Annotated in this window: 43 protein-coding genes and 1 pseudogene; 22 read left to right on the top strand and 22 right to left on the bottom strand. The window is 66.0% G+C overall.

The window, feature by feature from the left end:
• Window positions 1–35: 35 nt before the first annotated feature.
• Window positions 36–1,073 (bottom strand): LacI family DNA-binding transcriptional regulator, encoded by a 1,038-nt coding sequence (locus SB786_RS16255; protein ID WP_410728334.1) that lies wholly within the window; start codon window positions 1,071–1,073, stop codon window positions 36–38.
• 190 nt (window positions 1,074–1,263) lie between these two features.
• Between SB786_RS16255 and SB786_RS16250 the strand changes: the two genes are divergently transcribed.
• The 6 genes from SB786_RS16250 (at window position 1,264) to SB786_RS16225 (ending at window position 8,914) form a co-directional block, all read left to right on the top strand.
• On the top strand, window positions 1,264–2,412 hold the full coding sequence (locus SB786_RS16250; protein ID WP_410728333.1) for an ABC transporter ATP-binding protein: 1,149 nt from the start codon (window positions 1,264–1,266) through the stop codon (window positions 2,410–2,412).
• An 8-nt stretch (window positions 2,413–2,420) separates the two neighbouring features.
• Window positions 2,421–4,412, top strand: coding sequence for a beta-galactosidase (locus SB786_RS16245; protein ID WP_410728332.1), 1,992 nt, complete (start codon window positions 2,421–2,423; stop codon window positions 4,410–4,412).
• Window positions 4,413–4,475: 63 nt separating this feature from the next.
• Entirely contained in the window at window positions 4,476–5,735 is a 1,260-nt protein-coding gene (locus SB786_RS16240) for an ABC transporter substrate-binding protein (protein WP_410728331.1), read from the top strand.
• A 54-nt stretch (window positions 5,736–5,789) separates the two neighbouring features.
• Window positions 5,790–6,734, top strand: coding sequence for a carbohydrate ABC transporter permease (locus SB786_RS16235; RefSeq protein WP_410728330.1), 945 nt, complete (start codon window positions 5,790–5,792; stop codon window positions 6,732–6,734).
• 21 nt (window positions 6,735–6,755) lie between these two features.
• A complete protein-coding gene (locus tag SB786_RS16230; protein WP_410728329.1) occupies window positions 6,756–7,607 on the top strand; it encodes a carbohydrate ABC transporter permease in 852 nt (283 codons plus the stop codon).
• A gap of 185 nt (window positions 7,608–7,792) precedes the next feature.
• Window positions 7,793–8,914 carry a Fic family protein gene (locus SB786_RS16225; protein WP_410728328.1) on the top strand — a complete coding sequence of 374 codons (1,122 nt, stop codon included), beginning with the start codon at window positions 7,793–7,795 and terminating at the stop codon, window positions 8,912–8,914.
• Window positions 8,915–9,008: 94 nt separating this feature from the next.
• Here the strand turns inward: SB786_RS16225 and SB786_RS16220 are convergent, their stop codons facing one another.
• Both SB786_RS16220 and glcC read right to left on the bottom strand, forming a co-directional pair.
• Window positions 9,009–10,487 (bottom strand): nitronate monooxygenase, encoded by a 1,479-nt coding sequence (locus SB786_RS16220; RefSeq protein ID WP_410728327.1) that lies wholly within the window; start codon window positions 10,485–10,487, stop codon window positions 9,009–9,011.
• A 195-nt stretch (window positions 10,488–10,682) separates the two neighbouring features.
• Window positions 10,683–11,453, bottom strand: coding sequence for a transcriptional regulator GlcC (gene glcC, locus SB786_RS16215; protein WP_410728326.1), 771 nt, complete (start codon window positions 11,451–11,453; stop codon window positions 10,683–10,685).
• Window positions 11,454–11,676: 223 nt separating this feature from the next.
• Between glcC and glcD the strand changes: the two genes are divergently transcribed.
• The 10 genes from glcD (at window position 11,677) to SB786_RS16165 (ending at window position 22,877) form a co-directional block, all read left to right on the top strand.
• Complete coding sequence (glcD, locus tag SB786_RS16210) at window positions 11,677–13,176, top strand: glycolate oxidase subunit GlcD (protein ID WP_410728325.1); 1,500 nt, start codon at window positions 11,677–11,679, stop codon at window positions 13,174–13,176.
• On the top strand, window positions 13,176–14,258 hold the full coding sequence (glcE, locus tag SB786_RS16205; protein WP_410728324.1) for a glycolate oxidase subunit GlcE: 1,083 nt from the start codon (window positions 13,176–13,178) through the stop codon (window positions 14,256–14,258). The genes glcD and glcE overlap by 1 nt, the downstream gene beginning before the upstream one ends.
• 24 nt (window positions 14,259–14,282) lie before the next feature.
• A complete protein-coding gene (gene glcF / locus SB786_RS16200; RefSeq protein WP_410728323.1) occupies window positions 14,283–15,503 on the top strand; it encodes a glycolate oxidase subunit GlcF in 1,221 nt (406 codons plus the stop codon).
• A gap of 22 nt (window positions 15,504–15,525) precedes the next feature.
• Window positions 15,526–15,930 (top strand): GlcG/HbpS family heme-binding protein, encoded by a 405-nt coding sequence (locus SB786_RS16195; protein WP_410728322.1) that lies wholly within the window; start codon window positions 15,526–15,528, stop codon window positions 15,928–15,930.
• 36 nt (window positions 15,931–15,966) lie between these two features.
• Window positions 15,967–18,141, top strand: coding sequence for a malate synthase G (locus tag SB786_RS16190; RefSeq protein WP_410728321.1), 2,175 nt, complete (start codon window positions 15,967–15,969; stop codon window positions 18,139–18,141).
• Window positions 18,142–18,623: 482 nt separating this feature from the next.
• Window positions 18,624–20,186, top strand: coding sequence for a diguanylate cyclase (locus tag SB786_RS16185; RefSeq protein ID WP_410728320.1), 1,563 nt, complete (start codon window positions 18,624–18,626; stop codon window positions 20,184–20,186).
• Between the two features lie 130 nt (window positions 20,187–20,316).
• Window positions 20,317–21,696: a cache domain-containing protein gene (locus SB786_RS16180; RefSeq protein WP_410728319.1), complete on the top strand. Its 1,380-nt coding sequence runs from the start codon at window positions 20,317–20,319 to the stop codon at window positions 21,694–21,696.
• 31 nt (window positions 21,697–21,727) lie between these two features.
• Window positions 21,728–22,372, top strand: coding sequence for a response regulator (locus SB786_RS16175; protein WP_410728318.1), 645 nt, complete (start codon window positions 21,728–21,730; stop codon window positions 22,370–22,372).
• A gap of 53 nt (window positions 22,373–22,425) precedes the next feature.
• On the top strand, window positions 22,426–22,623 hold the full coding sequence (locus tag SB786_RS16170) for a hypothetical protein (protein ID WP_410728317.1): 198 nt from the start codon (window positions 22,426–22,428) through the stop codon (window positions 22,621–22,623).
• Window positions 22,623–22,877, top strand: coding sequence for a hypothetical protein (locus SB786_RS16165; protein ID WP_410728316.1), 255 nt, complete (start codon window positions 22,623–22,625; stop codon window positions 22,875–22,877). Before SB786_RS16170 ends, SB786_RS16165 begins: the two co-directional genes overlap by 1 nt.
• A 113-nt stretch (window positions 22,878–22,990) precedes the next feature.
• On the opposite strand, the gene SB786_RS16160 is transcribed toward SB786_RS16165, so the two are convergent.
• On the bottom strand, window positions 22,991–23,587 hold the full coding sequence (locus tag SB786_RS16160; RefSeq protein WP_410728315.1) for a phospholipid-binding protein MlaC: 597 nt from the start codon (window positions 23,585–23,587) through the stop codon (window positions 22,991–22,993).
• A gap of 328 nt (window positions 23,588–23,915) precedes the next feature.
• Here SB786_RS16160 and SB786_RS16155 point away from each other — a divergent pair, with 328 nt between their 5' ends.
• A complete protein-coding gene (locus SB786_RS16155) occupies window positions 23,916–26,549 on the top strand; it encodes an MMPL family transporter (protein WP_410728314.1) in 2,634 nt (877 codons plus the stop codon).
• Window positions 26,542–27,501: a VacJ family lipoprotein gene (locus SB786_RS16150; RefSeq protein WP_410728313.1), complete on the top strand. Its 960-nt coding sequence runs from the start codon at window positions 26,542–26,544 to the stop codon at window positions 27,499–27,501. Before SB786_RS16155 ends, SB786_RS16150 begins: the two co-directional genes overlap by 8 nt.
• A gap of 109 nt (window positions 27,502–27,610) precedes the next feature.
• Here SB786_RS16150 and tssM read toward each other — a convergent pair whose 3' ends face one another.
• The 13 genes and pseudogenes from tssM to SB786_RS16085 form a co-directional block, all read right to left on the bottom strand.
• Window positions 27,611–31,567: a type VI secretion system membrane subunit TssM gene (gene tssM, locus SB786_RS16145; RefSeq protein ID WP_410728312.1), complete on the bottom strand. Its 3,957-nt coding sequence runs from the start codon at window positions 31,565–31,567 to the stop codon at window positions 27,611–27,613.
• A gap of 28 nt (window positions 31,568–31,595) precedes the next feature.
• On the bottom strand, window positions 31,596–32,519 hold the full coding sequence (gene icmH, locus SB786_RS16140) for a type IVB secretion system protein IcmH/DotU (protein ID WP_410728311.1): 924 nt from the start codon (window positions 32,517–32,519) through the stop codon (window positions 31,596–31,598).
• A gap of 48 nt (window positions 32,520–32,567) precedes the next feature.
• Window positions 32,568–32,822 carry a PAAR domain-containing protein gene (locus tag SB786_RS16135; protein ID WP_410728310.1) on the bottom strand — a complete coding sequence of 85 codons (255 nt, stop codon included), beginning with the start codon at window positions 32,820–32,822 and terminating at the stop codon, window positions 32,568–32,570.
• 278 nt (window positions 32,823–33,100) lie between these two features.
• On the bottom strand, window positions 33,101–34,387 hold the full coding sequence (locus tag SB786_RS16130) for an RHS repeat domain-containing protein (protein WP_410728309.1): 1,287 nt from the start codon (window positions 34,385–34,387) through the stop codon (window positions 33,101–33,103).
• 73 nt (window positions 34,388–34,460) lie between these two features.
• A pseudogene (locus tag SB786_RS16125) lies at window positions 34,461–34,748 on the bottom strand (hypothetical protein); the annotation flags it as partial.
• A 228-nt stretch (window positions 34,749–34,976) separates the two neighbouring features.
• Window positions 34,977–35,330 (bottom strand): Imm58 family immunity protein, encoded by a 354-nt coding sequence (locus SB786_RS16120; protein WP_410728308.1) that lies wholly within the window; start codon window positions 35,328–35,330, stop codon window positions 34,977–34,979.
• A 207-nt stretch (window positions 35,331–35,537) separates the two neighbouring features.
• A complete protein-coding gene (gene tssI, locus SB786_RS16115; protein WP_410728307.1) occupies window positions 35,538–41,309 on the bottom strand; it encodes a type VI secretion system tip protein TssI/VgrG in 5,772 nt (1,923 codons plus the stop codon).
• A gap of 70 nt (window positions 41,310–41,379) precedes the next feature.
• The gene (tssF, locus tag SB786_RS16110; RefSeq protein WP_410728306.1) at window positions 41,380–43,257 is read right to left on the bottom strand and encodes a type VI secretion system baseplate subunit TssF; all 1,878 of its coding nucleotides are present in this window, start codon (window positions 43,255–43,257) and stop codon (window positions 41,380–41,382) included.
• 371 nt (window positions 43,258–43,628) lie between these two features.
• Window positions 43,629–44,336: a phosphorylase gene (locus SB786_RS16105; protein WP_105784747.1), complete on the bottom strand. Its 708-nt coding sequence runs from the start codon at window positions 44,334–44,336 to the stop codon at window positions 43,629–43,631.
• Between the two features lie 3 nt (window positions 44,337–44,339).
• Window positions 44,340–46,313 carry a squalene--hopene cyclase gene (gene shc / locus SB786_RS16100; protein ID WP_410728305.1) on the bottom strand — a complete coding sequence of 658 codons (1,974 nt, stop codon included), beginning with the start codon at window positions 46,311–46,313 and terminating at the stop codon, window positions 44,340–44,342.
• A gap of 15 nt (window positions 46,314–46,328) precedes the next feature.
• Complete coding sequence (hpnE, locus tag SB786_RS16095; protein WP_410728304.1) at window positions 46,329–47,582, bottom strand: hydroxysqualene dehydroxylase HpnE; 1,254 nt, start codon at window positions 47,580–47,582, stop codon at window positions 46,329–46,331.
• A gap of 4 nt (window positions 47,583–47,586) precedes the next feature.
• Window positions 47,587–48,435, bottom strand: coding sequence for a presqualene diphosphate synthase HpnD (gene hpnD, locus SB786_RS16090; RefSeq protein WP_006757769.1), 849 nt, complete (start codon window positions 48,433–48,435; stop codon window positions 47,587–47,589).
• A gap of 260 nt (window positions 48,436–48,695) precedes the next feature.
• On the bottom strand, window positions 48,696–49,028 hold the full coding sequence (locus SB786_RS16085) for a hypothetical protein (RefSeq protein ID WP_410728303.1): 333 nt from the start codon (window positions 49,026–49,028) through the stop codon (window positions 48,696–48,698).
• Window positions 49,029–49,246: 218 nt separating this feature from the next.
• Between SB786_RS16085 and SB786_RS16080 the strand changes: the two genes are divergently transcribed.
• On the top strand, window positions 49,247–50,131 hold the full coding sequence (locus SB786_RS16080; protein ID WP_410728302.1) for an alpha/beta fold hydrolase: 885 nt from the start codon (window positions 49,247–49,249) through the stop codon (window positions 50,129–50,131).
• 66 nt (window positions 50,132–50,197) lie between these two features.
• Here SB786_RS16080 and SB786_RS16075 read toward each other — a convergent pair whose 3' ends face one another.
• From SB786_RS16075 to SB786_RS16065, 3 genes are read right to left on the bottom strand one after another with little or no spacing between them, the layout of a single operon-like run.
• Window positions 50,198–51,160: a GGDEF domain-containing protein gene (locus SB786_RS16075; protein WP_410728301.1), complete on the bottom strand. Its 963-nt coding sequence runs from the start codon at window positions 51,158–51,160 to the stop codon at window positions 50,198–50,200.
• Window positions 51,157–51,783: a chemotaxis protein CheC gene (locus SB786_RS16070; protein ID WP_410728300.1), complete on the bottom strand. Its 627-nt coding sequence runs from the start codon at window positions 51,781–51,783 to the stop codon at window positions 51,157–51,159. Before SB786_RS16070 ends, SB786_RS16075 begins: the two co-directional genes overlap by 4 nt.
• The gene (locus tag SB786_RS16065) at window positions 51,776–52,144 is read right to left on the bottom strand and encodes a response regulator (RefSeq protein WP_006757764.1); all 369 of its coding nucleotides are present in this window, start codon (window positions 52,142–52,144) and stop codon (window positions 51,776–51,778) included. Before SB786_RS16065 ends, SB786_RS16070 begins: the two co-directional genes overlap by 8 nt.
• Before the next feature lie 469 nt (window positions 52,145–52,613).
• On the opposite strand from SB786_RS16065, the gene SB786_RS16060 reads away from it, so the two are divergent.
• Complete coding sequence (locus tag SB786_RS16060) at window positions 52,614–54,854, top strand: response regulator (RefSeq protein WP_410728299.1); 2,241 nt, start codon at window positions 52,614–52,616, stop codon at window positions 54,852–54,854.
• 63 nt (window positions 54,855–54,917) lie between these two features.
• On the opposite strand, the gene SB786_RS16055 is transcribed toward SB786_RS16060, so the two are convergent.
• Entirely contained in the window at window positions 54,918–55,472 is a 555-nt protein-coding gene (locus tag SB786_RS16055) for an NADPH-dependent FMN reductase (protein ID WP_410728298.1), read from the bottom strand.
• A gap of 366 nt (window positions 55,473–55,838) precedes the next feature.
• On the opposite strand from SB786_RS16055, the gene SB786_RS16050 reads away from it, so the two are divergent.
• Window positions 55,839–56,435 carry an RNA polymerase factor sigma-70 gene (locus SB786_RS16050; protein WP_410728297.1) on the top strand — a complete coding sequence of 199 codons (597 nt, stop codon included), beginning with the start codon at window positions 55,839–55,841 and terminating at the stop codon, window positions 56,433–56,435.
• Entirely contained in the window at window positions 56,416–56,652 is a 237-nt protein-coding gene (locus SB786_RS16045; RefSeq protein WP_410728296.1) for a zf-HC2 domain-containing protein, read from the top strand. The genes SB786_RS16050 and SB786_RS16045 overlap by 20 nt, the downstream gene beginning before the upstream one ends.
• A gap of 354 nt (window positions 56,653–57,006) precedes the next feature.
• On the opposite strand, the gene arsC is transcribed toward SB786_RS16045, so the two are convergent.
• Complete coding sequence (gene arsC, locus SB786_RS16040) at window positions 57,007–57,363, bottom strand: arsenate reductase (glutaredoxin) (protein ID WP_410728426.1); 357 nt, start codon at window positions 57,361–57,363, stop codon at window positions 57,007–57,009.
• Window positions 57,364–57,671 lie beyond the last annotated feature (308 nt).

Genomic DNA, 57,671 nt, shown 5'->3' with positions numbered 1-57,671 from the left:
CCGACAACTGAAAACGCCGCGCGCGTCGACCCTCGCTACATCAAGCGTCGCCTCGACACCGCCCCCGTCGTGCCACGCACCACCAACCGCGGCAACGACGTGGTCAGCACGCGCGACGCATCGTCGATCCGCCCGCCCGCCTCGCGCAGCGCGTTGAGCAGTTCGACAGCGAGCCCGGCGGCCTCGGCGGTCGGGATCGCAACCGTCGTCAACGTGGGACGCGTGTCGCTCGCCAGATGAATATCAGTAATGCCGACGATCGACAGATCGTCGGGCACGCGCCGGCCGCGATCGGCCGCCGCGTGCAGCGCCCCGATCGCGGGCAGGTCGTTGGTCGCGACCAGCGCGGTCAACCCGGCATGCGCGTCGAGCAGCCGGCCCGCCGCGCGCACGCCGCCTTCGATCGAATCGGAATCGGGCTCGGCCGCGACGATCGACGCGTCGAGCCCCGCTTCGCGCATCACGTCGACGAAGCCGTCATAGCGCGCCGCCTGCACGCCGCTCGCCGACCCGCCGACGATCACGCCGATCGTCCGGTGTCCGAGTTCGAGCAGATGCCGCGTCGCGATCCGTCCGGCTTCGCGGAAATCCACCGCCACGCACGGCAACCCTTCGGGCGGCGCATCGGGCCGCTCCCACAGACACAGCACGACCGGCACGCCGCGCCGCGCGACGTCCGCCAGATCCGGCAGGTGCAGGTTCGCGTTGGTCACGAGAATGCCTTCGGAGATCGTGCCGGCGATCTGGTCGAGATACGCTCTGCCCTGCAACGGATCTTCGTTGGTATTGCAGACGATCAGGAACTGCCCGTTGCGGCGCACCGCGCGCTCGACCGCGAGCGCGAACTCCGGATAGAACGGGTTCGCGATGCTCGACACCATCAGCGCGACCGTCGGCGCGCGCCCTTCCGCGAGCGCCCGCGCCGCGAGATGCGGCCGGTACCCGAGCGCCTGCACGGCTTCGAGCACGCGCGCGCGGGTGGCTTCCCCAACCCGGCCCCGGTTGCGCAGCACGTTCGAGACCGTCGCGGCCGTCACGCCGGCGCGGCGGGCCACTTCATCGAGTGTCGCCATCCCTTGCTCACTATATGAGACGTTGATCCAGTATTTGCTTCGCTCACCGAAGCGGCGCACTATCGCCGCACACCCTGCCGCCCGACCGACGGGCGCGACTCGGCCGCGATCGCTATCGGCTCTTTTTTTGATCGCGATGATTAAGCGCTTAAGCACGGATGAAAGCGCATTAGAACATGGAGCGGAGACAATGGCGAGCATCTCGATGCGACGCGTGCAGAAAGCCTATGGCGAGCACGCGCCGGTCATTCGCGACGTCGATCTGGAGATCGACGCGCACGAGTTCTGCGTGTTCCTGGGGCCCTCCGGTTGCGGCAAGTCGACCCTGCTGCGGATGATCGCAGGCCTCGAGGACCTGAGCGACGGCGAACTGTCGATCGACGGCCGCCGCGTCGACGACGTGCCGGCCGCCGAGCGCGGCGTCGCGATGGTGTTCCAGAGCTACGCGCTGTTTCCGCACATGACGGTCTACGAGAACATGGCGTTCGGGCTGAAGCTCGCGCGCGTGCCGAAGGCCGAGATCGACCGGAAGGTGCGCGACGCCGCGCGGATTCTTCAACTCGATGCGCTGCTCGATCGCAAGCCGAAGGCGCTGTCCGGCGGCCAGCGGCAGCGCGTCGCGATCGGCCGCGCGATCGTGCGCGAGCCCGGGGTGTTCTTGTTCGACGAACCGCTGTCGAACCTCGACGCGGCGCTGCGCGGCCAGACGCGTATCGAAATCGCGAAGCTGCATAGGCAGTTCGAACGCGCGAGCGTCGTCTACGTGACGCACGACCAGACCGAAGCGATGACGCTCGCCGACAAGATCGTGCTGCTGCACGCCGGCGCCGACACCGCGCAGCACGGCAGCATCGCGCAGATCGGCGCGCCGCTCGACCTCTATCACCATCCCGCCAGCCGCTTCGTCGCCGGCTTCATCGGCTCGCCGCGGATGAACTTCCTGCCGGCCGTCGTCGCCGCCTGCGACGCGCGGCATACGACCGTCACCGTCGTGCCGTCCGGCGAAACCTTCACGCTGCCGCGCGACGGCGCCGCGCTCGCGCCGGGGGCGACCGTCACGCTCGGCATCCGCCCCGAACATCTGACGCTCGGCGCCGCGCACGACGCGACGACGCTCGCGCGCGACGTCGTGCTCGTCGAACGCCTCGGCGAGCAGACCTACGTGCACCTCGACCAGCCCGGCGGCACGCCGCTGATCGCGAAAGTGCCCGGCGACGCGCCGCTGCGCATCGGCGAGCGCGTGCACGCACAGGCGCCGGCCGCGGCCTGTCACCTCTTCACGGAAGACGGCCGCGCGGTGCCCGCGCGCGCCGAGCTTCCCGTCCACCACTACGCATAAGGATCGGCATGCGCCTCGGAGTCTGTTACTACCCGGAACATTGGCCGGAATCGATGTGGGCCGACGACGCCCGCCGGATGACGGCGCTCGGCATCGCGCAGGTACGGATCGCCGAATTCGCGTGGAGCCGCATCGAGCCGTCGCCGGGCGAATACGACTGGGGCTGGCTCGACCGCGCGGTCGACGTGCTCGGCGCGGCCAGCCTCGAGATCGTGATGTGCACGCCGACCGCGACGCCGCCGAAATGGCTCGTCGACCGTCACCCCGACATCCTCGCGATCGGCGCCGATGGCCGGCCGCGCGGGTTCGGTTCGCGCCGCCACTACGACTTCTCGTCACCGACCTATCTGGAAGCGTCGCGCCGCATCTGTACGGCGGTCGCCGAACGCTACGGCCGCCACCCGGCCGTACGCTACTGGCAGACCGACAACGAGCTCGGTTGCCACCAGACGGTGGTCAGCTATTCGCCCGCCGCGCTCGTGCGCTTTCGCGAATGGCTGAAGGCGCGCTACGGCACGATCGACGCGCTGAACCGCGCGTGGGGCACGGTGTTCTGGAGCATGGAGTACCGGCATTTCGACGAAGTCGACGCGCCTGTGGGCACCGTGACCGAAGCGCATCCGTCGCATCGGCTCGACTACCGGCGCTTCGCGTCCGACGAGGTCGCACGCTATCACCGGATGCAGGTCGACGTGATCCGCGCGCATTCGCCGGGCCGCCCCGTCGCGCACAACTTCATGCAGCTGTTCACCGAGTTCGATCATTACGAAGTGGCGCGCGACCTCGACATCGCGACGTGGGACAGCTATCCGCTCGGCGCGCTCGAGGAGCAATGGTTCGCGCCCGACCTGAAGGCGCGCTGGCTGCGCACCGGCCATCCGGATTTCGCGTCGTTCAATCACGATCTCTATCGCGGGATGTCGAAGCTGCCGTTCTGGGTGATGGAGCAGCAGCCGGGGCCCGTGAACTGGGCGCAGTGGAACCCCGCGCCGCTGCCGGGCATGGTGCGCCTGTGGAGCTGGGAAGCGTTCGCGCACGGCGCCGGCTGCGTGTCGTACTTCCGCTGGCGGCAGGCGCCGTTCGCGCAGGAGCAGATGCATGCGGGCCTGCACACGCCGGACGATCAGCTCGACGAAGGCGGCCGCGAAGCGCAGCGCGTCGCGCGCGAAATCGCGGCCGTGCTCGATGCCGGCGCGGATGCCGACGCGAACGGCGCGGTGCGCGCCCCCGTCGCGCTGGTGTTCGACTATGAAGCGAAGTGGCTGTTCGAAGTGCAGCCGCAAGGCGCCGATTTCCACTACCCGCGCTGCGCGTTCGAGTACTACTCGGCGCTGCGTTCGCTCGGCCTCGATGTCGACGTGATCTCCGCGCATGCGCCGCTCGACGGCTACCGGCTCGTCGTCGTGCCGCCGCTGCCGATCGTGCCGGACGACTTCGCGGCACGGCTCGCCGCATCGGGCGCGCATGCGGTATTCGGCCCGCGCACCGGTTCGAAGACGGCCGACCTGCAGATTCCGCCGACGCTGCCGCCCGGCCCGCTCGCGTCGATCCTGCCGCTGCGCGTGTGGCGCGTCGAGTCGCTGCGGCCGAACGTGACCGAGCCGGTCGACGGCACGTTGCGCGACGGCTCGGCGTTCACCGGCGCCGCACGCCGCTGGCGCGACCTCGTCGAGCTGCACGACGACGCACCCAGCGTCGTGCGTGCGCGCTTCGCCGATGGTCATCCGGCCTGCGTGTCGCACGGCGCGCTGCATTACTGGGCCGCGCTGTTCGACGACGCGACCACCGCGCGCCTGTTCGCGGACGTCGCGGCCGAAGCCGGCCTGACACCATCGCCGCTCGGCGACGGCGTGCGCGTGAGCCGACGCGGCGGCCTGACCTACGTATTCAACTACGGCGGCACGCCGCACACGCTCGATGGGGTGCTGCCGTCCGCGTTCGTGGTCGGCGCCGCGCAGGTCGAGCCGCAAGGCGTCGCCGTGTATCGAAGCCGTTCGTAGCAACCGCCCCCGGCGCCGCGACGCGCCGGTCACGCACGACGACACACAGGACTGGAGACACACATGACACATCGCCCCCTTCGCGTCGCCGCCCGGCTTGCGACCGCCGCCGCCGTCGCGTTTGCTTCGTTCGGCGCGGCGGCGCCGGCCGACGCGGGCACGCTGACGATCAACATCGCGTTCAAGGGCGCCAGCCAGCGCTCGGTGTGGCAGTCGACGATCGAGGCGTTCCACAAGGCCCACCCCGACATCGACGTGAAGCCCACCTTCGTCGACGAGGAAGCGTACAAGGTGCAGCTCCCCGCGTGGCTCACGACCGTCGCGCCCGACGTCGTCAACTGGCACGCGGGCGAGCGGATGGCGTACTACGCGAAGCGCGGGCTGTTCGAGGACCTGAGCGGCGACTGGGCGAAGAACGGCTGGGACGCGATGTACGCGTCGACGCGCAGCGCATCGTCGTACAACGGCAAGCAATACGCGGCGCCGACCGTCTATTACTCGTGGGGGCTGTTCTACCGCAAGGACCTGTTCCGCAAGGTCGGCATCGCCGACGAGCCGAAGACCTGGGATCAGTTTCTCGATGCGTGCAAGAAGCTGAAGGCGGCCGGCATCACGCCGATCGCGATCGGCGGCCGCGACGCGTGGACGCTCGCCGGCTGGTTCGACTATCTCGACCTGCGCGTGAACGGCAACGCGTTCCACCAGCAGCTGATGGCCGGCGAAGTGCCGTACACCGACCCGCGCGTGAAGAAGGTCTACACGACGTGGAAATCGCTGATCGACTCGGGCTACTTCATCGACAACGCGCTGTCCTACGATCTCGACGGCGCGCAGCCGTTCCTGTTCCAGGGCAAGGCCGCGATGATGCTGATGGGCACCTTCATCGCGGCGGGCTTTCCGCCGAACGTGAAGCAGGAAATGGGCTATTACCGCTTCCCGATCATCGACCCGAAGGTGCCGACCGCCGAGGACGGCCCGGTCGAATCGCTGCACATCCCGACCAAGGCGAAGAACAAGGCCGACGCGCATACGTTCCTCGCGTTCGTCGAGACGCCCGAGATGGGGGCGAAGCTCGCGGAAGGGCTCGGCTCGCTGTCGGCCAACAGCAAGTCGCCGGAGCCGGCCGATCCGATTTCGCGGATCGGCTTCCGGATCCTCGCCGACACCAAGGGCGGCGTCGCGCAGTTCTACGACCGCGACATGACCAAGGAGATGGCCGACGAAGGGATGAAGGGGATGCAGCAGTTCCTCGCGAATCCCGCGCAGCTCGATACCGTGCTCGCGCAGCTCGAACAGACCCGCAAGCGGATCTACAAGAAGTAACCGCGCGACCCATGCGGCGGCCGCGCGCCGCCGTGTCCGTTCAGGAGGCTCGCCGTGTCCAGTCCGATCACGTCCCCCCCGCCCGCCGGCACCGCGTCGCCGTCGCGCGGCTCATCCGCCGGCGCATTGCCCGCGCGCCGCCCGTCACCCGCCGTGCGGCGGCAACGGCGCGCCGCGTGGCTCTTTCTCGCGCCGGCCTGCGCGATGGTGGCCGTCTATGTGATCTGGCCGATCCTGTCGACGCTGTGGCTGAGCCTCTGCAACTGGGACGGGATGACCGAGCGCACGTTCGTCGGTCTCGCGAACTACGTCGAGCTGCTGCACGCGCCGACCTTCTACACCGCGCTGCGCAACAACGTGCTCTGGCTTGCGCTGTTCATGCTCGCGCCGCCGCTCGGCCTCGCGCTCGCGCTGTACCTGAACCAGGCGGTGGCCGGCATCCGGCTCGTGAAGTCGCTGTTCTTCGCGCCGTTCGTGCTGTCCGGCGTGGTGGTCGGCCTGATCTTCTCGTGGTTCTACGATCCGACCTTCGGGCTGCTCGCGCTGATCGCCGGACACGGAATCCCGGTGCTCGGCGACGCGCACTATGCGACCTTCGGCATCGTGTTCGCCGCGCTGTGGCCGCAGACCGCGTACTGCATGATCCTGTACCTGACCGGCCTCACGTCGGTCAACCCGGAGCAGATCGAAGCGGCGCGGATGGAAGGCGCGCGCGGCTTCGCGCTGCTGTGGCACGTCGTGCTGCCGCAATTGCGCCCGACCACGTTCATGGCGATCGTCGTCACGGTGATCGGCGCGCTGCGCAGCTTCGACCTGATTTCGGTGATGACGGGCGGCGGCCCGTTCGAGAGCTCCACCGTGCTCGCGTATTACATGTACGACCAGGCGATCAAGTACTACCGGCTCGGCTATTCCGCGTCGATCGCGGTCGTGCTGTTCGCGATCATGCTCGTCTACATCGTGTTCCAGTTGCGCCGCATGCTGCGCAACGAGCAGTGACCTACCGGGAGTGCATTCATCATGTTTCCGACACCCGTTGCCCACTGGAAGCCGGTCTCGCGCAGGCTGTACAAGCTGTCGCTGCCCGTCGCGCTCGTGATCTGGCTGCTGCCGATGATCGCGGTGTTCGTCACGTCGGTGCGCTCGACCGAGGAGCTGGTCGAAGGTCACTACTGGGGCTGGCCGCGGCACTTCTCGATGATCGGCAACTATCGCGACGCGCTGACCACGTCGCCGATGCTGCATTACTTCTGGAACAGCGTGCAGATCACGGTGCCGTCGGTGATCGGTTCGATCGCGCTCGCGGCGATGGCGGGCTTTGCGCTCGCGACCTACCGGTTTCGCGGGAGTACCGCGCTGTTCGGGACGTTCGTCGCGGGAAACTTCGTGCCGGTGCAGGTGTTGATGATTCCGGTGCGGGACTTGTCGCTGCGGCTCGGCGTGTTCAACACCGTCGAGGCGCTGATCCTGTTTCATGTCGCGTTTCAGACGGGGTTCTGCACGCTGTTTCTGCGCAACTTCATCAAGCAGTTGCCGTTCGAATTGATCGAGGCGGCTCGGATTGAAGGGGCGGGCGAATGGACGGTGTTCTGGCGGATCGTGTTGCCGCTGATCCGGCCCGCGTTGGCCGCGCTCGCGATTCTCGTGTTCACGTTCGTGTGGAACGACTACTTCTGGGCGCTGTGCCTCACGCAAGGCGATGAGGCTGCGCCGATTACAGCGGGCGTCGCGGCGTTGAAGGGGCAATGGACGACATCTTGGAACCTCGTGTCGGCCGGGTCGATTCTCGCCGCATTGCCGTCGGTCGCGATGTTCTTCGCGATGCAGAAGCATTTTGTGGCAGGGCTGACGTTCGGGGCGACGAAAGGTTGAGCCGGCACTGATCGCTGATCGCGAATTCTGATCTCCTCCTTCTCTTCATCGAGAGGTTGCCCGCTTCGGCGGGCTTTTTTTGGTTCGGCCGGGTTTGACGGTGCGGCGAATAGAGCGGCTATTCTCCGCAGAATTTGCGGTGAATGTGGAATCGCACGGCGAATCGGTGAGGTAATCTCCGCATCATGAGCGGAGATTACCCCTTCATCCGGGAGTCGGCCGACTGGCCTGCATGGCGCTTCGACCTCCCGACACTCGCCGCGCCACTCGCCGACGTCAGCCGTGCGCAAGGCATGCTGGTCGGGCGATTGGCGGATATCGGCCTGTCGCTGCGCGGCGAGGCGAGCCTGGCCACGCTGACGGAGGACGTCGTCAAGACCAGTGCCATCGAGGGCGAAAGCCTGAACGTCGCATCGGTTCGATCGTCGATTGCGCGCCGCCTTGGTGTGGATATCGGTGCGCTGGCGCCAGTCGATCGCCACGTCGAGGGCGTGGTCGACATGGTGCTGGATGCGACGACCCATTCGGCGGCGCCGGTCACCGAAAGCCGCTTGTGCGGGTGGCATGCCGCTCTTTTCCCGACCGGCTATTCGGGGATGTCGCGGATCACGGTCGGCGCATGGCGTACGGACGCGAGCGGGCCGATGCAGGTGGTGTCCGGGCCCATCGGCCGGCAGCGCGTGCATTTCGAAGCACCGCCCGCCTCGTGCCTGACCAGCGAGGTCCACCGCTTTCTCGCATGGCTCAATGCGTCGCCGGCCGAGCCTTTGCTGATCCGGGCCGGCCTGGCCCACCTGTGGTTCGTCACGCTCCACCCGTTCGACGACGGCAACGGCCGTATCGCGCGCGCGCTCGGGGATCTGGTGCTGGCGCGCGCCGATCGGAGTCCACAACGTTTCTATAGCCTGTCGGCGCAAATCCAGCGTGAACGCAATGCGTACTACGACGTGCTGGAGCGCACGCAGCGCGGTTCGCTCGACGTCACCGAATGGCTCGCGTGGTTTCTGAACACCCTGGGGCGGGCCGTCGATCACGCGCACACGACGCTCGATGCGGTCCTGGTCAAGGCGCGCTTCTGGCAACAATATGCGGGCCCCGCGATGAACGAACGCCAGGCCAAGGTCATGAACCGCTTGCTCGACGGCTTCGAAGGAAAGCTGACGACCACCAAATGGGCAGCCCTCGCAAAGTGCTCGCAAGATACGGCGCTGCGCGATATCGGCGAACTCGTCTCGCGCGGTGTGCTGCGTCGTTCGTTGTCCGGCGGCCGGAGCACGAGTTACGAGCTGGCGCCGTTCGACGGCTGACGCCATCGCTGGCAAGCGTAGCCGGACTGCCGTCGTGGTTTCCCGCCTTTCGGTTCTCCCGCCCGGGCGGACGCTGGATGTCTCGCAGGCCCGACTATGCGTCGCCCGCGCGCCCCACCCTCAGCCGCACGTCCACCGCCCCGATGTTCTTCTCATGCGCAACCAGCATCAACGACAGCGCGTGATGGATATCCGGATCCGCGAGCGTCGGCAGCAGCGTCTGCAGCTTGCGCACGACCCACCTCTGGCCGCGGTTCAGAAACGCCATCCGCTCGGCCAGATCGTCGATCGCCATCGCCTTTTCATGGAACGACCCGGTCGCACGCGTCGGCGTCGCGCCGAGCGTGCGGATCACGTCGACCAGCACACTGCACCAGTGCGCCTCGTCCTGCCGAATATGCGCGATCAGCCGATGCAGTTCGGGATCGTCATGGACCTCGGCCGCCGTCTCCGACGCGACGCGGGCTCCCGCGCGCTCCGCTTCCAGCAATTCATCGAGTGCCGCTACCAATGCCGTACGATGCGCATCCGCTTCGCCTGCCGATGAAGCCGCCTTTTTCTCGACGATCGCCGCCGCATCGAGCACGATCCGGCGCAGCACGTCGCCGGCCGATTCGATCGCGCCGATCCTTCCGGCACCCGTGCCCGCATACAACGCCATCGCCTCGAAATCGCCGGTCATCGTGCGCAGCGGCGAGTCGGTGCTGAACAGATGGATCGGCCGCCCTTCCTCGTTACCGATCACCACGCGCTCACCACCGAACGGATCGCCACGCTCGCCGCGCGTCACGCTCGACGGCAGCACCCGAACCCGCGCACCGCGCGGCCAGTTGATGTGAAAGATATCGGTCAACAGCGTATCGCCGTCGCGCGCATCGACGATCCGCTGCTGGTGATACGCATGCGCGAACGACTCGTGCGTCGCGATGAATGCCGTGCCCATCACCGCGCCCTGCGCGCCGAGCGCCATCGCGGCGGCCACGTCCGCGCCGTCGACGATTCCGCCCGCCGCGAGCACCGGCAAGCGCGTCGCGCGCACCACGTCGGGCAGCAACTCTGCCAGCGGCCGATCGCCGCGCACATGGCCGCCGGCCTCCAGCCCCTGAACGATCAGCGCCTGCGCACCCGCGGCCTCGGCCGCACGCGCATCGTCGAGCGATCCGACCTGATGAACCACACGCACGCCCGCATCGCGCAGACGCCGCACGACACCCGGCATCACGTCCCAGAACAGCGCGACCACAGGCACACGCAACGCGATACACGCGTCGAGCTGGGCATCGAGCAACTCGGGCGGCGTCGATGCGGGAATCAGATTGACGCCGAACGGCCGCTCGGTGGCCGCGCGCACCTGTTCGACCTCGCGCCGGATCAGCGCGACCGGCTCGCGCACCATCCCGAGAAAGCCGAACCCGCCGGCCGCGCTCACCGCGCTCGCGAGCTCGGCCCGCGCGACGCCGCCCTTGCCCGCGAGCACGATCGGCCACGCACAGCCGAGCAGGTCGCAGACGGGGCGATGCAGGATCTGGACGGCGCGGGCCTCGGGGCCGTCGCCACGGATCGGAATCGACATGCAGCGTCCTCCTTCAAGGATCGGCGGCGCGTCACGGTCAACAGCCAGCGCGCGTGTCGCGCTAAGGCGAAACGGATCGTGTCGGGCCACGCATCGAATGGATCACATTGTGACATATTCGACCGCCGGACCGCATCGCCAGCCCGATTTGCTTGATACACGTCATGGCCGCAACGCCCGCTCCGCTCATCCGGCTCAGGTCCACCCTTCGAGCCGCAACGTCGACCGCACGAGCCGCTGCTCCTCCTCCTCGATCTCGCGCAGATAGTCGACGCATTGCCGAATATGCTCACTGGCGGCCTTGCGCGCCTGATCGGGCAGCCGTCCGGTCACCGCGTTATAAAGCCGCGCGTGCTGGCGGTCGATCTGCTTCTTCAGCGGCTCGCGGTGATAGAGGTTGTTCACCGATGCAAACACCGAACTGAGCAGCAGGTCGGTCAGCGACTGCAACGTATTCACAAGCACCGGATTGTGCGACGCCTCGCAGATAGCGAGATGAAACGCATGATCGAGCTTCGCGCGCGCCGCCGGATCGAGATCCCGTGCATCGGCCGCCGTCATTTCCTCGTAGCGGCGCTTGATCAGGATGAAGTCGGCCGGCGTACCGCGCAGCGCCGCGAGCCGCGCGGCTTCGGTCTCGAGCATCCCGCGTACCTCGAACAGGTCGTACAGCGTGCGCGGCTGTGAGCCGAGCAGATGCATCATCGGCGACACTTCGCGCTGCGGGGTCAGGCTCGCGACGAACGAACCCTTGCCGTGCGTCGTGTCGATGATCCCGCGCGCACGCAGCAGCTTCATCCCTTCGCGCACGGCCGTGCGCGACACGCCGAGCTTCTCGGTGAGCCGCCGCTCGGACGGCAGCGCCTGCCCGGCCTTCAGCACGCCGTCGACGATCAACTGCTCGATCCGCTCGGCGACGACGTCGGCGACACTGCGCGCCGGCGCTTGTCGAACTTGCCTTTCCATGCTGGTATGACCACTTCGGGAGAATATCGCCGATTTTCTCACAAACCCTTGTGTTGATTAGGTTTCCCGTCACCGCACACCCCACCCGCCAGGCCTGCTTCCAAAAACTGGTACGACCACGTTCGCGACGTCTGGACACGCACCGGCCTGCCGCCAAGAATGCCGTTCATCCGGCGCGCCGCGCATCCCGCGGCCGCCTGCATGGTGGAGACGGAGACACACGATGAGTTTCATCTACGACGAACGGATCGACGGCCCGCTGGCGACCGTCGACCGCGACACGCTCGTCGCCGCGCTCGGTGCGGCGGCGCCCGGCCTCGACGTGCTGCACGAGCGCGAGGCGCTGAAGCCGTTCGAATGCGACGGCCTCGCCGCGTACCGCACGGTGCCGCTCGCTGTCGTGCTGCCCGACACGGTCGAGCAGGTGCGCACGGTGCTGCGCGTCGCGGCCGCGCACGGCGTGCCGGTCGTCGCGCGCGGCGCGGGCACCGGTCTGTCGGGCGGCGCGATGCCGCTCGAAAAAGGCATCCTGCTCGTGATGGCGAAGTTCAACCGCATTCTCGAGATCGACGCCGATGCCGGCATCGCGCGCGTGCAGCCCGGCGTGCGCAACCTCGCGATCTCGCAGGCCGCCGCGCCCTACGACCTCTACTACGCGCCGGACCCGTCGTCGCAGATCGCATGCTCGATCGGCGGCAACGTCGCCGAAAACGCAGGCGGCGTGCACTGCCTGAAATACGGGCTGACGGTGCACAACATCCTGAAGGTCGAGATCCTGACGATCGACGGCGACTTGCTGACGCTCGGCGCCGACGCGCTCGACGCACCCGGCTTCGATCTGCTGGCGCTGTTCACCGGCTCCGAAGGCATGCTCGGCATCGTCACCGAAGTGACGGTGAAGCTGCTGCCGAAACCGCCGAGCGTGAAGGTGCTGATGGCGAGCTTCGACGACGTCGCCGAAGCCGGCGCGGCGGTCGCGCGGATCATCGGCGCGGGCGTGATCCCGGGCGGGCTCGAGATGATGGACAACCTCGCGATCCGCGCGGCCGAGGACTTCATCCACGCAGGCTACCCGGTCGATGCGCAGGCGATCCTGCTGTGCGAACTCGACGGCGCGGCGACCGATGTCGAAGAGGACGCCGAACGGGTCGCCGCGCTGCTACGCGACGCCGGCGCGTCGGAGATCCGCGTCGCACGCGACGAGGCCGAGCGGCAGCGCTTCTGGGCCGGCCGCAAGAACGCGTTTCCGGCGGTCGGCCGCATGTCGCCCGACTATTACTGCATGGACGGCACGATCCCGCGCCGCGAGCTGCCGCGCGTGCTCGAAGGGATCGCCGCGTTGTCCGCGCAATACGCGCTGCCGGTCGCGAACGTGTTCCACGCGGGCGACGGCAACATGCATCCGCTGATCCTGTTCGACGCGAACCGTCCCGGCGAACTCGACCGCGCGGAAGCGCTCGGCGGCAAGATCCTCGAGCTGTGCGTCGCGGTGGGCGGCAGCATCACCGGCGAACACGGCGTCGGCCGCGAGAAGATCAACCAGATGTGCGTGCAGTTCAACGCCGACGAAATCACGTTCTTCCACGCGGTGAAGGCCGCGTTCGATCCGCGCCGCCTGCTCAATCCCGGCAAGAACATCCCGACGCTGCACCGTTGCGCCGAATTCGGCGCGATGCACGTCCATCACGGCAAGCTGCCGTTTCCCGACCTGGAGCGCTTCTGATGCGACGCGAACGCGAACCCGAATCGATCGACGACAGCGCGGCGCTCGTCGCGCAGGTCGACGCCGCGATCCACGATCGCCAGCCGCTGCTCATCCGCGGCGCGGGCACGAAGTCCTTTCTCGGCCGCGCCGTCGAAGGCCGCACGCTCGACGTGCGCACGCACCGCGGCATCGTCGCGTACGACCCGACCGAACTCGTGATCACCGCGCGCGCGGGCACGCCGCTCGCCGAACTCGAGGCGATGCTCGACGCGGGCGGCCAGATGCTGCCGTGCGAGCCGCCCACGTTCGGCGGCGCGGCCACGGTCGGCGGCATGTTCTCGGCCGCGCTGTCGGGGCCGCGCCGCCCGTGGGCCGGCGCGGTGCGCGATTTCGTGCTCGGCTGCCGCGTGATCACCGGCCATGCGAAGCACTTGCGCTTCGGCGGCGAGGTGATGAAGAACGTCGCGGGCTACGACGTATCGCGACTGCTCGCGGGCAGCTTCGGCTGCCTCGGCGTCGTGACCGAGGTCTCGCTCAAGGTGCTGCCGAAGCCGCGCGCGAGCCGCGATCTCGCGCTGCCGCTCACTGCAGGCGACGCCGTGCGTCGCGTCGCCGGATGGCGTCGCGCGGGGCTGCCGCTCGCGGGCGCCTGCCATACGAACGGCGTGCTGCGCGTGCGGCTCGAGGGCGGCGAGGGCTCGGTGAAGGCGGCGCGCGACACGATCGGCGGCGAGAACATGGACGATCGCGCCGACGGCTTCTGGGCCCGGCTGCGCGACCTGTCGCTGCCGTTCTTCGACGATCCGCGCCCGCTGTGGCGCGTGTCGGTGCCGGCCGCCGCGCCGCTCGATGCGCTGCCCGGCGCGCTGCTGGTCGACTGGGGCGGCGCGCAGCGCTGGCTGAAGAGCGACGCCGCGCCGTCCGACGTGCAGCGGTTCGCCGCGCAGTGGGGCGGCCACGCGACCTGCTTCACCCCCGGCGCGACGCACGAGCCGTTCCAGCCGCTGCCGCCCGCGCTGCTGCGCGTGCACCGGCAGTTGAGGGCGCAACTCGATCCGCACGCGATCTTCAATCCCGGCCGCCTGTACGCGGACCTCTGACGCCCACCCGACTTCGAACCGCCGATGCAAACCAATCTCAGCGAAGCAAGCAAGGCCCTCGACCGGGCCGACGAAGCGGAAGCGATCCTGCGCGCCTGCGTGCATTGCGGCTTCTGCAACGCGACCTGCCCGACCTATCAGGTGCTCGGCAACGAGCTCGACGGGCCGCGCGGACGCATCTACCTGATCAAGCAAATGCTCGAAGGCGAGCCGTGCGGCGAGCGCACGCAGCAGCATCTCGACCGCTGCCTGACCTGCCGCAACTGCGAAACGACCTGCCCGTCCGGCGTGCGCTATCACACGCTGCTCGACATCGGCCGCGCGGAAGCCGAGAAGCGCGCGCGGCGTCCGGCGCGCGAGCGCCTGCTGCGCGCCGGCCTGCGTCACGTCGTGCCGCGGCCGGCGACGTTCGCCGCGCTGCTGAAGGCCGGCCGCGCGCTGCGCCCGCTGCTGCCCGGCACGCTGCAGGACAAGATCCCGGCCAGCGTGCCGGCGGCCGCGCCGCGCCCGCCGCTACGCCATGCACGACGCGTGCTGATGCTCGAAGGCTGCGTGCAGCCGTCGCTGTCGCCGAACACCAACGCGGCCGCGGCGCGCGTGCTCGACCGGCTCGGCATCAGCGTGACGCCGGCCCGCGAAGCCGGCTGCTGCGGCGCGACCGAATATCACCTGAACGCGCAGGAGGCCGGGCGCGCACGCGCACGCCGCAACATCGATGCGTGGTGGCCCGCGATCGAAGCCGGCGCGGAAGCGATCGTCCTGACGGCGAGCGGCTGCGGCGCGTTCGTGAAGGAATACGGCGACCTGCTGCGCTCCGACCCCGACTATGCGGACAAGGCGCGGCGCGTGAGCGCACTCGCGCGCGACCTCGCCGAAGTGATCGCGGCCGAGCCGCTCGACGCGCTGGCCGACGCGACACCGCGCCGCGTCGCTGTGCACTGCCCGTGCACGCTGCAGCACGCGCAGCGGCTCGGCGGCGCGGTGGAAAACATCCTCAGGCGGCTCGGCTTCGATCTGACGAATGTCGCCGACGGCCACCTGTGCTGCGGGTCGGCCGGCACCTATTCGCTGACGCAGCCCGAACTCGCGACCCGACTGCGCGACAACAAGCTCGACGCGCTCGAAGCCGTACGGCCGGACCTGATTGTCACGGCCAACATCGGCTGCCAGACTCACCTGAACGGCGCGGGCCGTACGTCCGTGCGCCACTGGATCGAGCTCGTCGACAACCGATTGGTCAACTGACCGCTGATTCCGGAGGACTTCCATGCAAACGAAACCCGAACTCGAACTCGCCGACGTCGAGCGCATGCTCGCCGCCGCCCGCGCGGAAGCGGAGCACCACGGCTGGGCCGTGTCGATCGCCATCGTCGACGACGGCGGCCACCTGCTCGCGTTCGCGCGTCTCGACGGCGCATCGCCGGCCAGCAGCCATATCGCGCAGGACAAGGCGCGCGCGGCGGCGCTCGGCCGTCGTGAGACGAAGGCGTATGAGGATATGATCAACGGTGGCCGCACCGCGTTTCTGAGCGTGCCGCTGACGGGATTGCTCGAAGGCGGCGTGCCGGTCACGGTGGACGGCCGCATTGCGGGCGCGATCGGTGTGTCTGGCGTAAAGTCCGAACAGGACGCCCAGATCGCCCGCGCCGGCACACAAAGCGTCGCGGCCTGATCCGCGCGCGTTTTTCATTCCCCGGGAGGAATCACGATGATCGACCAAGCAGGACTGCAAGTCGCGCCAGCGCTGAGCCAGTTCATTGAAAACGAAGCACTGCCGGGCACCGGTATCGACAAGGCCGCGTTCTGGAGCGGTTTCTCGGCCCTGATGCACGACCTCGCGCCGCGCAACCGCGAACTGCTCGCGGAACGCGACCGCCTCCAGCACGAACTCGACACGTGGCATCGCGCGCATCCCGGCCCGGTGCGCGACCATGCCGCGTTTCGCGCGTTCCTCGAACAAATCGGCTACCTCGTGCCGGTCCCGTCGAACGTCGCGGCAGCCACCGCGAACGTCGACAGCGAGATCGCGACGCAGGCCGGCCCGCAGCTCGTCGTGCCGCTGTCGAACGCGCGCTATGCGCTGAACGCCGCGAACGCACGCTGGGGCAGCCTGTACGACGCGCTGTACGGCACCGATGCGCTGCCCGAGGATGGCGGCGCCGAACGCACGTCGGCCTACAACCCGACACGCGGCCAGCGCGTGATCGACTACGCGCGCAACGTGCTCGACAAAGCAGCGCCGCTCGCGAGCGGCTCGCACCGCGACGCGCTGCGCTATCGCGTGGAGGACGGCCAGCTCGCCGTCGAGACCGGCCAGGGCGTCGTGCACCTCGCGCAGCCGGCGCAATTCGTCGGCTACCAGGGCGCGGCGGGCGCGCCGTCGGCGATCCTGCTGAAAAACAACGGCCTGCACATCGAGATCCAGATCGACGCGTCGACCCCCATCGGTCGCGCCGATCTCGCGAACGTGAAGGACGTCGTGCTCGAAGCCGCGGTCAGCACGATCATCGATTGCGAGGATTCGGTCGCGGCGGTCGACGCCGACGACAAGGTCCAGCTCTACCGCAACTGGCTCGGCCTGATGCAGGGCACGCTGGTCGAGGAAGTCGCGAAGGGCGGCAAGACCATCACGCGCCGCCTGAACGCCGATCGCGAATACTCGACGCCGGCCGGCGGCACGCTGTCGCTGCACGGCCGCTCGCTGCTGTTCGTGCGCAACGTCGGCCACCTGATGACCAACGGCGCGGTGCTCGACCGCGACGGCAACGAGATTCCGGAAGGGATTCTCGACGGCGTCGTCACGACGCTGTGCGCGCTGCACGACCTGAAGGCCAAGCGCAATTCGCGCACGGGCTCGATCTACATCGTGAAGCCGAAGATGCACGGCCCGGTCGAAGTCGCGTTCGCCGACACGCTGTTCGCGCGCATCGAGGATCTGTACGGCCTGCCGCGCAACACGCTCAAGATGGGCATCATGGACGAGGAGCGCCGCACCAGCGTGAACCTCGCCGCGTGTATCGCGGCCGCCGCCGCGCGCGTCGCGTTCATCAACACCGGCTTCCTCGACCGCACCGGCGACGAGATGCACACCGCGATGGAAGCGGGCCCGATGATCCGCAAGGGCGAGATGAAGTCGTCGGCGTGGATCACCGCATACGAGCGCAACAACGTGCTCGCGGGCCTGTCGGCCGGCTTGCGCGGCCGCGCGCAGATCGGCAAGGGCATGTGGGCAATGCCGGACCTGATGCACGCGATGCTCGAGCAGAAGATCGCGCATCCGCGCGCCGGCGCGAACACCGCGTGGGTGCCGTCGCCGACCGCCGCGACGCTGCACGCGCTGCACTACCACCTCGTCGACGTGCAGGCCGTCCAGGAGGAGCTGGAGAAGACGCCATACGCGAGCGAACGCGACGCGTTGCTCGAAGGGCTGCTGACCGTGCCGGTCGTCGAGCGCGCCGCCTGGAGCGAAAGCGAGATCCTGAGCGAGGTCGAGAACAACGCGCAGGGCATCCTCGGCTACGTCGTGCGCTGGGTCGAACAGGGCGTCGGCTGCTCGAAGGTGCCCGACATCCACGACGTCGGCCTGATGGAAGACCGCGCGACGCTGCGCATCTCGAGCCAGCACATCGCGAACTGGCTGCGCCACGGCGTGATCACCGAGGCATTCGTGCTCGACGTGTTCAAGCGGATGGCGCGCGTCGTCGATCAGCAGAACGCGGGCGACCCGAACTACCGCCCGATGGCGCCCGGCTATGACCAGTCGACCGCGTTCAAGGCCGCGTGCGCGCTGGCGCTGCAGGGCACGTCGCAGCCGAGCGGTTATACCGAGCCGCTGCTGCATCGGTTCCGGCTCGCGTTCAAGGCGCAACAGCACGGCGCCTGAGCGTTCGCATGCGGGGTTTCCCGCATGCGGTTTCACGAAACCGGCGGCCACCTCGGCCGCCCGTTTTCATCTACGGATTCACGCGGACGCTGAAAACGGATAATCCGTTCGTATCGCCTGGCTTCGGCGCAGCGCCTTGCGCTGCAACGCTTGCGCGCGCTATCGGCAAGCTTCGGCCACCGCGATAATTTGATTCGGATCAACGGCCCGGAACATTTTCAGCGCCCGCGAATGCGCGCGTTATACTCGGACCATTACGCACCGCGCGATTCGTCGGATCGTCGAATCACTACAGATCCTTGCCCGTGCGAAGGTAATTCGGCGGCTATCCCGCTGCAATTACTGACGATCGCGCCCGCTTTTCCTGTCGGTCGGGCGCAATGCGTATCGGGGGCCGCGTACCGGATCGCCGCCGGCCAATCCATACGAACAATCGCATCGGCCCGCCGCTCGGCGGCGATGCCCCCCTCGATCCACGGACCATGGCAGAAACCGACTACGCAATGCCCAGCGAATCCGGCCTGACGGGCCGTGTCGCCGCTCATCTGCGCCGGCTCCTGCTGCCGCACCTGATCTTCTATTCGGGGCTGCTGCTCGGTCTGCTCCTGCTGCTGCTGTGCGCAATCGTGCTGTACGAGGCACGCATCGACGCGCGCGACCGTGCACGCATCACGCAGCAGAACATCGCGTTGATGGCGTCGTGGGACATCGAGCGCAACATCGAGTTCTTTGCGCTGTCGCTGCAGGCAGTCGTCGAAGGCGAGAACGATCCGGCGGTCGTCGCGCTGCCGATGCGGCTGCGCCGCCAGGTGCTGTTCGATCGCGCGACCACGGCCAAGTACCTTGGCGGCATCTACGTGCTCGACGCGAACGGCGACATTGCGGTCGACGGCAAGAGCGACGTGCCGCGCAAGGCGAATTTCGGCAACGAACGGTATTTCACCGTGCATCGCGACCATCCGGACGTCGGCCTGTACGTCAGCGATCCGTATCATTCGCGGCTGCGCGGCGGCTCGCCGAGCATCGCGCTCAGCCGGCGCATCACGCGGCCCGACGGGTCGTTCGGCGGCGTCGCCGTGATATCGATCCGGCTCGAATATTTCCAGAACCTGTTCTCGCGCCTGGCGCTCGGCGATCGCGGGTCGATGGCGCTGATCAATACGTCCGGCCTGATGCTCGCGCGCCAGCCGTACGAACCGGCGATCGTCGGCCGCAACATCAGCAAGGCCAGCACGTTCCGGCACTTCATGACCGCCAGCGAAGGCAGCTTCGCCGATACCGCATCGATCGACGGCGTGCGGCGCCTGTACGTGTTCCGGCACCTCGAGAACCTGCCGCTGATCATCATGGTCGCGCGCTCGGAAGCCGACACCTACGCCGCGTGGTACGACCGCGCGATCCCGATCGGCTCGGCGATGGCCGTGCTCGCGCTCGGCTTCGTCGGCCTGTCGCTGCTGCTCGACGTGCAGTTGCGCAAGCGTCACCGCGCGGAAACCGAACTGCAGGCGCTCGCGCGCACCGACGGCCTCACCGGCCTCGACAACCGCCGGATGCTTGACGTCACGCTTGCACGCGAATGGCGCCGCGCGGCGCGTTCGCAGCACGCGCTGTCGCTGCTGTTCGTCGACGTCGACCACTTCAAGCGCTACAACGACACGCAGGGCCACCAGGCCGGCGACGACGCGCTCGCCGCGGTCGGCCGCTGCATCGCCGGCTGCCTGCGCCGGCCGGCCGACTATGCGGCCCGTTACGGCGGCGAGGAGTTCGTCGTCGTGCTGCCCAACGTCGACACGAACGGCGCCGTGACGATCGCCGAAGCGATCCGCACCGGCATCCTCGATCTCGGCATCCGGCACGACACGGGCGTGTCCGGCCGCCTGACCGCGAGCATCGGCGTGACGACCTGCTATCCGGAACGCGACGACAGCATCCAGGCCGCGCTGAAGCTCGCCGACGACGCGCTGTACCGCGCGAAGGCATGCGGGCGCAACCAGGTCGTCGTGCAAACGTCCTCGTGTGTCGAACGCATGCCGCGGCGCGCCTGACTCCGGCGTCGGCCGTGCGGCCCTGCGGCCGTCCACACCGCCGCCTGCGGGAAAAATCGCCGACAATGTCGGCTCGCCGTGCCGGCGCGCGACCCACGCGCCCGCCGGCCCGCGTCCGCTTCGCACCACCATGAGACTCAAGGCAAAGATTTTCCTTCTGGCCATCGTGCCGTTCCTGCTCGCGATCGCCGGCATCGGCTTCGGCGTGCGCCAGCAGGCGACGTCGCTCGCGCGCACGCAGCACGCGACGATCCAGGCCGCCTACCTGTCGAGCAAGGAAGTCGAGCTGAAGCATTACGTCGAGCTCGCGACGAGCGCGATCATGCCGCTGTACGACGCGAGCGGCCGTAATGCGCGCGACGACGGGCTGCTGCGCACGCAGGCGCTCGCGATGCTGCAGAAGATGGATTTCGGCCCCGACGGCTATTTCTTCGTGTACGACCTGCACGGCAATTCGCTGATGCATCCGCGCGAGCCCGAGCGCGTCGGCCACAACTTCTGGTCGATGCGCGACCCGCAGGGCGCGCTGACGATCCAGCAGCTGATCGGCGCCGCGTCGCACGGCGGCGGCTACGTGCGCTACGCGTGGCAGCGGCCGTCGACCGGCAAGGTCGCGCCGAAGCTCGGCTACGTCGTCGCGCTCGAACGCTGGGGCTGGATGGTCGGCACCGGCATCTATCTCGACGACGTCGACACCGCGCTGCAACGCATCGACGCGCGCGCGTCCGCGAACATCGAGCGCACGATGAGCTGGCTCACTGCGATCGCGCTGAGCGGCGCGGCGGTGATCGCCGTCTGCGCGCTGGTGCTGAACGTCAGCGAATCGCGCAGCGCCGATGCGAAGCTCAAGCAGCTCGCGCAGCGCGTCGTCGAATCGCAGGAGCAGGAGCGCGAGCGGCTGTCGCGCGAGCTGCATGACGGGATCAGCCAGATGATGGTGTCAGCGAAGCTGATGCTCGAGTCCGCGCTCGCGCGATTCGAGCGCGGCGCGACGCGCATGCCCGAAGCCGAGCAGGCGCTCGCGTCCGGTGTCGGACGGCTCGGCGACACGCTGCGCGAAGTGCGGCGCATCTCGCATGCGCTGCGCCCGGCGATGCTCGACGATCTCGGCCTCGCGGCCGCGCTCGAGCAGCTCGTGCGCGAGCTCGGCGCGGAGAGCGGCATCGACATCGGCTATACGCAGGTCGCGCACAGCGGCGCGCGGCCGTTGCCCGCGCCGGTCAATACAGCGCTGTTCCGGATCGCGCAAGAAGCGCTCAGCAACATCGTGCATCATGCGCAGGCGTCGCGCGCGGCCGTCACGCTCGACGTCGGCACGCACGCCGTCACGCTGACCATCGCCGACAACGGCTGCGGGTTCGACGCCGAGCGCACCCAGACCGATGCGCGCCGCGGCATCGGGCTGCGCAACATGCGCGAGCGCCTCGACGCGCTCGGCGGCACGCTGACGATCACGTCGCAGGTCGGCCACACCGTCGTGGCCGCGCGCGTGCCGCTGCGCGCCGCCTGACCAGCACCACCATAACCGGAGACCTTTGCCCATGAGCGCCCCCTGCACCGCCCGGCCCGCCGCCCGACTGCTGCTCGTCGACGACCACCCGCTGGTGCGCGACGGCCTGCGGATGCGGCTCGAGGCGGCCGAGCTGTCGGTGGTCGGCGAAGCCGGCAACGCCGACGAGGCGCTCGCGCTCGCCGCGTCGCTCGAGCCCGATCTCGCGCTGATGGACGTCGGCATGAACGGGATGAACGGCATCACGCTCGCCGGCGTGTTCCACGAGCGCTTTCCGGGGATTCGCGTGCTGATGCTGTCGATGCACGACAACATCGAATACGTGACGCAGGCCGTGCGCGCCGGCGCGAGCGGCTACCTGCTGAAGGATTCGCCGGCGAGCGAGATCGTCCGCGCGATCGGCGCGGTGCTGGCCGGGCAGACGTTCTTCAGCGAAGGGCTCGCCGCGCGGATGATCCAGGCGAGCGCGACCGCGTCGCCGCTCGACCGGTTGACGCCGCGCGAACGCGACATCCTCGACGCGCTGGCCGAGGGGCTGTCGAGCAAGCAGATCGCGCAGCAGACGGGGCTGTCGGTCCGCACGGTGGAGACCCATCGGCTGAATCTGAAGCGCAAGCTCGAGATCGAAGGGCAGGCGGAGCTGATCAAGTTCGCGGTCGAGCATCGGCGGCGGTGAGCGGATTGCCGGCCGGTCTTTTACATTCAGGTCCTTTGACAGGAAGGTTCGACGTGACGAACCAATTCCGGTGTCAGGCCGTCGCGTCTTACGCGATGCAATCTGGCCCGCTCGGACGCAGCGAAGGCTGCATCACCGTGAAGGATGCGCAAGACTTCGAACGGTTATCGGCGTACCTGCGGGCACAGGGTGCAACGTTGCCGATTCCCGGGAGCAACGTCAAGGCATACGGAATCCTTGAGGTGCAGTAATGACGCTCGCACGCTATGGCCTCAACATCTTGGCCACCCTCATTCTCGGCACGCTGCTCGCACGCTGGTTCGTCCACCTCCCGATCGAGACGCCCATTCCCGCGGCAATCGAAGCGGCGATGGCATTGTTCGGGGTCGACACCATTGCGCATGCCGACGACGTCGAAGGGATCGGTCTCTTGCTCGTCCTGGCCGTCTGTGTCGTCGTGGCCGGCTTGGTTGTTTGGGGCATCAACCGGGTAGTTCGGCGCTAGGGAAACGTCGAGGCCAACGGACACCGCTCAATGTGCAAACGCCCCGGCCGCATTCGCGACCGGGGCGTCATGGTTTCAGCGTCGCATTTCAATCGCGGCTCGCGCCGCGGCCGTCAGTTCGTCCGCGAGTTGTGTTTCTGCAGATACGCGATCAGGCCGTCGATGCCGCCCATTGCAAGCTGGCTCTTGAACTGCCCCTGGTAGACCTGGATCAGCCACGCGCCCGACATGTCGATGTCGTAGATCTTCCAGTCGCTGCCGACCTTGCCGAGGCGGTAGCCGACCGACTGGCTGTCGCCCGGCGTCGTGACCGTCGACTGCACCAGCGCATCGGCACCCGACGCGCCGCCGGCCTTGAACGAGAACTTCGCGTCCTGGCTGCCGAGCTGCGCGAGCGACGCGGCATAGGTGCGCGTCATCAGCACCCTGAACTGCTTGTAGAGTTCCTGCTGCTGTTGCGGCGTCGCCTGCTTCCAGGCATCGCCGATCGCGATGCGGGTCGTGCGCTCGAAGTTCGTCACCGGCAGGAAGCGCTGCTCGACGACTTGCGTGATTTTCGCCATGTCGCCGCCGCGTGCAGCCGGATCGGCCTTCATCGCGTTGACGGTGCCTTCGACCGCATTGCGGACGACGTCGACCGGCGCGCTCTGCGCGAAAGCGGAAACCGACACGGCGGCCGCCGCGACGAAAGCAAACAGATGACGTTTCATACGGATATCGCACTCGAAGAAAAAAACGGGCCGGCGGATTGCGTCGATTGCATCGGCCGGTGGGTCGAAGTATAGCGGCCCGGACGCCCGCCTGCCGCGCGGTGACCGACTGTTACCTTTGAGCCCCTTTTGTCACAGGACGCCGCCGCGGCACGCTCCGGGCCGATTATGTAAATATCCGCTTACCAATGGTCCGATCATTCGCGCCGATTCCTTCGCCGCGCAGCAAATATCCTTCCCGCCCCTTCATGCTGCAACGTTGCGACCGCCGTCACGCGGCGCCGGTATACTCCTTGTTTTGCCCTTGCCAGCCCCTTCCCACCGCCACATGGTGACATCTCTCATCGTCCGACTCGTCGCATGGTCGGTACGCCGCCCCGTCTGGGTCGTCGTGCTGTCGCTCGTCATTGCCGTCTTCAGCGGCGTCTATGTCGCGCAGCACTTCAAGATCAACACGGACATCAGCAAACTGGTCGACGCGGAACCGCAGTGGGCCGCGCTCGGCAAGGCCGTCGACAAGGCCTTCCCGCAACGCAACGGCACGATCCTCGCGGTGGTCGAGGCGCCGGCCCCGGAATTCGCGACCGCCGCCGCGCACGCGCTCACCGAAGCGCTGCAGAAGCAGGCCGACGCCGGCCGGATCGGCCAGGTCGCCGAACCCGGCGGCGGCCCGTTCTTCGAGCACAACGGGCTGCTGTTCCTGTCGCCGCAGGAAGTGTCGGACACCACATCGCAGCTCGCGAGCGCGCGTCCGCTCGTCAACGAACTCGCGAAGAACCCGAGCCTCACCGGGCTCGCGACCACGCTGTCCACCACGCTCGGCCAGCCGCTCCTCACCGGCCAGGTGAAGCTGCCCGCGATGGCGAAGCTGCTTGCGCGCAGCGCCGCGACGGTCGACGACGTGCTGGCCGGCAAGCCGGCCGCGTTCTCGTGGCGCGGGCTGGTCGACAGCGATGCCGCGCGCCAGCCCGCCCGCGCGTTCGTCACCGTGCAGCCGGTCGTGAACTACGGCGCGCTGAAGGCCGGTGCGGAAACGACCCAGGTGATCCGCGACACCGCGCAAGCGCTCGGGCTCGAGCAACGCTACGGCGCGGTCGTGCGCCTGACCGGCGAACAGCCGCTCGCCGACGACGAATTCGCTTCGGTGGAAGACGGCGCCGCGCTCAACGGCGCGCTCACGCTGCTCGCCGTGCTCGTGATCCTGTGGCTCGCGCTGCGCTCGAAGCGGATGATCGCCTCGGTGCTCGTCACGCTGTTCGTCGGCCTCGTCGTGACGGCCGCGCTCGGCCTCGCGATGGTCGGTTCGCTGAACATGATCTCGGTCGCGTTCATGGTGCTGTTCGTCGGCCTCGGCGTCGACTTCTCGATCCAGTACGGCGTGAAGTACCGCGAGGAGCGCTTCCGCGATCAACGCATCGATCACGCGCTGGTCGGCGCCGCGCATTCGATGGGCATGCCGCTCGCGCTCGCCACCGCGGCGGTCGCGGCGAGCTTCTTCTCGTTCATCCCCACCGCCTATCGCGGCGTATCCGAGCTCGGCCTGATCGCGGGCGTCGGGATGTTCGTCGCGCTGCTGACCACGCTCACGCTGCTGCCCGCGCTGCTGCGCCTGTTCGCGCCGCCGGGCGAATCGAAGACGCCGGGCTTCCCGTGGCTCGCACCGGTCGACGACTTCCTCGATCGCCATCGCAAGCCGATCCTGATCGGCACGCTCGCGGTCGTGATCGGCGCGCTGCCGCTGCTCGCGTTCCTGCACTTCGACTTCAACCCGCTGCACCTGAAGGATCCGCACAGCGAATCGATGGCGACGCTGCTCGCGCTGAAGGATTCACCCGAAGCGGCCGTCAACGACGTCACGCTGCTCGCGCCGTCGCTCGCCGAGGCCGACGCGGCCGCCAAGCGCCTCGACGCGCTGCCGGAAGTCGGCCGCACGACGACGCTCACGACCTTCGTCCCGGCCGACCAGCCGGCCAAGCGCGCGGCGATCGCCGCGGCCGCCAGCGAGCTGCTGCCCGCGCTGACGCAGCCGGCCGCGCCGAACGCGACCGACGCGCAACGCGTCACCGCGCTCAAGCGCGTGTCCGACCTGCTGGGCTACGCGGCGGAAGATCACCCGGGCCCGGGCGCGGCCGCCGCCCAGCATCTGTCGGCATCGCTCGCGAAGCTCGCCGCCGCCGACAGCGCGACGCGCGACCGTGCCGAACACGCGTTCTCCGACACGCTGCGCATCGCGCTGAACCAGCTCGCGACGCTGCTGCAGCCGCAGGACGTCACGCGCGAATCGCTGCCGCCACCGATCGTGCGCGACTGGGTCGCGCCGGACGGCCATGCGCTCGTGCAAATTTCGCCGAAGGTGCCAAAGGGCGTCGACCCGAACGACGACACCATGCTGCGCCGCTTCGCGAAGGCGGTGAAGGCCGCGGAGCCGGGCGCGACCGGCGGTCCGATCTCGATCCTGCATTCGGCCGACACGATCATCAACGCGTTCCTGCACGCGGCGCTGTGGTCGATCATCTCGATCACGATCCTGCTGTGGATCACGCTGCGCCGCTTCGGCGACGTGCTGCGCACGCTGGTGCCGCTGCTCGTGTCGGGCCTCGTGACGCTCGAGATGTGCGTCTTGCTCGGCATGTCGCTGAACTTCGCGAACATCATCGCGCTGCCGCTGATGCTCGGCGTCGGCGTCGCGTTCAAGGTGTACTTCGTGATGGCGTGGCGCGCGGGGCAAACGGGCCTGCTGCACTCGAGCCTCACGCACGCGGTGCTGTTCAGCGCCGCGACGACGGCAACCGCCTTCGGCAGCCTATGGCTGTCGCATCATCCGGGCACGTCGAGCATGGGCAAGCTGCTCGCGCTGGCGTTGACCTGCACCCTGATCGGCGCCGTGGTGTTTCAGCCCGTCCTGATGGGCAAACCGCGCGTCAAACGCGCCCAGAACCAATCGCAAGGAAATAATGAATAAGGTGCGAATCATTGCGGCGACCGTCGCTGCCAGCGCGTTGCTGAGCGGCTGCGCGACGGGCCCGACCCGCAACCCCAACGACCCGCTCGAGCCGATGAACCGGGCGATGTACAAGTTCAACGACACGGTCGACACGAACATCGCCCAGCCGATCGCGAAGGGCTACCAGAAAGTCACGCCGACACCGATGCGCACCGCGATCAGCAACTTCTTCTCGAACCTCGGCGATCTCGGCAACATGGCGAACAACCTGCTGCAGTTGCGCATCACCGATGCGACGCAGGATCTGATGCGCGTGGCGATGAACTCGCTGTTCGGCGTGGCCGGCCTCATCGACATCGCGACGCCGGCCGGGCTGCCGAAGCATCACCAGGATTTCGGGCTGACGATGGCGCGCTGGGGCATGCCGTCCGGCCCGTACCTCGTGCTGCCCGTGTTCGGGCCGAGCACGATCCGCGACGGCGTCGGCCGCGCGGTGGACGTCCGCTTCAACCTGCTCAACTACATCGAGCCGGCCGCGCGCAATCCGATGTACATCGCGCAGTTCATCAGCGCGCGTTCGGATCTGCTCGGTGCGACCGACCTGCTGAAGCAGGCGGCGCTCGATCCGTACTCGTTCGTCCGCGACGCGTATCTGCAGCAGCGCAAGTCGCTGACGTATCGCGGCCAGTCGGCGTCGGCCGCGCCGCCGAACTACACCGAGCCGGGCGAGTCGGGCGCGGTGCCGGCGGCCGCGCCGGCTATGCCAGGCTTGCCGAACTACGAGGATCCGGGCGAGGCGGGCGGCGCATCGGGCACGACGCCGAACAACGCGCCGGCCGCGCCGGGGTTGCCGCAGTACGACGATCCGGGTGCCGACGGCGCGACGCCCGCAAGCGCGCCTGCCGCCAACGGCGCACCGATCGCACCAGCGATGCCGACCGTGCCCACGAGCAGTCCGGCCGCGCAGTAACGGCCGCGGCCTCACATTTGAAGTGCAACAGTCTCGCCCTCCTGGAACGCACCAACAACTTCAACCTGAAGAACGTATGCGAATCAATTCTTGACTGTTCACTTCTCGCTCAAAATCCACTCTCGCGAACTACCGGTAATGTGCCCGGCGGTAGCCCCACCGGCGGGCCGCTATCCGGTAGATTGAACATAGGCATCGTACCGGGACACCGGAACGTATTCAGCACATCGCTTGTCAGCGGGTTCGCGACACTTCCCGCGCTCGCGATGTCGAGTGCCGCTTCACGACCGTCAAAACTGAACGCGACTCGCGTGCGGCCCGGTGTGGCCGCTTGTACCACGTGACCTTTCCGGAGCAACCGCATCAGCGCCCACGGTCCGTCCGCTGCGATCGTCGACGTGTCCGGCCGGATGCGCGGATTCGCCGTGATCTCCGCGCGGACGCCGCCGCGCGGCCCTGGCCACGTGACCGTGAGTGGTACGACCGGGCCGTGCTGGTAGAGCATCGTCTGTCCATCGATATCGAGCGACAAGCCCATGATAGTCGGGTCGAGCTCGGGAATCCGGATGTTGATCTTCCACGTCATCCGCTTGTGACCTGCATCGTTGAAGAAAATGTCGCGAATCGCCTTCGCTTGCTCGAACGGCGCCAGGTCGGGACCTTGCATGGGTTCCGTCGCGCCGGGCAGCGTCCGGTAGCGCCATGGCTTCGCGGACGTGTCGACGAACGGAGCAAGCGTTTTCGTGAAGAAGCCATCGATCACGCCGCCCTGCGCAAACATCCGAGTGAAATCGTCAATGCCGACATCGCGCTTGCTATCGGGCGAGAACGGGTAATTTCCTTCGATCGCCATTCGACAGGCGTCGCCGACCACCGCCTGCATCTGATGCGAGAGTAGCTGGCCGATACCCTGATTCACGCCACGTGAACCGTCGACAGCGAGTTGATGCAACACCGTCCGAAACGGTGAAGGCATCGTGTCGGCCATCATCTTGAGCTTCGCAGCATTCTCGCTTTCCGGCGGCATGCTGTTATTCAACAGCGCATTATCGGAAATCGTGAGCGTTTTGTAGTAGTCGTTCAATAGACCGGCGATCCCGTCCAGTCCCGTTCTGCCCACCAGAGTCCCAGCCAACTGCACATCCGGTCGTGCATCGGCATGGCCCGTCACCACCTCACGCAACGCCGCGAAATGACTATCGACCAATTCGCGTTCAACCTGCTCCGATGCAGAAGGCCCCAGTATCTTCTCGGCTTTCCGGTTGACAGCGTCAGCCGCCTTTTCAAGGAGGGAGCCCTCCGATTTCGTCATCGGCTGCGTCAGCGTCGTTTCGTTTGCCGCCGCACGCGCAAGACGGGTCAGTGGCGAATCGGGCGCAGCGAAAGTCCGTAGTACCTTCAAGTTGAAGGCAAGACTCGTTCCGCTCACGACACGAATGTCGTCAAGAAACGCATCCCATTGTCGAGCATACTCCGTCAGGTACTGACGCCTGATCGCCATCGACAACGCATCCCCATCTCGGCTCGATACGTTCAACGCGCCAGACGGATTTTTCGCTGTATCGCTCGGCGTCCGGCGCCCCATTACCCAGGCATCATCGTCGCTTGCCGCCTGAAGGAACTCCGGCAAGCGTTTGCTGAACACCGCCCGATAACCCTCCAGCGTAAAGAGTCCTGGCACGCCGCTGGATAACGGCGCCCCGCTGGCTCGCGTAAACACCACGCCTGCGTGTGGCCCAACCACGCGCAACAGCGAAAACTCGTCGGGCGCGTCTTTCAGCATCGCCGCCTTCGCGCGCTGGTAAAGACGATCGGTCGGATTGCTGCCATCGAGATATGCACGCGCCTGCTGGATCAGTCCTTCGCTACGGATCGATGGCGACTGCACGACATGTCCTTCGGAAAACAATCGCTGTACGTGACCGATCATCGCTGCGCGCCCGCCGAACATCGCCGCACTGTCGTGCCGCGCCCAATCGTCCAGCACCCACATCTTGACGTCGTTCGCGTTGAACCGTGCCCTGTCGTAGAGCATCATGTACACGCGCAACGCATCGTAAGCGGCCTTGGCATCACCGCTCGCCGCAGCACTCGCGATCACGTCCTCAAGCCGATGAACAATCCGCGGCAATACGACCTGCGCAGACAAGACCTCATACGCATGGCGGCTGTCAGTCTCGATCATATCCAGGCGATCTATTCCGAAACGAAACGCGACATTGGCATCGGTGGCGAGATGCGTTGCGTCGCGCAACAATTCGTTTGCACTACCGAGCACGATGGGCACGCGTTCGGGATGAGTGGAAAGATCGCTTCGTACAAGCACCGCGGCCAGTGTGCGGACCTTTTGTCCCAGCGCAGCAAGGGATGCCCGTTCCGTAACGAAGCCATTCCAGAGATTCGCGCACAACCCCACGCCAATCAGCCACACGAGCGAGTGCCCCAGCCACCGCTGCAGTCGTGCACGATGCTCCCCATTCCGGTTCGGACGCGCGAGGTTGCTTTCCCGAAACACGACACCGGACAACAGATCGCGCAGGAAGTAACTGGTGTCGCCACGCTCCTGTCGCGGGGTATTCCATTGCGCGCCGGATGCACCAATCATGCGTTGCAACAGCGTTTGACGATCCGCGACGACCTGCCGGCCGGTCTGGCCCGCGCTCGTCAGGTAAACGCCGCGGAACATCACGTGCGGCGCCGTCGGCTCGCCGTTGCCGGCCACGCCATCGAACACCCGTTCGATCAGGTCGGCCAGCGGGTTCACGAGAGCCGCAAACGCCTCCGGCAACATCGCAAGACGGCAACGACGATCCACATCGGTTTCGTTGCGAAGCAGACCGCTTACGCCATCGGCAAGACGCGTTGCCAGCAGGTTCAGTTCCGTCCTGACCGCGGCCTCCGTCCGCCCCGCCGGGTCGGGCGGCATTGTCACTCCCCATATCTGCGCACGCCGAGGCTCCCCGAGCGATGCGAAATAGTCGGTGAAGCCCGGGAGTCGGTCCATTTTCGTAACGATCAGCCAGACGGGAAATCCGGTTCCGAACTCGGCTTGCATCTCCTCGAGACGTGCCCGCAATACACGGCTCTCGGTCGCGCGTACGTTAAGGTCCGGATGCGTCAACGCGGCGACATTGATCGTCAATAGCACGCCATTCAAAGGCAGGCGGGGCCGGAGACGGCGAAGCAGCCGAAGAAATCCCCTCCATTCCGCGGCGTCAGCGTGCTCGCGAGCGGTGCTCATATCGGTCGGCAAATTGTCCGGCTTCCCGCCATTCGGCGTATCCGGCGGCTCCATCGTCAGCGGGTAGCGCGATGTCCCGTGCTGTACGTAATGACCCGCCGTATCAATCAGCACCGCCTCATTGGTCAACCGCCAACCCGGCAGCGCCCGGGCGTCGTCAGGCGCGAGCGGACGCTGTAGTTGCGCGTCGAGCGGAAATGCCAGGCCCGCGTTAAGCAGCGCCGTGGTCTTGCCGGAACCCTTCGAGCCAAGCACGACATACCACGGCAGATCGTAGAGATATGCTTGCCCCTGAAACAGCCGGGCAAGCTTCCGGACGCCCCCGCGCCCGGTCTTCAACTGCGCGATTGCCGCACGGGCGATGTCCTCTATCGCCGTCAGACGCGATGCGGCCACCGGCCGAACACCACGCTTGCCGAGCCGAAGCCAACGTCTGAGCTGATTCGGATGCCGGCGCATGCGTCGCCACCACTGCACCATCATGCAGGCGGCGTAAACGAGCACTACGCCGGCAATTGCCAGAATGCGCCCCATCGTGGACGCAAACAGCGGCCTGCCAGCCAACGTCACGAGTGGAAAGGCATGCCAGATCGCGAGACAGATCAGCGCGACGATCACGATGCTCGTCGACCAGTCGATCAGCCACAGGATCCATGCGGAAAAAACCAGGGCGATCAAAGTCAGGCGAATACCGATCGGCGCGAGCGGTTTCAGGCCACCGAAACTCACCAGCGGGCCCGCAAACCAGACCACGACAGCAGCAACGATCACCGTCACGACTGCCCATAGGTGACGCGAACGTAGAAACGAGAGAATTTTCTTCATATATGCGGTGAATGGCGCCCAACCCGCACTACCGTGCCGGACTGACGCCCTGCGGGTCGATCGTGCTGCCTGTCGCTACGCGCACAATGTTGGCGAACTGTCGCTGCACGTCGTCCGCTTGCGCGCCCGACTCGATACGGCAAAAGGCATACAGTGCGACGAGCGCCACTGACAGCACGGCCACCGACATCCACACCGGAATTTCGAAATAGCATGGCTGCCGAATCGTTGCGGTAGATTGCGCGTGAGGTGAAAGCGCGTCTGGAACAGTTGGCAAATTCACGGCGATTGCGTTGTAAATGCGTTCGCGCAAGCGGTCGTGTACGCCGAAGGTCTTCCCGTGTGGATACCGCCCTTCAAACCCCAGGCTGAAAATCCTGTAGATCACTTCGAGCAACGGCCAGTGGTCGGCGTCGTCTTTCAACAGGCGCAGCGACAGCGCGTAGATTTTCGAGCCGCCCCGGTTGTCTTCGCCAATCCGTTGGGTCAGCGCGCCGGCGGCCCATGCGGCACTCCTCGTCGTATCGCCTCGCGCTGCGAGTACTCGCATAGCAACTTCGTCCAGCGCTGTACATAGGCAATATCGTGCGCCGATCATGTGTTCACTGCGGACGTTAGCCCGCACACATAGGCGCTCGAACATGCGAACCTCGTCCATCAGCAGGTCGCGCAAGCATTCATCATGACCGATGCCGATTAGCTCCGGCATATCTACAAACGCTCGAAGCAGCACCCTGCTTGCCTCCAGCAAGGCGTTCCGGTGGCCAAGTACCGCAGCCAGTCTCGTCTGTTCGTCTTCGGGCGGCGAAAGCGGTCCCAATGGACGACTACGGCGCGAGTTGGGTCGCTGTCCTGTCTTCTCGCCGGAGAGGAAGGTGCCGTTCGGTCGTCGCGGTGGTGCGAGCGCGCGTCGAGCCGACACGATCTTGGGCGTGCTAACGGACTGGGTCATGCTGGGATGGATTCAAGAATCGAGTCATCGGGCTCACTGTAAATGAAGTCAAACCGTCGGGCCGCCGTCGGACACCACCAAAGTCGCACCGCAACTCGTGCCGCTGCCATGATGAGAAACTTGACGACCGTTGATCGTGCCGAAACCGCCGGTGGTAATGACACCCGGGCCATGCAACGGGCATGACACGGAATCGCCTACGCATGCCGCAGGGCGTCCGTTGATCGCGACGCCCGCACTGGCTGACGTGACTTCGCCGCCGTGGGTGGTCGATGTGCCGAGGGTTGCGACGAATGTTGGCATTCAAAAACCCCTTCAGAGAACTACATCAATGTAGTCAACACGCTTCCAATCAAATATTTAGCTTGTTGCATACCATGGACCGGACTCTTGATGAGAATACGAAAATCACCCCTCCCGCCCAAACCTCTCAGCTACCAGTCTTATAACCAGCGCATACAAAACATAAACCCCCACAAAATAAGCCGCACTCAACATAGACTTCAACCACCAATACGGAATAACGCCCAAAAAAACCAACACACAATAAATATTCACCTTGCTAAATTTTTTATCAAATCTCAATCGACCACCTCATTGCAATCATCTGACGCAGGACATCCCGCAGCACCCTTCATAACGGCCTTCCCACCTTGGATTGCCCCTTGAAGTTTCACTTGACTCATAATTTCCGACTTATGTGAATCAATTCGATTACTAAGCTTCGAAATTTTTGATGCACTACGCGCGGTCTTGAGTTGCCCAGAGAGTGCACGCGCCGCCTTCGCCGACTTAATAGCCTTCTCTGCAGAAACACCCACCCCCGGCAAAATCGCAGAAAATGCACCAGAAATTGCCATATCAGCCACGTCCAGGCATTTCCAATTCATTTTCCCCGTAAAAACCTTCTGTTTTGCAAGTTGAATACCCGCATCAACGGCAGCCCCACCGAGTGCTCTGCCGACAAAAAGTGCCACCGGTATCAGAAATGCAAATGCTCCGCTCGGGTCGATTCTATTAACAGGGTCTCTATCAGCATAAGAGTAGTGATTCGATCCACCCAGCAACCCAATTGGATCTTGGTTAACGTAACGCCCAATTTCGGCATCGTAGTATCGCAACCGGTTATAGTGCAGCCCCGATTCCCGATCGTAATACTGCCCCGGGAATCGTATCGGATTGTCAACGTCATGCGCCAATCGCCGGTTTGTCAGCCCATACGCAGTCAAATCCGCCGCCCACACCACCTCGCGCTGTTCGTCGTACAGTTCCTGCGGCGTCCCCAGGTGATCCGTCACGTAGTGCCATGCCTGCCCGTCGGCCAGCCGCGTCAACGGCCCTTCATGATCCGGATGGGGCACGTACGTCACAGTCCGGTCCTCATGCGACGTGCGCCCGGTCCGTACCTCCTGCATCATCCAGTCGCCGTCCCACATGAACAGCGTCGTCTGCCGTGCGCCGCCTACCGGCGTGTGATGCTTCGCCACCCGCCGCCCGAGCGCGTCATATTCGTACTCGGACCTCGCACCGTCCGCGTGTTCGATCGCGACGAGTTGATGGCTGCCGTCGTACCGATACCGCGTTACATCCGGCGCTTCTGTCGGCTCTTCATACTTCGGCGTGCCCGTCAGCACTTCCATCACGCGCAGCAGGTTGTCCGCCCCCCGCTGGCTACGCTGCTCCGCCGCCGTCAATTCCGGCTGCGGGGGCAACGGCACCGTCCGCGCGATGCGGTTGCCGTGTCCGTCGTACGTAAAATCCACCGGGCGATCCGGCCTGGCCTGCGGCGCAAACCGGAGCAAGCGATCCCCGCTCGCCTTCCACGCCTGTATGCCGTTCAGGCTGGGCACCGCAACCAACAGACTCAAGGGATACCGGTCGACCGAACTTTGCCAGCAGGGATAGCCAGCGCCCCAAAGAAGGCAATTGGAGTTTGCATATTCAAAACTTCTCTCGAAGCAATCTCGCGGCCTCGTAAGCCAAATCGGGATTGTGATACTTCCATTCAATTCGGCTCATCTCAACGAGAAAATCTATGATGGCATTGCGTTGATCTTTTGAGTACAGCTTCAATATCTCGCTGAGCCATTCGTTCGCTCCACCAGTTGCCATTCGATGCAGCTTATACACGAGAGAGTCAGGTATGTTGTCCGCGTATGCGTAATCACAGATCGCTATCCTCATGAACAACGGAAGAAAGAACGAAAAAGCTTCTGGCTCCATAAAAGTGAGGCATGCGGATTCATCGCATTCCTAGTCCTCTCTCAACTCCTTCGCAGATATATCGAAACGTCTCTTTCCTCGAAAAAAATCATCGACGGCACGCGACTCAATCCCCGATCTGTTAGTGATCGGCCTGTTCATTTGAAAAGAATCGTTCGGGAACAGTGAAAAATCAAAATTCATTTCAATAATCACTCGCACTTTTCAACATTTGCCCATGCTTCAAGCGCTTCATTACGGTGATTGGCGTCCCCACCCGCGAAGCCGGGCACCGATACTTTTTAATCGCCCTTTCTCTATATGGAACGGAATCTCATCGAGCCAGATGACATCACCATCCTTCTTGACAATGACTTGCCCCGTTGCCCCTACCGGAAATGTTGCCTGAAGCCGTCTCAACACTTCAGCTTCAGGCAAATCTCGCCACTCCCGCTCCAATACATGTTCTAACTTGCGCATAGCATCGCTCGCAGCGTCAGCGCTTTGTATCGAATAAGCCAAGGATATACTTCTGTCGATCCAGAGGTAGGTCAAAGCCAAACACATAGCTGTGAGAGTCAATACAATTGACGCCGCAACCTTTTTCATGGCAACCTCCCCGCGTCAAGAGCCCGACGTGAAAACGTGCGACACTGATTCGAGTTCCATGGCTTCCAACTATACTTCTCCCGGTTCTTGTCGTTGGCGATGCTCTGGGCATACGCCACGACTTTCTTATCGCTCGCGTTAGCATCACAAGTCATTTCCGTCTTGGTATTGCGTCCAGCCTTTGACGAAAGGGCGTCGCGTAGTGCTTCAAAACGAGGCGTCCGTCGGCTTACCGTCCTTACCCATGGTCAGATTTGGCATACCCAATCGACGTACGTTCCCCACCTCCGAAGGCAAACGAGCACCAACGACTCCCGGCGCATTTGGACTATACCGGCCATATTCATAATACTGAGTCACCCCATTGGCATCATATGCAAGAACACCGCCGTGACCACCAAGCCAGGTGCTAGTCATACCATCAGCTAATTCAATAGGGTAGTCAGGGAACAATACCGTGCAAGCGGCAAGACCTTCGGGATCCATGAGGCTTGCAGGATCACCTTCCGCGTACGCATAGCTATTCCATCCACCCAACAACCCGATCGGATCCTGATTAACATACCGCCCCACTTCCGGATCGTAGTACCGAAACCGGTTATAGTGCAGCCCCGATTCCCGATCGTAATACTGCCCCGGGAATCGTATCGGATTGTCAACGGCATGCGCCAATCGCCGGTTTGTCTGCCCATACGCACTCAAATCCGCCGCCCACACTACCTCGCGCTGTTCGTCGTACAGTTCCTGCGGCGTCCCCAGGTGATCCGTCACGTAGTGCCATGCCTGCCCATCCGCCAGCCGCGTCAACGGCCCTTCATGATCCGGATGCGGCACATACGTCACCGCCCAATCCTCATGCGACGTGCGCCCGGTCCGCACCTCCTGCATCATCCAGTCGCCGTCCCACATGAACAGCGTCGTCTGCCGTGCGCCGCCTACCGGCGTGTGATGCTTCGCCACCCGCCGCCCGAGCGCGTCATATTCGTACTCGGACCTCGCACCGTCCGCGTGTTCGATCGCGACGAGTTGATGGCTGCCGTCGTACCGATACCGCGTTACATCCGGCGCTTCTGTCGGCTCTTCATACTTCGGCGTGCCCGTCAGCACTTCCATCACGCGCAGCAGGTTGTCCGCCCCCCGCTGGCTACGCTGCTCCGCCGCCGTCAATTCCGGCTGCGGGGGCAACGGCACCGTCCGCGCGATGCGGTTGCCGTGTCCGTCGTACGTAAAATCCACCGGGCGATCCGGCCTGGCCTGCGGCGCAAACCGGAGCAAGCGATCCCCGCTCGCCTTCCACGCCTGTATGCCGTTCAGGCTGGGCGCAGCACCCAGCAGATTCCCCGCCGGATCGTAATGAAACGCCTCCGCGCCGCTGGCCGCCGTCACCTGCGTCAACCGCGACAGCGCGTCGTACCGATACGTCTTCTTGTCCCGCCACGCATCGTCCAGCGCCGTGAGCTGACCGGCCGCGTCGTACTGCCACGCCCGCCACGGCCGCGGCCTCTCCAGCGAACGCCCGCGTTCGTCGAGGTTCTGCCAACGATGCGCGGCCAGCAAGCCGTTCGCGCCATACCCGAAGTGGTGTAACGCGGGACCCTGCGTGCGCTGAGTCTCCCGATGCAGCTCATCCCGCTCGAAACTCGCCAGCGGATGGTCGTCCAGCAAGATGCCGTGCACATGCCCCGACCCGTAGCGCTGCCATACCAGCGAACCGATTTCCGGCACGCTCGTCCACGCCCGATTCCCGATTTCATCGACCCCGTGCACCAGCCGCCAGACGCGTCCATGATGCGCCTGCACCTCGGCCGTGCGGCGCCCTGCGCCATCGTATTCGTACGTCACCTGCACCGGCGCACGCCCCGGCGAAACGGCCTGCGCCTGCGTGAGCAGCCCGCGTGCGTCGTACCGATAGCTGGCCTGACTCCCGTCGCTCGAACGACGCTCCACCGGGCGGCCGAGTACGTCGTACGTCACGTGCGTGGTGATCTGCCCGTCCTGACCATGATCGATGCGCTCGACCAGTTCCCCCGCCGCGTTGTATCGATAGCTTTGCCGACGGCCGTCGAAGCCGGTCTGTTCGATCAACCGGTTTCGGCTGTCGTAACGGAACGTCGTCGCTTCCCGGCTCGCATTGGTCAGCCGCGTCAAACGGCCAACCGCGTCATACCGGAACTGTTGCGTGCCGTCCGCCGGATCGACGATTTGCGTTCGCTGCCCGTAGCCATCCCAGTCCACGCGCGTCACGCGCTTGAGCGGATCCGTATGCGCGACTGCCCGGCCCGCGGCGTCGTATTCGACCTTCCACCAGCCCATGCCCGCCGGCTGCACCGCCGTCACGCGCGCGGACAGGCTGCCGCTGTGGCGGCTGACCTGGCCCAACGCGTCCGTGGTCTCGGTCAACTGGCCGAATGGATCGTACTGGTAGGTGGTCGTCTGCCCCGAGCAATCGGTACGCGCCACGAGTTGGCCCGCGTCGTCCCACTGCATCTTCGTCACGTTGCCCAGTGCATCGGTGCGGGCAACCGGCAAGCCGTTCTCGTACGCGTACGTTGTCACATGACCGAGCGGATCGGTTTCGCTCGTCAGGTGGCCCTGCGCATCGTAGCGGCGCTGCCAGACCTGCCCGGCAGGGTCGGTGATCTGCTCCGGCAGGTTCTGGTCGTTATAGCTGATCCGCGTGACCTGCCCCGCCGGATCGATGATCGACGTCGGATTACCCCGCGCATCGTTCACCATCCGCGTCGTGCGGCCCAAGCCATCCGTGTAGCCCGCCACGCTGCCCGTCTCGTCGAAATGCGTCTGCTCGACGCTGCCGTCCGGATGCACGACCTTCTCGACCGCCCACAAACCGTTGTAGTGGTACTCGGTCGTCTGCCCCAAGCCATCCGTCACCCGTGTCGCGCGCAGCGACGGCAGATAGCCGAAACGCGTCTCGCGCGTGACGACCCGTTGCCCATCGGCGTTTTCGGTATAGGCGTAGGTGCGCAGGCAATACGCGTTCGGCGTGTCGTCGCTCCACTCCGATACGTGCGTCGCGCCCGCCGGCGTGCGGTAGGTCGTCAGCAGATGGGTGTCGTAGCCGTAGCGCCAGGTCAGGTTCTCGCGATCGGTCGCCTCGATCAGGTCGCCGTGCGCGTCGTAGACGTAGCTCGCCAGCGGTGACGGCTGATTCCCGAAGCCCTGGTCGAGCAACACGCTCGTGATCCGGCCGGCATCGTCCAGCTCACAGCGCACGGTGTGGCGATTGTTGCGGACCGTTTCCAGCCAGCCCTGTGCCGTATAGCCGAGCGTCAGGCTCTGCCCGTCGCGGGTGCCGATGCGGTGCAATTGCCACCGGGTCTCGTCGGCCGGATGGCGGCCATAGTGTTCTTCGACGCCGTTGCCGAAGCGCAGCACGTAGGTGGCGCCCGAGGTATTGTCGTCACCACGCGCCAGCGTGAGCTTTTCGATCGGATGGAAGTGCGCTTCACCGGGGTTCAGCGCCGGAAACTGCAACTGCCGCCCGTCCGCATCGAAGTAGATCAATCCCGCCGAACGCGTGCGCACTTCCGTTGCATACGGCAGCTTCCACGCCACGCCCAGGCTGCCGTGGCGCTGGTCCGCGCTGCGGTAGCTCCGGCTCCAGTGAATCGATACCCGGCCCGGCAACGTAAAGTCCGTGTGCGACAGCACTTTCTGCCCCGTCGCGATATCGACCGGGTTCGCGCTGACGGTCTTCTTCGCGCACTCCGCGCAATCGGCTTCGGTCACCGGCGCAAGGCCGCCCGCATCGCCATTCGTCATGCTGATCGTCGGCGCTTGCAGGTAAATGGCCGTGCCTTTCAGGTGAATACCCGACTCGTCGATCGTCACCGTTCCGCCCGGGCCCGTCAGTTGTGCTTGCTTCGCCCCCGACAGACTGCTTTCACCCGTGTCCGCGATGCGCAACTGGTTTGCGTTCGAGCTCGACACCGGCGCGGGCAGTTGCGGCGCGAAGTCGGGCGACGGCTCGATCGGATTCGCCTGATCGGCGCTCACCGCGTCGCCCACCGCCTTGCCGCGCACGGTCACCGTGTAGGTGTGCCCCACATCCGCCGTCCAGTCCTGCACGACGCGGTCGGTCCGGCTCTGCCCCACCGTGCTGGCCATGTGCAGCCCGACGTTCCGCAGGTACAGCCCGCCGACGTTGACGTTGTACGCCATCCCGACGTTGAGCATCGCGCCCATGCCAACGCTCTTCACCGACGCGAGCGTCACCGTCTCGTATTTGTAGCCGCCGGTCGACAGTGTCCAGTGACGCCCGATCTGATCGGTTTCATCGTGGCCGATTCGCTTCGTGCGGTCATGCCCGACCGTGTGCGTTTCGTCGGCTTCGATCACCGCATCCAGATTGCGCTCGGCCTGGATCCACACCTGCTCCGCACCTTTCTTGTCCTCGAAACGGATCGCATTGGCGTTGCCGTATCCGCCGCCTTTGGTCGAGCGCGTCAGAATCCCGCTTTGCGTCGCGTGGGCCGGCAACGTCCACGGCGGCATCGTCATCGCGTTGTAGACGCGCCCCGTCACGATCGGGCGATCCGGATCGCCGTTCTCGAAATCGACGATGACCTCGGTGCCCACCCGCGGAACATGAATGCCGCCGAAGTTGCTGCCCGCCCACGGATACGACACCCGTACCCAGCAGGACGAATTCTGGTCTTTTACCCCGGAGCGGTCCCAATGGAACTTGAGCGTCACCTCGCCGTTCTTGTTGGTCCAGATTTCCGCGCCCGCCGGGCCCGTCACGATCGCCGTTTGCGGGCCGCGCGTGCGGGGCTTCCTGATGGTGCGCGGCGGACGAAATACCGTCGTTGATGGCTGGACCATGAACGTGCTGCGAATCGCGTAGGCGGAGAAGCCGGTCGTCTCGCCGGTTTCCTTCGCGTCCAGTTCCGACGCGATCACCAGATATTCGCGGTTGGCGCTCGCTATCGGATGGCCGGCCAGCTCGAACGTCGTGCCGCACACCACGTTGCGCAGGTTGCCCTCGCCTTTCGCCCGCTCCCCCTGCGCGTGGATCTCTTCCATTCGCACTTGCGCGAATGCGTGGCCGTCCTCCGTTTCCGTAAAGTCGCCCGGCCATTCGTAACGTTCGAGCTGGTTGTGCGCGGTCTCGCGCGGCAGGCTGTTCTGCGTGGTCAGCGTCGCGCCCGGCTTCTCGAAGTCGAAATCGTCGGTGGTCCACACGCCCGACTGCAGGCGCTGCGTCGCTTCGAAGCGCTCGACGTGCTCCCGGTCGATCTTGTGGCCCGGCGGGTAGTACGCGAGTGTCTGGTACGCGACGCTTTCCACGGGCCGATATGCGCCCGGACCGTCGACCAGCACCAACCGGTGCACGCCTTGCGAATGTTCGAAGAACCACGCGATGCCGTGCTCCTCCATCAGCCGCTGGGCAAACGCGAAATCCGACTCGCCGTACTGGACTTGATAGCGCAGTGGTTGGTACGTGCGGCCCACCCGCATCTCGAACGAGTACAGGTACGGGCCGAATACCTCGCGCAGAATGTCCAGCACGCTCTTGCGCTGGAAGATGCGGTAGTCGGTGCGCTCGCGCGCCAGCGCGAACCAGGGTTCCAGCACGACCCGGTAACGCGACTGGCGATTGAGCTGATCCACGTAGCTCGCCGCCGTCACGATGCCGCTGATTTCTCGGGTGCCGGCGCCCAGATTGGCGGCGCCCGTTTGGCCGATCCTTCCCGCGGCAAAGCTGCCCATGCCGTCCAACTGGATCGTAACCGTCAACTCCTTGCCGAGCATCGCTTTCAGATCGAGGTTGGCCAGCAGGTCGACCGGCAGCAGCGGATCGGCCGGGGTCGTCAGCCACACTTCGTATGCGTACAGCGTGGACAGTTGTTCGGTGCCCCGGATCGCGCTCAGGTGCAACACCGACGCAATGCCTTCCAGTTCGGGCAGCGCCGGACCGCTGACGGAAACCGTCCGGTTCGTCTTGAAATTCAACATGCGTGCTGGCCCTCGTGCGCTTGAATGTTGTTCTGTGTCGCCGACTGCATGAACCGCTTTCCTCCGTGAGTCAGGCTGCGCTGCGCGTCCCCGTTCGAACCGGCCAGCGCATCAACTCGCCGCGCTGTGGCGAGCGCAATACGACCTGAGTAAAAGAATGTGTCGAAACGTGACGCGCGACGTAATGCTCGAGGATCAACCCGAACAGATAAGGGCTCACGCCATCAAAGCCAGCTTCATCCACCGTCAGCACGCACTCGATGCCTCGCCCGAATCGCAACTGGCTTTGCCCGGGGAGTTTCCTCGTCACGGGGTTCGTATCGACACGGATGAGGCTGTCTATCTGGCGGCGGTAGCGCGTATCGTCGGCGGCACCGAATAACGCCAGGACATCGCGCAGTCCACTCCCATCCTGTGCGTCCAACATGCCGAAACCGGGATTCAATTGTCTGATCAGCCGCCACGCCGCCTCGCCCTGTGCCAGCGGGGCGCGCGAGAGACTCGGGGCACGGATCAAACCCGTGCTTCTTATCGGCGCACTGATTGCGACGGTCAGATCCCTCGCGCCATCGGGTGCCAACAAGCTCGGCAGATCGCCGTTCGTCAGCCAGGCGTCGACTGACAGATATTTCATGGCCTGTGGATAGGGCCGCTCATCCTGGTCGACCAACGATACGAAAACATCGGTACCCGCGGACGTGGCACGTGCCCCGTAGCGGCGATGCGACGCTTTTGTCATTCGATGTTCGCGGCGAGTCGTGAAGTAGCGTCCTTGACGGGACTCATCGTTCGTCAGCGCTCGATGCAGCGGCCTGAACTCAAGCGACGCCGCGCCTTTGCTCACAAATCCATGCAACGCTTCCACCGCGAACACCTCATAGTCCGCGCCGTTCTGCTTGTCGGGTTGCAACAGAATCTCGCTACCTGTATGCGGTATTTCCGCGGGATCGGCTTTGCGGCGAAACAGGTTGATGACGGGTGTACAGAAGAGCGCGAATCGGGACGCGTCGACATGCTCGACCAATGCGCTATCGAAACGATCCAGCAACACGACGACTTCGGCCTCGCGATCGGTCACGTGTCGCAATCCGGCATTCAGACCGGTCAGCGTGAAAAACCAGAAACGCGCGGGACACGCCGCATATTCGTGCAACAGGTTGTGGCCGTGAAACTTGGGCCAATCCAGCGGCAGCAAGCACTCGTCGGCAGCCATTCCTGCATAGTCGACCGCTCGATCGGAGACCATCCCCAATGGTTGCCGTGCATCGCCGAACCGGTTAGGCACTCCTGTCACGGAAGCCACAGCACCGGCATGAATCAACTCGAACAGTCGCGACGCGACGTGCTCATCGCCGGCCAAATAGACGGGCAGTCGATCCAAGCCGCGCAACTCCTCGAATCGTGCTTCGCCCGTGGTACGGAACCTGATTCGCAACGCGCCGCGAATCGGCTTTTCTGCTCGACTATAGCGCTCCACCGATGGAATATCAGGCGGAACCCCGGTCAACCTCGCAGAAACAATCTCCAACGGATACACCGTCACATCCAGACCGCTACGAAACGTGCAGGACGTGCGCTCGCCGTCCGGCACGCGGCTCGCGAACGCCGTGCCACGCGGCACGCAAAAACCCTCGAGCAGGTTGCCCTCCTGCTCGTCGGGAAACAGGCGAGCTACCGCGATCGAAGGTGTCGGGGCAACGTAGTTCGGATAAACAGTCTCAAGAAGCCGGCCGGTGAACAGCGGGAATTCGGCATCCAGCTGCAATTGCAGCCGAGCCGTTGTAAAACTCGCGGCCTGCACCAGACGCTCCACGAAAGGGTCGCCGATCTCACCTGCATGCATGCCAAGCCTGCGTGCAATTTTTGGATGCGCGTGGGCGAACTCCTCCATCAGCTCCTTGAAATAGAGCAATTCACGGTTGTACGCATCTAGGAGATGAGGGTTCATGAAGAGAGAGAATTCTGAATTCCGTACAAGACCTCCGACAGACTCGCTGTCGGCAATGCATTGAATGTAGCCTCAAAGGCCGTCTCAAAAAATACCTGACAGAACTGATAGGCTGGATGCGCATGCCTTGGGCTGCGAGCTACTTTTGAGATATGAGTGGTTGTCCTTATCATCTACAACAAGATCCACCGCTGAAATTCAATGTCGGCGTTCCTTGCCTGGAGATCGCACGGATCTCATTCCCCAGACCGTCGTGCTAATTGCGCCGGTCTCGAATGGACGAAGCGCGCTGCATCATGCAGCGCACATTTTGCGCATACGCAAAATGAAAAAAGAAGGGGAGCAGAAAAGCAGAAAGCCGCGAACGCCGCTCAGACGATCCGCATCGCGCCCGCACGCTCGAATGCGTGCCGCGCCTGGATCAGCGTCGTGCGCGCCGCGCGCGCGTCGCCCGCGACCTGCAGCAGCGGGCCGAGCTGCGACGGCTGCTTCAGCAGTTCGCGCAGGATCGGCAGGATCGCGGTGCTGCCGTCGTCGCGCAGGCCGGCCGTCGCCGCGCGCGGCAGCGTGCGCCACGCCGGGTCGACGATCGCGCGGCACACCGCGAACGGCACGCCGCGCGACGCCGCGAACGCCGCGGCGATATGCGACTCCATGTCGACGGCGAGCGCGCCCTTCGCGCGATGCAGCGAGGTCTTTTCCTGCTCGCTGACCACCGGCGCGCCGACCGCCGCCATCGTGCCGCGCGTGACGCGCGCCCACACCGGCGTGTCGTGCAGCGCGGCGACGAGCCGCGCGCTCCAGGCCGGATCGGTCTGCACGCGGCCGAACGGCCCGTCGATCGCGTCCGCGATCACGAGCGCGCCGGGCGCGAGGTCGGGCGCAAGCCCGCCCGCCGTGCCGAAGCTCACGATGCCCGCGCAACCGCGCGCGGTCGCCTCGGCCAGCGCACGCTCGAGCCGGTCGGCGCGCGCGGCGAACACGGCCTCGACGCCGTGACCGCGTGCGATGCGTGCCTCGAACGCCATCCCCGTGACGGCGATGACGGGCAACGTGCCGTTGTGCTGCGTCGGCGCCACGCGTTACAGCCCGAACGTCACGTGCGTGGCGTTGTCGCGCTTCAGGTTGCGATAGCGCGCGAGCGCCCACAGCGGGAAGAACTTGCGATAGCCGTGGTAGCGCAGGTAGAACACGCGCGGAAAGCCCGTCGCCGTGAAGCGCGTCTCGTCCCACAGCCCGTGTTCCTTCTGCTCGGCGATCAGGTATTCGACGCCGCGCGCGACGGCCGGGTTGTTCACCTCGCCGGCCGCCATCAGGCCGAGCAGCGCCCAGGCCGTTTGCGACGCGGTGCTCGGCGCCTGCTCGAAGCCACGATAGTTCAGCTTGTAGCTGTCGCCGTCCTCGCCCCAGCCGCCGTCCTTGTTCTGGATCGACAGCAGCCACTGCGCGCCGCGCTTCACGCGCGGATCGTCCGGCGTCAGGCCCGCGGCGTTCAACGCGCACAGCGCCGTCCACGTGCCGTACACGTAGTTCATCCCCCAGCGGCCGTACCAGCTGCCGTCCGGCTCCTGCTCCTTCAGCATGTAGTCGAGCGCGCGGCGCGCCGGCTCGCTGTTCAGCGGCGTCTCGCCGAGCTGCGCCAGCATCGACAGGCAGCGCCCCGACACGTCGGCCGTCGGCGGATCGAGCAACGCGCCGTGATCCGAGAACGGAATGTTGTTCAGGTAGTACTGCGTGTTTTCCGGTTCGAACGCACCCCAGCCGCCGTCGCTGCTCTGCATCCCGACGACCCACTCGCGCGCACGCGCGATCGAATCGCGAAACGCGTCGTTGTGCTTGAGTTTCTGTACGCGATCCATCGCCACCGCGACCACCGCCGTGTCGTCGACGTCCGGGTAGTGCGCGTTCGCGTACTGGAACGCCCAGCCGCCGGGCCGCACGTTTGGGCGACGCGAGATCCAGTCGCCGCGCACGTCGAGGATTTGCAGCGGGCGCAGCCATTCGAGGCCGCGGATCACGGCCGCCTCGGCGCGCGCATCGCCGGTCTCGAGCAGCGCGTGCGCGGCGAGCGACGTGTCCCACACCGGCGACAGGCACGGCTGGCAGTACGCTTCGTCCTCGTGCACGACGAGCAGCTTCTCGATCGACTTGCGCGCGATCGCGCGGTTCGGATGATCTTCCGCATAGCCGAGCACGTCGTACATCATCACCGCGTTGGCCATCGCCGGATAGATCGCGCCGAGGCCGTCCTCCCCGTTCAGGCGCTCGTCGACGAACGACACGGCCTGACGGATCGCGCGTTCGCGCGTGTAGCTCGGGAACAGGCCGTCGGCCGCGCGCAGCGCATGGTCGACCACGCGGAAGAACGCGAACCAGCCGGGGCTCTGGTGGCCCTGGCGCGGCAGCAGCCCGGCGTTGACGGGCGGGTCGACGAACAGCTCGTCGATGCGCACGCCGCGCGGGTTCTTCGCGATCGGACGCTTCGCGTTGAGCACCAGCAGCGGCACGATCACGGTACGCGCCCAGTACGACACCTTCGACAGGTGGAACGGGAACCACTGCGGCAGCAGCATGATCTCGACCGGCATCATCGGCACCGCGCGCCACGGAATCGCACCGTACAACGCGAGCTGGATCCGCGTGAACACGTTCGACATCTCGGCGCCGCCCATCGCGTGGATCGCACGGCGCGCGCGCTGCATGTGCTCGGCGTTCTCGTCGTCGCCGATCACCTTCAGCGCGAAATACGCCTTCACGCTCGCGCTGATGTTCGGCGCGCCGTCGGTGAACAGCGGCCAGCCGCCATCGGCTTGCTGAACGCGGCGCAGATAGCGGCCGATCTTCTGTTCGAGCTCGAGGTTCGGCGTCTCGCCGAGATAGTGGACGAGCAGCACGTATTCCGCGGGAATCGTCGAGTCGGCCTCGAGTTCGTAGACCCAGTGTCCGTCCGCGTTCTGTGCGGCCAGCAGCGCGTCGGTCGCGCTGGCGACGGCGGCGTCGAGCCCGGCCGGCACGGTGCCGGCGGACAGGGTAGCCATTTCGGTGAGATCGTTCATCGGTCCCTCTGTTACTTACTGTGTCTGGAGCACGTCCGCGGCCAGTTGGCCGGAACGGATCGCGCCCTCGATCGTGGCGGGCAAACCGGTGGCAATCCAGTCGCCCGCCAGCACGAGATTCGTCCAGCGCGTACGCGCGGCCGGACGTTTCATTTCCTGCGACGGCACCGCCGCAAAGCCCGCGCGGGGCTCGACGACGAGCTGCCACGCGGGAATCGTTTCCGGGTTCGCGCCGCTCACGCGTGCAACGTCGTCCCAGATGCGCCGCGCGAGCGCGTCGCGCGGCATGTCGAGCCAGCGGCCCGCGTCCCGGATCGTCGCCGCGAGCATGCCGCCGCCGGAGCGCACCGCGTCGACGACGCCGTTGACGACGGTCGTCTGCGGCGAGCCGCCAGCCGGTGTGTCGACCGCGAAGTACGCGGTCACGACCGCGCTGAACGTGTCGGGCGCGGTGAGATCCGGGACGAGCGGCTGCGCGACCTCGGGCGGCACGGCGAGCACGATCGCGTCGCCCGGCGCGAGATCCACGCGCTCGCCACCGACCGTGACCGCATCGACCGCGTTGCCGTGCGCGCCGAATTCGAACGCGTCGAGCCGCGAGTTCAGCCGGATCTGCGCGCCGCCGTGCTGCAGCATCCGCAGCGCCGGCTCGACGAACGCGCTGCCGAGCCCGTGGCGCGCGACGAGCGGCCGACAGCCCGGTCCGCCCGCGGCAAACGTGTCGCACAGCACCGCGCGCGCGAGCTCGGCGCTCGCGTGGCGCGGCTCGACGTTCAGCACCCCGAGGAAATAGGGGCGCAGCCAACGATCCCACAACACGCCGTCGCATCGCATCGTCTGTGCGAGCGAGCGGCCGGTGCGCGCGAACGCGAGCGAGGCCAGCGCGAGGTAGTCGAGCGGCGTGGTGCCCGGCGCGCGCGACGCGGCGTCGAACAGCCACGACGGCCAGCGCCCGTTGCCGAAGCGCAGCGTCCAGCGCTGCTGCGACGCGACGTCGGCCACCGGACATTCAGGCAGCGCGGGCCCCGTGAGCTGATCGGCCGCGCCGATCGCACGCAGGTAGCGCTGCGTCGCGGGCTGCCCCGCGAACACCTGATGCAGCCCGCTGTCGAGCGTCGTGTTCAGCGTTCCGTCGAACCACGAGCGGCAGCGGCCGCCCGCGTGCGCATGCGCGTCGTGCAGCACGATGCGCCGCCCGCGACGTTGCAGCTCGACGGCGGCCGACAGGCCCGCGAGTCCTGCACCGATCACGTGGACGGTTCTGGGCATCGGCTCAGAACAGCGCGTAACGCGCGGCGATCATCAGCATGCGCGCCTTCGGCTTGCGCAGCGGCGCGCGCGGAGCGGCGAAGCCGCGCGCGATCGCGGCCTCGAGAATGCAGCGATACGCGCCCGACATGATGCGCGGCGCCTTCACCTGCGCACGCGTGCAGGTATCCATCACGGCGTCCGCCGCACGGAAATGCTCGAGCGCGCGCTCGACGAGCGTCGCGCAGACGCGCGGCAGCGCCGGGTCGCGCACGATCGTCGCCGGATCGGTGATCGCGATGCCTTCGCGCGCGAGCAGCTCGCGCGGCAGATAGCAGCGGTTGATCGCCGCATCGTCGTCGATGTCGCGCAGGATGTTCGTCAGCTGCAATGCGCGGCCGAGGTGGTGCGACAGCTCGATGCCTTCCGCTTCCGGGATCCCGAAAATCCTCACCGACAGACGGCCGGCCGCGCTCGCCACGCGATCGCAAAACAGGTCGAGCGTCGGTTCGTCCGGCGCGCAGATGTCTTCGGCGGCGTCCATCGCCATTCCGTCGATCATCGCGTGGAAATCCTCGCGCTTCAGGTCGAACGCGCGGATCTCGCGTTCGAGCGCGACCAGATGGCGCGGCGGCTGGCCGGCGAAGCATGCGTCGATGTCCGCGCGCCAGCGATCGAGGCCCGCGTTGCGCTCGGCGCGCGGCAGGTCGCTGTCGGCGATGTCGTCGACCGCGCGGCAGAACGCGTAGACCTGGAACATCGCGTCGCGCTGCACCGCCGGCAGGATGCGCATCGCCAAATAGAAAGAACTGCCCGATGTGACGGCAGCGGCGTCGGTTTCTTGTTCGTCCACGACGAGATTGGAAACGGCCAAGACGAGCTCCACGGAGACGCCCACGCGGGGCGATTGAAGAAGCCATGCCCGGCTGGGTTGGTCAGGGCGTCAAATGCGTGCGAGATATGCGAACGATCGACGCAGACAGGCACAAATTACCGGCCGGAAGCCGGAATTGGGCGAAAGTATAGCAATCTTTGAAGTTCGATGGCGGACCCGTGCCGCGCCCGGCGGGCCGCGCAAAGGCCGGCGGGAGCTGGTGCGGCCGGCCCCGGCGGGGAATGGCGTTGCGTCGCCCGTCAGCCGTAGACGATGTCGCGCTGCAGATCGAGCGCGATGAGCCCCATTTCGCGGGTCAGCTGCAGCACCAAACGGCGTTCGAGCCGCGACCCCATGAAGCTCGTCACGCAGCCGTCGGGCTCCGCCGTGAACTGGAAAGACGAGCCGCCGGTGCCGAACCACGCGCCCGGGACGTCGGGCGACTCGTGCCAGTCGAGCTCGTCGAACACGCGGGTGATTCCCGCGCGCACCACGTCGCTCGGGCCGATCGGCGGCGCGATCTCGCCGAGGTCGTCGAGGGAATAGGGACCGGGCTTGTCAGGCCGCCGGTAGAAGAGGTAATCGACGTTCATGGGGCGCCATCGGAAACAAAGCGTCAAATTAGCGCGCTTCGGCGCAAATTCAAATCAGATCGGAACGAAATGTGGCCTGTACGAGACAAAAGGGCTTCGTCCCGACAACCGGCGCGAGCACGCGCACCGTCCGCCCGCGCGTGCCCACCTCGACGCGCGCGGTTTCGGCCACCCGCCTTCGTCTAAGATGAACATCTTTCTCGAAAAAGACGGACACCATGGAGACGAACGTAACCGCCACCGCGCCATCCGACCATCCCGTTTTCGTGCTGGTGCACGGCGCGTGGCACGGTGCGTGGTGCTACGCGCACGTCGCGGCCGCGCTGGCGGCGCGCGGCTACCTGTCGATCGCGCGCGATCTGCCCGCACACGGCATCAACGCCCGCTTTCCCGCATCCTATCTCGAACGGCCGCTCGACAAGGATGCCTTCGGCGCCGAACCGTCGCCGGTCGCGAATACCACGCTCGACGATTACGCGACGCAGGTGATGCAGGCCGTCGACGACGCATACGCGCTGGGCCACGGCAAGGTCGTGCTGGTCGGCCACAGCATGGGCGGGCTCGCGATCACGGCCGCGGCGGAACGCGCGCCGGAGAAGATCGCGAAGATCGTCTATCTCGCCGCGTTCATGCCCGCGTCGGGCGTGCCGGGCCTCGACTACGTGCGCGCGCCCGAGAACAAGGGTGAAATGCTGGCGCCGCTGATGCTCGCGAGCCCGCGCGTCGCCGGCGCGCTGCGGATCGATCCGCGCAGCGGCGATGCCGCGTATCGCGCGCTGGCGAAGCGCGCGCTGTACGACGACGCGCCGCAAGCCGACTTCGAGGCGATGGCGAACCTGATGACCTGCGACGTGCCGGCCGCGCCGTTCGCGACCGCGATCCCGACAACCGCCGCGCGCTGGGGGGCGATCGACCGTCACTACATCAAGTGCCTGGAGGATCGCGTGATCCTCCCGGCGCTGCAGCAGCGCTTCATCGACGAAGCCGACGCGTTCGTGCCCGGCAACCCGACGCACGTGCACCAGCTCGACAGCAGTCATTCGCCGTTCGTGTCGCAGCCGGCCGTGCTGGCGGGCGTGCTCGCGGATATCGCGAAAAGCTGAACGACATGCATCGCCGGCGCCGCGCGGGAGCGGCGGCACGGCGACGCAATGGTCACGCAGCGCTGCTCACGCGTACGCGATCGACCGGTCGCGCCCGAGCCGCTTCGCGCGATAGAGCGCGGTGTCGGCCTCGTTGACGAGCACGTCGAACGCCGTCGCGCCCACCGTCGCGCACGCGCCGCCGACGCTCGCCGTCACCGGCACGCTCACACCTTCCGCGTCGACCGGCGTACTGCCGATCGCGTCGCGCACCTTGTCGGCCACCCGCATCGCCTCGTCGAGATTCGTGCACGGCAGCAGCAGCGCGAATTCCTCGCCGCCGAAGCGGCCGAACGTATCCTGGGAGCGCACGATCGACGCGACGCGGCGCGCCGTCTCGCGCAATACCGCATCGCCGGCCGCATGCCCGAACCGATCGTTGATCGTCTTGAAGTGGTCGAGGTCGAACAGCAGCATCGACAGGTCGCCGCCGTAGCGCTGCCAGCGCGCGAACTCGTCGCCGAGCCGCGCTTCGAAGAAGCGCCGGTTCGCGATGCCGGTGAGGCCGTCGCAATTCGCATGCTCGCGCAGCTTCGCGACCGCTTCCTCGCGCTCGCGCTGCATCACGCTCACGTGCGTGACGTCCGAGATCGTCACGCAGACGGCCTCGACTTCGCGGCCGCGCGTGAGCGGCATGAACGTGCAGTCCTGCTGCATGTAGTCGACGCCGCCGGTGATCGGCCGATCGTGCTCGAAGCGAAACAGGTAGGGCCGCTGCTCCCACGAGCTGAACGCGAAGCTGCCGAGCTGGAACACGCTCTCGAGCTTGCGTTCGAGCCACGCGCGCGGCAGCTCCGGAAAGCAGTCGAACAGGTTGCGGCCGATCACGTCGGCAGCCGGGATGCCGCTGTGGTCCTGCATGAAGCGATTCCACATCAGCACGGTCATCGAGCGGTCGAGCACGAACAGGCCGAAGCCCACCCGTTCGATCACGAGGTCGCTCAGCGACGCGGCGGTCGCGGTGGCGGTGGGGCGGGTAGTAGCGGTCATAGCGCGGACAGCAACGCGTCGAGCGAGTCGGCCATCAGCCGGATCGAATCCTCGGCCATCAGCATCACGAAATGTGCGCGGAACGCGTGATCCTCGAGCCCGAAATTCACTTCGAGCAGCAGCGCGACGTTCCATGCGAGCACGTTCGGCTGGAACACGTCGTCGAACGACACGTTCGCGCCGAGCAGCCCCGGCGGGAAGAACACGGGCTTGCGGCCGAGTTCGTCGAGGATCGACGAGACGCACGCGCTCATCAGCACGTTCGCGACATCGAACACGAGTTCGTCCTGCGTCGCCATGCCGGCATACACGCCGTCGCCGAACGTGCGGTCCATCAGCGACATGAGCCGCGCGACGCCCGCGCTGCGGCACAGCACGATCGCCTCGCCCTTGATGTCGGAGCGGAAGCCCTGGCGCACCGCCGTCACGTTCTCGCGGATGCCCGTCATCTCGCGCAGCGCGTCGCCCGCATCGGCGGCCTTCACGACGCGCACGCGCGGTACCGACAATTCGATGAAATGTCCGAGCAGCAGCGCGAGCCGTGCGGCGGCGCGTCCCATCGCGAGGTTGGCGATCTCCTGCAACGCGTCGCGTTGCTCCGCCGTGAACACCGATTCAGGCATACAACCCATACTCCTTGAGAATGGGCAGCAATGCCTCCGACGTCACGGGCTTGGCAACGAATGCGATCGCGCCCAACTCGCGCACGCGTGCTTGCGCCTGCGGCTGGATATCGGCGGATACCACGATCACGAACGTGTTCATATCTTCGTGGCGCAGTGTCTCCAGCACCTGATAGCCGTTCATGTCGGGCATCGTCAGGTCCAGAAACATCACGGAAGCTTTGCCGTCACGATAGAGCGCCAGCGCCTCGCGACCATTCGCCGCATACGCGACATCGACGTCCCAGTCTCCGGGCAGTGCCTTTGTCAGAAGTTTGCGAGCGAGCAAAGAGTCGTCGGCGATCACGATCGGCAAAGGCATGGCAGCGAAGCGGTATTCGGAATGGTCTCTCTCGCGTTAACGACCGCGCGGCGCGCTTCTTGAGGCGCCATGCAATCAAGCGCTGGCTGCCACCGTGCGGACGCGCGCGGGCGCCGCGGCACGACGCACGCGACACACCGCGCCGCAAACGCCGGCGCGGGCGCATATATCTGTCATAGGGAAAGCAAGGCGCGATTCTCTGAGTAAACCGGAGGCGGTGCAACTCGCCATATTCACCATTTCGAACAAAATCGATCCAATCGGCCGGCATTCCGGAAACAGCCGCGATCATTTTCGAGATAAGCACGCAAAATTTTTCTTTGTGTACGTTTGCGCTGCCGGATTCATAGCGTTTTCAAACTTTCGCCTTACCCCTGTCGGAATCATCAGGTTGCCCCGCTGCGCCGGGTACGGCGCGCGGGTGCAACTCGTTTATGATTGAACACCACAGCTTGACCCGCTCTCTTCAATGACGTCCGAACGTCCCGCCAACTCCCGCCCGCCCGCCTCCACGCCTGCCGACGACTGGCAGGATGGCGGCAGCTATTCGGCCGGCGCGCCCGAGCACGATTTCGCGGTGCGGCGCGTGACGCTGATCGTGCTGCTGGTCGCCGCGATCGTGCTGCCGTGCATCTACGTGTCGGTCATGGCGTACAACGACCTGAAGGCGCGCGAAGCCGCGGCGAGCGACGTGACGATGCGCACCGTGCGTGTCGCCGAGGAGCATGCGCTCAAGGTGTTCGACCTGACCGAGACGCTCGATGCGCGCATCGTCGACCTCGTGCAGGACATGGACGACGCCAGCGTGCGCCGCCAGGAATCCGACATCCACGAAGCGCTGAACACGATCGGCGGCGGCTATCCGCAGGTGGCCGCGGTGTCGATCTTCGGCGCGAGCGGCATGTTGCTCGCGAACAGCCTCTACTATCCGGCGCCCTATGCGTCGATCGCGAACCGCGACGACTTCGCCGGCATTCGCGACGGCAAGGTCATCGAACATATCTCGCGGCTGATGATGGGGCCGCTCAAGCTCGAGAACATCCCCGTGTTCAACACCGGCGTCGCGCGCCGTCATAGCGACGGTTCGTTCGCCGGGATGGTGTCGATCGCGCTGAAATCGTCGTACTTCAATTCGTTCTACCGCGAGCTTCTCGGCGGCGCGGCCACGCCGATGACGATGGCGCTCGCGCGCTCCGATGGCGCGGTGATCGCGTCGTATCCGCCGCCGCCGTCGCTCGCGCACACCGATCTCACGACCACGTTCGGCAACGAACGCAACGATCCACGCGCGGGCATCGTGCGCGTGCGCCACGACGGCGCCACCGAAATCGTCGCGTACCGCCAGGTCGGCAGCTACCCCGTGTACGTGACCTGCGCGTACCGCACGTCGGCGATCCGGCGCGAATGGTACGAACACTTGAGCGTGCTGGTCATCTCGATGTTCGCGCCGTCGATCGCGCTGTGGTCGGTGATCTGGCTGTCGCTGAAGCGGCTGAAGGCGGAAGAGGAGGCCTGGGATCGCTGGCAGGCGGAAGCGTCGATGCGGCGCTCGATCGAATCCGCGTACCGGCAGTCGCGCAAGATGCAGGCGCTCGGCAACCTGGTCGGCAGCGTCGCGCACGATTTCAACAACCTGCTGATGATCATCTCGAGCAACGTGCAGATCGCGCGGCGGCGCGGCGTCCAGCATCTCGACAAGGAATTCGGCGCGATCGAACGCGCGCTGAAGAACGGCCAGTCGCTCACGCGCCAGCTGCTCGGCGTCGCGCGCAAGCAGCCGCTGCACAACGAGACGATCGACATCGGCCAATGGGTTGGCACGTGCCGGGAACTGCTGAAGACGTCGCTCGGTTCGAAGTCGTCGCTGGTCGTCGCGATCGAGCCCGGTGTGTGGCCGATCCGCGTCGATGTCGCCGAGCTCGAACTCGCGGTGATCAATCTCGCCGTCAATGCGCGCGACGCGATGACGATCGGCGGCCGCTTCACGGTCGGCGCGCGCAACGTGACGCTGCGCCGCGAGGATGGCTTTCCGCTGACCGGCGACTTCGTGCAGATCTCGCTCGACGATACGGGCTCGGGCATGGCGCCCGAGGTGCTCGCGCGCGCGTTCGAGCCGCTGTTCACAACGAAGGCGCAGGGGATGGGAACGGGGCTCGGGCTGCCGCAGGTGTTCGCGTTCTGCGAGCGCTCGGGCGGCCTGGCGACGATCGACAGCGCGGTCGGCGCCGGGACGTCGGTGCGCCTCTACCTGCCGCGCGCACGCGTCGAAGACATCGTCGCGCGGCCGCCGGCCGTCGCGCACGACACGAGCGCGCTCGCGGGCCTGCACGTGCTGCTGGTCGAAGACAACAGCGAAGTCGCGGCCGGCACCGAAGCGCTGCTCACGCTGCTCGGGCACCGCGTCACCTATGCGCCCACCGCCGACGACGCGTTGCGCCTCATCGAGGGCGCGGCCGCGAACGACGCGTTCGATCTGGTCATCTCGGACATCCACATGCCGGGCCGCCTGAACGGCATCGATCTCGCCGAAGCGATCGACAAGCGGCCGGGGAAGCTGCCCGTGATCCTGGTCACCGGTTACGCGGAGGAACTCGACCGCACGCGCACCGTCAACGTGCGTGTGCTGTCGAAGCCGTTCGACATCGCGCTGCTCGACGAGATCCTGCTCGGCATCCGCGAAGCGCGCGATGCGCGGCACACCAACACCTGACCCGCGGCACGCGGGCCGGTGCCGGTACCGGCACCGGCACCGGCACCGGGAAGGATATGGCGATCAGGCGGACTTCAGCATGCGCACCCAGTCGACGTAGCGGTCGACGAAGCCCTGCAGGAACTTGCGGGTGTCCTCGCTGACGATCTGGCCTTGGTCGTCGATGCGCGCCGGGTCATGCTTGATGAACATTTCCGGCTGCGCGAGCGTCTTCACGTCGAGATACGCGAGCACGTTGCGCAGGTGCTGCTGCGCGAGCGCGGTGCCAGTCGCACCCGGCGACGTGCCGAGCACGGCGCCCGGCTTGCCGGACCACGAGTTGTGCCCCCACGGGCGCGAGCCCCAGTCGATCGCGTTCTTCAGCACGCCCGGAATCGAGCGGTTGTACTCGGGCGTGACGAACAGCAGCGCGTCGGCCGCTTCGATCGACGCCTTGAAGCGCTTCGCGACTTCCGGAAAATCCGCGTCGTAGTCCTGGCTGTACAGCGGCAGCTCGCCGATCTCGACGAATTCGAACGAGAAATCGGCGGGGGCGATCGAGATCACGGCGTGCGCGAGCGCGCGATTCCAGGAACCGCGACGCAAACTGCCGACGACGACTGCAACACGATAGGACATGGCTTTCTCCTTCCGGTGAGTGGGGAATCGGATCGATTGAATCGAAACAGGCGACAAAGGTCTGTTTATAGGCAAGCCAGCCCGCGAACCGTCCCACGGGGCAGACCGCCCGACTTTCCACAAGGTTTTCCACAGAAATTGTGGATAACTCGACCGTTATGGTCTGATGTTACAAACTGCTCGCATCGCGATTTCGTGCCCCGCGACGCAAGGTTCCGGCAAGCATAGCGCAGCGCGTCGGCCGGCTTCGTGAAATCGTGACGGAACATGCGTTGCAGCACGGCGTCGCGCCCAGTAAGCTGCTCGCAACGCGCCCGCCCGGTGGCGCACGCGATTGCTTCCGCTTCGTAAGGCTCCCGACCTGCCATGCCGTCCGCGTACGACGATCCTCCCTATCTCACGCAACTGCGGCGCGACCTGCTGCGCTTCGCGCGACTCCAGTTGCGCGATGCCGATGCGGCCGAGGATGCCGTGCAGGAAGCGCTGACCGCCGCGTGGTCGCACGCGGGCGAGTTCGCGGGACGATCCGCGCACAAGACCTGGGTGTTCGGGATCCTGCGCAACAAGCTGATCGACATCCTGCGCGCGCGGCAGCGAACGGTGAGCCTGTCCGCGCTCGATGCGGAGCTCGACGGCGAATCCGCGCTCGATCGCGAGCTGTTCAAGGAAAACGGCCACTGGGCCGCGCATACGAAGCCGCGGCCGTGGCCGCGCCCCGAGACGCTATTGCAGCAACAGCAGTTCTGGATGCTGTTCCAAGTCTGTCTCGATCATTTGCCGGAACACATCGGGCGCGTGTTCATGATGCGCGAATTCCTCGATGTCGAGATCAACGATATCTGCACCGAACTGACGTTGACGACGAACCATTGCAGCGTGCTGCTGTATCGGGCGCGCACGCGCCTGCGCACCTGCCTCAGCGAAAAAGGACTGACGACCGAAGATGCTGCCGGGGAAATGTAGGGACGTGACGCGACTGCTGTCGGATGCGCTCGACCGGTCATTGACGCTGCATGAGCGTCTGCAGGTGCGCGTGCATCTGCCGGCTTGCAGCGGATGCCGCGCGTATCGCGGGCAGATCGCGCTGCTGCGGACGGCGGCACATGCGGCGGCGGGGCGGGGTGCCCATGGGGTGGGCGATGATCGGGATGCGGCGTCGTCGGGAGATGGTCGAGGCTGAGTCGGCTGAGTCGGCTGAGTCGGCTGAGTCGGCTGAGTCGGCTGAGTCGGCTGAGTCGGCTGAGTCGGCTGAGTCGATGTCTGTGTCGTTCCGCGGTCATGCGTTGCGGCGGCTGGCGGGGAGGTCCTTGGCGACGTCGATGGGTTAACGCTGGAGGTCGCTCGCGGTCATCGAGTGCGGCACCGCGTGGGGGCGATGCGCTAGAGGTCGGCGGCAGTGGCAGTGTGTGAATTTGGCGAGTCGATCCGGCGCGCTCGGTGATTGTCGCTGCGAGCCGCGGCACACGAATTCAGTCGATCAATCCGGCACGCTCGTGCCGGACTGACACAATAAGAAAAATACGCCGAACAACAATTACTCGAACAGCACACGCACCGACTCGGGCGGCCGGCCGATGGCTGCCTTGCCTCGATACACGACGATCGGACGCTGCAGCAGAATCGGATGGGCGGCAATCGCTTCGTACGCCTCCGCATCGATCAGACTCCCGCGGGCCAGATCCAGCGTCTTGTACGGCTCCTCGCCATCGCGAAGCACGTCGCGCACCGGGCAAGCCAGCTGACGATGCAGCGTTTCCAGTTCCTCGACCGTCGGCGGCGTCTTCAGATATTCGACGACATTCACCGGCGTGCCGGTGGTATTCAGCGCCTCGACCAGCGCGAGCGTCTCGCGGGACTTCGAGCAGCGGGGGTTGTGATAGATCGTGATCATCATTCAGGCCAGCATGGGAGAGGCCCATATTGTAGCCAGTCTGGTTGCGGGTGTTTCGGGGGGGTGTCGGCGCGCGTGAAGAAGGGGGAATTGAATGCTCGGGTGATGTGCAGCACGTCGGTAGTGCCGCGGAGCCCGTGAGCCGTGAGCCGTGAGCCGTGAGCCGTGAGCCGTGAGCCGTGAGCCGTGAGCCGTGAGCCGTGAGCCGTGAGCCGTGAGCCCGTGAGCCCGTGAGCCCTGAGCCCTGAGCCCTGAGCCCTGAGCCCTGAGCCCTGAGCCCTGAGCCCTGAGCCCTGAGCCCTGAGCCC

This window comes from Burkholderia sp. SIMBA_062 (assembly GCF_046534765.1).
Classification (GTDB): Bacteria; Pseudomonadota; Gammaproteobacteria; order Burkholderiales; family Burkholderiaceae; genus Burkholderia; species Burkholderia ambifaria.
The sequence above is the reverse complement of the archived record's forward strand: the minus strand, read 5'-3'. Positions and strand labels throughout refer to the sequence as shown.

What these genes read in the sequence shown, in the direction of transcription:
- SB786_RS16255 (WP_410728334.1), bottom strand. Translation starts at nt 1,073, where the DNA reads ATGGCGACACTCGATGAAGTGGCCCGCCGCGCCGGCGTGACGGCCGCG.
- SB786_RS16250 (WP_410728333.1), top strand. Translation starts at nt 1,264, where the DNA reads ATGGCGAGCATCTCGATGCGACGCGTGCAGAAAGCCTATGGCGAGCAC.
- SB786_RS16245 (WP_410728332.1), top strand. Translation starts at nt 2,421, where the DNA reads ATGCGCCTCGGAGTCTGTTACTACCCGGAACATTGGCCGGAATCGATG.
- SB786_RS16240 (WP_410728331.1), top strand. Translation starts at nt 4,476, where the DNA reads ATGACACATCGCCCCCTTCGCGTCGCCGCCCGGCTTGCGACCGCCGCC.
- SB786_RS16230 (WP_410728329.1), top strand. Translation starts at nt 6,756, where the DNA reads ATGTTTCCGACACCCGTTGCCCACTGGAAGCCGGTCTCGCGCAGGCTG.
- SB786_RS16225 (WP_410728328.1), top strand. Translation starts at nt 7,793, where the DNA reads ATGAGCGGAGATTACCCCTTCATCCGGGAGTCGGCCGACTGGCCTGCA.
- SB786_RS16220 (WP_410728327.1), bottom strand. Translation starts at nt 10,487, where the DNA reads ATGTCGATTCCGATCCGTGGCGACGGCCCCGAGGCCCGCGCCGTCCAG.
- glcC (WP_410728326.1), bottom strand. Translation starts at nt 11,453, where the DNA reads ATGGAAAGGCAAGTTCGACAAGCGCCGGCGCGCAGTGTCGCCGACGTC.
- glcD (WP_410728325.1), top strand. Translation starts at nt 11,677, where the DNA reads ATGAGTTTCATCTACGACGAACGGATCGACGGCCCGCTGGCGACCGTC.
- glcE (WP_410728324.1), top strand. Translation starts at nt 13,176, where the DNA reads ATGCGACGCGAACGCGAACCCGAATCGATCGACGACAGCGCGGCGCTC.
- glcF (WP_410728323.1), top strand. Translation starts at nt 14,283, where the DNA reads ATGCAAACCAATCTCAGCGAAGCAAGCAAGGCCCTCGACCGGGCCGAC.
- SB786_RS16195 (WP_410728322.1), top strand. Translation starts at nt 15,526, where the DNA reads ATGCAAACGAAACCCGAACTCGAACTCGCCGACGTCGAGCGCATGCTC.
- SB786_RS16190 (WP_410728321.1), top strand. Translation starts at nt 15,967, where the DNA reads ATGATCGACCAAGCAGGACTGCAAGTCGCGCCAGCGCTGAGCCAGTTC.
- SB786_RS16185 (WP_410728320.1), top strand. Translation starts at nt 18,624, where the DNA reads ATGGCAGAAACCGACTACGCAATGCCCAGCGAATCCGGCCTGACGGGC.
- SB786_RS16180 (WP_410728319.1), top strand. Translation starts at nt 20,317, where the DNA reads ATGAGACTCAAGGCAAAGATTTTCCTTCTGGCCATCGTGCCGTTCCTG.
- SB786_RS16175 (WP_410728318.1), top strand. Translation starts at nt 21,728, where the DNA reads ATGAGCGCCCCCTGCACCGCCCGGCCCGCCGCCCGACTGCTGCTCGTC.
- SB786_RS16165 (WP_410728316.1), top strand. Translation starts at nt 22,623, where the DNA reads ATGACGCTCGCACGCTATGGCCTCAACATCTTGGCCACCCTCATTCTC.
- SB786_RS16160 (WP_410728315.1), bottom strand. Translation starts at nt 23,587, where the DNA reads ATGAAACGTCATCTGTTTGCTTTCGTCGCGGCGGCCGCCGTGTCGGTT.
- SB786_RS16155 (WP_410728314.1), top strand. Translation starts at nt 23,916, where the DNA reads ATGGTGACATCTCTCATCGTCCGACTCGTCGCATGGTCGGTACGCCGC.
- SB786_RS16150 (WP_410728313.1), top strand. Translation starts at nt 26,542, where the DNA reads ATGAATAAGGTGCGAATCATTGCGGCGACCGTCGCTGCCAGCGCGTTG.
- tssM (WP_410728312.1), bottom strand. Translation starts at nt 31,567, where the DNA reads ATGAAGAAAATTCTCTCGTTTCTACGTTCGCGTCACCTATGGGCAGTC.
- icmH (WP_410728311.1), bottom strand. Translation starts at nt 32,519, where the DNA reads ATGACCCAGTCCGTTAGCACGCCCAAGATCGTGTCGGCTCGACGCGCG.
- SB786_RS16135 (WP_410728310.1), bottom strand. Translation starts at nt 32,822, where the DNA reads ATGCCAACATTCGTCGCAACCCTCGGCACATCGACCACCCACGGCGGC.
- SB786_RS16120 (WP_410728308.1), bottom strand. Translation starts at nt 35,330, where the DNA reads ATGAAAAAGGTTGCGGCGTCAATTGTATTGACTCTCACAGCTATGTGT.
- tssI (WP_410728307.1), bottom strand. Translation starts at nt 41,309, where the DNA reads ATGTTGAATTTCAAGACGAACCGGACGGTTTCCGTCAGCGGTCCGGCG.
- tssF (WP_410728306.1), bottom strand. Translation starts at nt 43,257, where the DNA reads ATGAACCCTCATCTCCTAGATGCGTACAACCGTGAATTGCTCTATTTC.
- shc (WP_410728305.1), bottom strand. Translation starts at nt 46,313, where the DNA reads ATGAACGATCTCACCGAAATGGCTACCCTGTCCGCCGGCACCGTGCCG.
- hpnE (WP_410728304.1), bottom strand. Translation starts at nt 47,582, where the DNA reads ATGCCCAGAACCGTCCACGTGATCGGTGCAGGACTCGCGGGCCTGTCG.
- SB786_RS16085 (WP_410728303.1), bottom strand. Translation starts at nt 49,028, where the DNA reads ATGAACGTCGATTACCTCTTCTACCGGCGGCCTGACAAGCCCGGTCCC.
- SB786_RS16080 (WP_410728302.1), top strand. Translation starts at nt 49,247, where the DNA reads ATGGAGACGAACGTAACCGCCACCGCGCCATCCGACCATCCCGTTTTC.
- SB786_RS16075 (WP_410728301.1), bottom strand. Translation starts at nt 51,160, where the DNA reads ATGACCGCTACTACCCGCCCCACCGCCACCGCGACCGCCGCGTCGCTG.
- SB786_RS16070 (WP_410728300.1), bottom strand. Translation starts at nt 51,783, where the DNA reads ATGCCTGAATCGGTGTTCACGGCGGAGCAACGCGACGCGTTGCAGGAG.
- SB786_RS16065 (WP_006757764.1), bottom strand. Translation starts at nt 52,144, where the DNA reads ATGCCTTTGCCGATCGTGATCGCCGACGACTCTTTGCTCGCTCGCAAA.
- SB786_RS16060 (WP_410728299.1), top strand. Translation starts at nt 52,614, where the DNA reads ATGACGTCCGAACGTCCCGCCAACTCCCGCCCGCCCGCCTCCACGCCT.
- SB786_RS16055 (WP_410728298.1), bottom strand. Translation starts at nt 55,472, where the DNA reads ATGTCCTATCGTGTTGCAGTCGTCGTCGGCAGTTTGCGTCGCGGTTCC.
- SB786_RS16050 (WP_410728297.1), top strand. Translation starts at nt 55,839, where the DNA reads ATGCCGTCCGCGTACGACGATCCTCCCTATCTCACGCAACTGCGGCGC.
- SB786_RS16045 (WP_410728296.1), top strand. Translation starts at nt 56,416, where the DNA reads ATGCTGCCGGGGAAATGTAGGGACGTGACGCGACTGCTGTCGGATGCG.
- arsC (WP_410728426.1), bottom strand. Translation starts at nt 57,363, where the DNA reads ATGATCACGATCTATCACAACCCCCGCTGCTCGAAGTCCCGCGAGACG.